Below are 55621 nucleotides of genomic sequence, written 5' to 3' on the forward strand. Positions count from 1 at the left end.
CTGATCTGGTCACCGTCACCGTCACCGTCACCGTCACCGTCACCGTCACCGTCACTGCCGTCGGCCAGACTCATCGAGTTCCCCGACGACTGGTCAAAGCCGTCCGGCTCGGGGTGATAGACCTCGATCGAATCTGACCGTGAGATCCTTGGCCGGTGCTGCTGAGGATCCTCGAACTGGTGGGCATCGTGGCGTTCGCGGCCTCCGGTGCTCTGGTCGGCGTCACCAAGCGGCTCGATATTTTCGGGGTGTGCTCGGTGGGAGTGTTCACCGGCATCGGCGGCGGCATCGTCCGAGACCTTCTCCTCGGCGTGCATCCGCCGAGTTCGTTGAGCAGCTGGCCGTACTTCGGTACCGCTGCGGTGACGTCGCTACTCGTCTTCTATCTGCACGAGCCGCTCAACCGATTGCGTCGTGAAATCCTGGCGCTCGACGCATTGGGAATGGGGTTGTTCGCGAGTACCGGCACGGTCATCGCGCTGGAAAACAATGCCAGTTCGCTCGCCGCGACGTTGATCGGCGCCACGGCCGCGATCGGCGGCGGAGTGATCCGCGACGTTCTCGTCAACGAGGTACCGCTCCTGCTCCACAAGGATCTTTATGCGGTGCCGGCGCTCCTCGGTGCTGCGTTGGTGGTCACAGTTTCGGAGTTCGGACTGTCCACGAACGGCGCGCTGGTGTGCGGCACCGTATTTGCCGCAGTGTTCAGATTGCTTGCGTTATGGCGTCATTGGAGCCTGCCCGGACCCCGGCGTACCGAAGATTGACCGCGACACGCCGAAGCGCAGAATGGGCCCCTCTCAGCCCTATCTCAGCACTTGCGTCCAAACTGTCGGTATGCGTATTTTGGTGGTCGACGACGACCGAGCGGTTCGCGAGTCGCTGCGGCGGTCGCTCAGCTTCAACGGCTACACGGTCGAGCTCGCGGTCGACGGACTCGACGCACTCGAAAAGATCATTGCCAACCGTCCCGACGCCGTTGTTCTCGACGTCATGATGCCGCGCCTCGACGGTCTCGAGGTGTGCCGCCGTCTGCGTAGTGCCGGTGACGATCTGCCTATCCTCGTGCTTACGGCCCGCGACTCGGTCAGTGAACGCGTCGCCGGCCTCGATGCGGGTGCCGACGATTATCTCCCAAAGCCGTTCGCTCTCGAAGAGTTGCTCGCCCGCTTGCGTGCGCTGCTCCGCCGGACTGCGCCTGATCCGGACGCCGATTCCGAGATGATGAGTTTCGAGGACCTCACCCTCGACCCCGTCACCCGCGAGGTCAAGCGCGGCGAGAGGTCCATCAGCCTCACCCGGACAGAGTTCTCACTCCTTGAAATGTTGATGGCGAACCCGCGCCGAGTTCTCACTCGTGGGCGCATCCTCGAAGAGGTGTGGGGATACGACTTCCCGACCTCCGGAAACGCACTCGAGGTCTACGTCGGGTATCTGCGTCGTAAAACCGAAGCAGAGGGTGAACCGAGATTGATTCACACCGTCCGCGGAGTAGGCTATGTCCTTCGGGAGACCCCCCCGTGATCACGGCTCCGCTCGGGAAGAGTGCCGAACCGAAGAACTCACAGATCCCGGCCGGTACACCGGCGGGGATGCGCCCCCCGATGCAACTGACCCGATCGGTGTCATTGCGTTGGCGGGTCACACTGCTCGCGGCGTCCGTCGTGGCGATCGCTGTGGCCGTCATGGCCATCGCGGCCTACGCCGTTGTCTCGCGCGCGCTCTATGCCGATGTCGATCACCAATTGCGCACCCGCGCATCCGTCCTCATCGACAGCAATGTCGTGCGGTTCGATCCGCGATACATCAGCGGTGCGACGCTCTACACCACCGATATCAGTGTTGCTTTGATCTTCTCGAATCTCGACACCTACCAGCCTCCCGGCTCCGACGTCCCGATCGGTGACGCCGAAATCGCGGTGGCACGTGGGATTTCGGACTCGTCGCTACGTACTGTCGACGGGCAGCGTGTACTCGCGCAGCGGACCCACGACGGAAGCGCTTTGGTGATCGCGCAACGGCTCGAGCCCACCGTCGCAGTGCTCGATCGCCTTGCCTGGGTGCTGTTCGTCGTCGGCGGATGCGGTGTCATCCTGGCCGCGGTGGCCGGGACAACAGTGGGACGCACAGGTTTACGGCCGATCGCACGATTGACGGCTGCGACCGAGCGCGTGGCCAGAACCGACGATCTGACCCAGATCCCGGTAACCGGCAGTGACGAATTGGCGCGTCTGACCGAGAGTTTCAACACGATGCTCCGGGCCCTCGCCGAATCTCGGGAGAGGCAAAGCAGACTCGTTGCCGACGCCGGCCACGAATTGCGCACGCCGCTGACATCGCTCCGTACCAACATGGAACTCCTCATCGCGTCGAGTCGGCCAGGTGCACCGCAGATTCCGGACGAGGACATGAAAGAACTGCGCGCCGACGTCGTCGCACAGATCGAAGAACTGTCCACCCTGGTTGGCGACCTTGTCGATCTCGCTCGGGAGGACGCACCCGAAACTGTCTACGAGAGAGTTGATGTGAGTGACGTCGTCGAACGCTCACTCGAACGAGCGCGTCGACGCCGTAACGAAATCGAATTCGATGCCGTGACCACACCCTGGTTTGTCTACGGCGATCAAGCCGGTCTCTCGCGCGCAGTCCTCAACGTCCTCGACAACGCCGCGAAGTGGAGTCCGACGGGCGAAAAGGTGCATGTCGAAATGCGTCCCGTCGGCCAAGGCTTGCTGGAATTGACGGTCAGTGATGCGGGACCGGGCATTCCGGAGGAAGATCGGGAGTTGGTGTTCGATCGTTTCTACCGGTCCACAGCGGCGCGTTCCATGCCGGGATCCGGACTGGGTCTGGCGATTGTGCGTCAAGTGGTGATCAAACACGGCGGCACCATCGCGATCGACGAATCCGATCGGGGTGGGGCACTGGTTCGGATTGTGCTTCCGGGTGAACCGGGGCCGACCGCCGCGTAAGCACTCGAGTAGCAATGCTTGGGCGTTATGTTCGGGGCTAAGGCTTTTCGCCGACCCCGAACCACAGCGCGAGCCAAAAGTTCGAGCCAAAGATTGTGTATTCACTGCAAACTCTGGGCAAAGTGACAGGTACGTCTCAGCGCCTTCTCAGCAGCGCAAGGCAGGCTTGTCGTCAACACAGTTGTGACCGCCGTAGGTGGTCACCGAGACGAAAGCGAGCCGATGACCGACGACCGCAATATCGACCCGACCCGGCCCGAACAGCCCAACAGCGAACCTACCCAGGCGTACCCGACGCAGCAGCCGTACCCCACGCAGGGTTACCCGGCCCAGCAGAATCCCGCGCCGGAGTCCGGGGTGCCGCGCAGTCCGTACCAGCCCACCGAATCGTTCGGGCAGCAGCAGTCGGCACCCGGCTATGGTCAGCAGCCCACCGCATCGTTCGGGCAACCGCACGGTGCGCACGAGGCCGCGTACCAACAGCAGGCGCAACAGCAGTCGCCGTACCAAAGTGCTGGTAGCCCTGGCGGACCGGGAACTCCAGTCCCCCCGGCGCTGCAGGGACCGAACGCTGCTGTACCCACCCCCAACCCGAAGTCGAAGCGCATGGCGCTGGTCGCCGGAGCGCTCGCTCTGGTGTTGGTCAGTGGTGGCGTCGGCGGCGCGGTCGGTGCGATCGTGGCCGACAACAACAGTGGCGGTGCCGCCGTCACCAATTCGCTCAACGCTCCCAAGCCGAGCGCAACCAACACGTCCAACGCCCCGGCCGGATCGGTACAGGCAGTGGCCGCGAAGGTTGTCCCCAGCGTCGTTCAGATCGAGGTTGCAACAGCCCAGGGTCAAGGCGGCGAAGGTTCCGGCGTGATTCTGTCGTCCGACGGACTCATCCTGACCAACAATCACGTTGCCGGCGCTCAGGGCGCGCAACTGCGTGTTGCGTTCTCCGACGGAACCAAGGCTTCGGCAACACTTGTCGGTGCCGACCCGGTGTCCGACATCGCCGTCATCAAGGTCGACGGTCGCAATGACCTGACACCGATCGACCTCGGCACGTCCGCCGACGTTCAAGTCGGGCAGCAGGTTGTGGCGGTCGGATCCCCGCTCGGCCTGGCCGGCACGGTCACCGAGGGCATCATCTCCGCTCTCGACCGTCCCGTCTCCACCAGCGGCGAGTCGGGCAACCAGAACACCGTCATCGACGCTCTGCAGACCGATGCGGCAATCAACCCGGGTAACTCCGGTGGCGCGCTGGTTAACATGGACGGTCAGTTGATCGGCATCAACACCGCGATCGCGTCGCTGGGAGCATCGTCGGGTGGCCAGGGTGGCTCGATCGGCCTAGGCTTCGCAATCCCGATCGATCAGGCTCGGCGGGTGGCCGACGAGTTGATCAAGACCGGTAAGGCAACGCAGGCCATGATCGGCGTGACAGTGCCTTCGCAGGACAACGCGGACGGCGCAACCGTCATGGATGTCACTGCTGACGGTCCCGCAGCCAAGGCCGGTATCCCCAAGGGTGCAGTGATCACCAAAGTCGACGATCGTGTTGTCGCAGATGGTGATTCGCTGATCGCGGCAGTGCGTTCACATGCGCCCGGTGACAAGATTTCGATCACGTACACCGACGGCGGACAGAGCAAGACCGTCGACGTGACGTTGGGAACTGCTCCGGCGCAGGGCGTCCGATGACCATCGGCGATCTGCCGACGATCACACCGATTTTCGGCCGGATCGCAACTGATCCGGAGCGCGGCACTACGGTAGAAGGTATGGAACTCGAAGCCACCTCGGCCGGCCGCGCTCTGGTCGTCATCGTCGACGATCGAACAGCCCACGGCGACAACACCGACTCCATCGGTCCACTGGTCACGGAGTTGCTCAACGAAGCGGGATTCCTCGTCGACGCGACGGTTGCCGTCGCTGCTGACGAGGTGGAGATCCGCAATGCTCTCAATACCGCGGTGATCGGTGGTGTCGACCTGGTGATCTCGGTCGGCGGCACCGGAGTCTCGCCCCGCGACGTGACACCCGACGTGACGGCCGAAGTGCTCGATCGTGAGATCCCGGGAATCGCCGAGGCGCTGCGCGCTTCCGGCCTGTCCGCCGGATCCCTCGAAGCGGGCTTGTCCCGCGGACTGGTCGGAGTCTCGGGCAGCACTCTCGTCGCCAATCTGGCGTCGACGCGTCCCGCGATCCGCGATGGCATGGCAACGTTGACGGCATTGGCGAGTCACGTCATCGCCGAGCTTTCCAGCCTCGAGGGCTGAACTGCGGTGCCCGAGCACAAGGACCCCAGCAAGAAAACGGTCGACAAGGACAAGCTGGCGCGCATTTTCGGGGAGGTGTTCCCGGAGACGACGTCGGACGAACGAGGTCCCGAAGGATCGACGGGTTCGTCGGACGACGACTGGTTGCGGGGACAGGTACCGCCTCACCACGGTGGATAGACATGAATCAGGCCCTCGCGGACGTAAGTCTGCGAGGGCCTGATCTGTGGTCGGGCCGCCTTATTGCAGAGTCTTGGCGTGAGCGCCGCTGTCGGTGCCGTCAGCGTTGGAGGCGAGGATGTCGCGGATCTGGATGAGCAGATCCGTTTCGCTGGCTTCCTTATCCTCGGGTTCGGTCGCGAACTTCTTCTTCGCTGCATTCGCGGGCAGGATCAGCACGAAGTAGACGACCGCCGCGATGATGATGAAGTTGATGATCGCGGTGACCACGGCGCCGAAGTTGAGGAACGTCTCGCTGGTATTGCCGGTGAGCTGAATACCCCAGCCGTATTCGTTTCCTCCGCCGATCGAAGCGATGAGGGGGTTGATGATGTTGCTGGTGAAGGCAGTCACGATCGCTGTGAAGGCCGCGCCGATGACAACGGCGACGGCGAGGTCCAGCACGTTCCCGCGAAGCAGGAAATCCTTGAATCCCTTGAGCATTTCGGTCTCCCTGAGTCTGATGTGACTAGTCCTCGTGTGGCGTCCGGTTGTTGGGCTCTCCGGAAACAACCGATTGCGAAAATCCTAGAGGAGTAGACCCGGATATGTTCGCTCACTGAAACGTCACCGTGATCGCATTGACCAGTGAGGCCCCGGCGACGCGGGTGGCAGCTTCGGTGGGCAGAGCCAGCATTATTATCTGTTCACGCTGGTTGCTGGCATTTTCTGCCGCTGTGACCAGGACGACGACCGCCCCGGAGGCCAGTATCCGGGGCGCGGCGTCGGTCGATGTCGCGTCCGGAGTGTCGGCGCCGACTGTCAGCACATCGACAATGTCGCCGCTGCGCAGTATGTCTGCTACTGCGGCGTCCGCGAGGCGCACCGGGACAATTCGAGCGTCGTCGATTCCGGTGGATTCTCGGGCCGAACGCGGGCCGAGAATCCTGATATCGGTGACAGTTTCGCCGCGTCGCATCGGACCGACAACCGTTCGGCCGAGTATGTCGGCGGCGTTGGTGACAGCCCCGTCAGGAGTCTGATCTGCAGTGAAGTCCCCGGTTCCGAGATCGTCGGGGGTGATGATCTTTCCCGGTGCGACGTCGCGGGCGGCTGTGACGACGCTGACGCGCTCGGACTCGGGATCTCCACGAAAGAGCAGAGCGATCCCGAGTATTGCAAGAATCAGTGCGGCGACCTTGCGAGCGGTTGCGCTCCGCACACGGTTCGGCCTCGCCAGCGAGATCAATCTGTCGACGGCACTCGGAGTGAGATCGAGTCGGGCGGGATCGCGTGGCCGGAGGAGGCGAGAGAAAACGGGTGGCATAGACGAACGGTAGGACCGGAAGTATGAATTCCGGTCCTACCGTTATTTGTCTGTGGACAACCTGGCGGTTGTGGAGAAGCAGGAGAAGCGGCTGCCGTGAATCAGCTGGCAGCGGCCTTTGCCGGAGCCGGAGTGCTGGTCGTCGAGGACGCTGACGATGAGGAATCCGACTTGGACTCGACCTTGACCGCCGGTGCCGAATCGCTCTTGGCGGGCTCGCTGGCAGATCCGGAACCACCGCGGCTGTCGGTGCGGTAGAAACCGCTGCCCTTGAATACGATGCCGACCGAGTTGAACAATTTACGGAGCTTGCCGGAGCAGGCTGGGCAGACCTTCAGCGAGTCTTCACTGAAGGACTGGACGATGTCGAAACGGTTGTCACATTCCGTACATGCGTATGAGTAGGTAGGCACCGGGCTTCCTCCGCATTGAGATATCGAGCGCATTGAGATATCAAGCAGTGTTCTGACACTGCACCGTTTAGCACTCTACTAGCGACAGTGCCAACAGCGCGAATTACGTGTCTATTCCCACTGGCTCGAAAGGGGCCGTCGGCTCACCGATTCAGGCGGGTCAAACCCGCGCCCGGTGTCAGAGCCCAGCCCATCGAAATGTCGTGGGGATCGGCGGGGAGGTGCTCCACGAGTTCCGAGTCTCGAACGACAGCGACGAGGCGAGTTGTCGGAGAAACCAATCCGAGAGTGCGGTCGTAGTACCCGGCGCCGCGTCCCAGCCTCGTGCCCCGCAGATCCACGGCAAGAGCGGGGACGAAAACGGTGTGGGCGAGCGCGACGGTCTCCGGGGGCAGGACTTGCCCGACGGGTTCTCGCAATCCGTACGACGCCGGACGCAGTGCGTCGACGCCTGTGTATTCAACCCAGCAGAGTGGACCGGGTTCACCGGTGATCGGTAGCAGCACACGATCGACAAGTGAAGCCAGCGCGTCCAACAGGTCGGTAGAGCCGGGTTCGGTGCGGGTCGGAACGTACGCGCAGACCGTCGTATCCGGGGTTATCGCGGCCATCGCATGTCGGGCCAGCGCTGCCGATTCTTCGCGCCGTATGTGTTCCGACACATTGGCTCGTTCAGTCAGGACAGATTGTCGCCATTGCGCTTTTCCTCGAGGTTCCACCACTTCACGATAGGCATCGTGATGAATGACGGGTAACAAGTTGCAGTTAGGGTGTTGGCATGACAGACGTTGTTGCTAGCAACAAGAAGGCATTCCGCACAGCCGTGGTTCCGGCCGCCGGATTGGGTACACGCTTCCTGCCTGCCACCAAGACCGTCCCGAAGGAACTGCTGCCCGTGGTGGATACACCGGGCATCGAACTGGTCGCCGGTGAAGCCGCTGATTCCGGGGCCGAGCGCCTCGTCATCGTGACGTCACCAGGCAAGGACGGCGTTGTCGCACACTTCGTCGAAGACCTCGTTCTCGAAAGCAAGCTCGAGGCGAGTGGCAAGTTCGCCCTCCTGGCCAAGGTGCGTAAGGCGCCGGGTCTGCTCGAGGTCGATTCGGTGATTCAGGAACAGCCTCTCGGATTGGGACACGCAGTCGGTTGCGCCGAGGTACTCCTCGACGACGACGAAGATGCCATCGCAGTTCTCCTTCCGGACGACCTCGTGTTGCCTCGCGGAGTGCTCGAGACCATGGCGAAGGTACGTGCGAAACGCGGGGGCTCGGTTTTGTGCGCCATCGACGTTCCCAAGGACGAAGTCAGCGCTTACGGGGTTTTCGACGTCGAGATCGTTCCCGACGCGACCAATCCTGACGTCCTGAAGGTCATCGGCATGGTTGAGAAGCCGGCCATGGAGGACGCACCGTCCACCTTCGCCGCGGCCGGCCGTTACTTGCTCGATCGTGCAATCTTCGACGCACTTCGACGCATCAAGCCCGGAGCGGGCGGCGAGTTGCAACTGACCGACGCCATCGCCCTTCTGATTGCCGAGGGACACCCTGTGCACGTCGTCGTGCATCGTGGGACTCGACACGATCTCGGAAATCCCGGCGGTTACCTCCGCGCTGCGGTTGACTTCGCACTGGACATGGACGATTACGGCCCGTCGTTGCGAGAGTGGTTGACCGCTCGCCTCGAACGCTGAAGTAGTTCGAAACTGTTCCGACGGGAAGTTAACGCAGTATCGAGATGCCCGGCCGCTCACGTGGCAAGGCATCATGGGGCTGAGTAACACGAGTTTCGCGACAAACAGGAGGACGCAGACCACATGCGGTCGGTTGAGGAGCAGCAGACCCGGGTTACAGCCGCTGCAGTTGCGCCCCGGCCGGTTCGTGTCGCTATTTCGGAGGCGCAGGGGTTGCTCTGTGCGGAAGAAGTGGTTACCGAGCGGCCGCTGCCAGGGTTCGATCAGGCTGCGATCGACGGATACGCCGTCCGCAGTGTCGACGTCGCCGGGGCCGGAACGGACCTGCGCGGCGATGACGGTGAGCCGATAGATCTGAACCTTCCGGTCGTCGGCGAGGTCACTGCGGGTTCTCGTCAGCCGATCCGCTTGCAGCCCCGACAGGCTGTGCGCGTCGATACGGGTGCTCCGTTACCCACGCTTGCCGACGCGGTTCTGCCGTTGGAGCACACCGACGGCGGCCGTGCGCGTGTCCGGGTGTTCCAGCCCGTTCGTTCCGGTGACTACGTACGACGCGCCGGCGACGACGTGCAGCCCGGTGACGTGGCCGTTCGCGCCGGAACGATCATCGGCGCAGCTCAGGTCGGATTGCTGGCCGCCGTGGGCCGGGACAAGGTTCTTGTTCACCCGCGCCCGCGGCTCTCGGTCATCAGCGTCGGCGGCGAGTTGGTGGACATCGATCGCACTCCCGGACCAGGTCAGGTGTACGACGTCAACTCATACGCGCTGGCTGCGGCCGCTCGCGACGCCGGCGCAGACGTGAACCGTGTGGGCATTGCCGGATCCGACGCGCGCCGGTTGCGTGAGGTTGTCGAGGGGCAGCTGATTCGGTCCGAGATCGTGGTCATCGCCGGCGCTGTCGGTGGTGGCGCTTCCGACGAGGTTCGGGAAGCGCTGTCGGAACTGGGCTCGCTCGAGGTCGAGCGCGTCGCGATGCACCCGGGGTCCGTGCAAGGTTTCGGACAGTTGGGCCGCGACGAGGTCCCGACGTTCCTCCTGCCGTCGAATCCGGTGAGTGCGCTCGTGGTTTTCGAGGTCATGGTTCGGCCGCTCATTCGCATCGCCCTGGGACGTCGACAGCCGATGCGTCGCATCGTGAAGGCACGGTCGGTGGGCACCATCACGTCGATTGCGGATCGTAAGGGCTTCCTCCGCGGACAGTTGATGCGCGACGAAGCGACGGGGGAGTACCTGGTCCAGGCACTCGGTGGCGCTGCTGGAGCGTCGTCGCACCTGTTGGCGACGTTGGCCGAAGCGAATTGCCTGGTGCTTGTCGATCGAGATGTCACGGAAGTTCAGATCGGTGAAATCGTCGACGTAGCGTTTCTCGCCCAGCGTGGGTGAATCGCTTCGACCCGTCGCGGTGTCGGCCCTTCTCCCTAGTGAGGTGTGATGTCAGCCCATCCTGGATGGCCGGAAAAGTTGGGTCCGCTTCGGGTGTCTGCCGGAGTTGTGACGCTCCGGCCGATTCGGCTGCGTGACGCGTCCACCTGGAGTCGATTGCGAATTCGCGACCGAGAGCATCTCGAGCCGTGGGAACCGACGGGTGAGTCTTCGTGGGATGCACGTCATCACGTCACGGTCTGGCCATCGCTGTGTGGAAGTTTGCGGTCCGAGGCACGCAAAGGTCGGATTCTGCCGCTGGTGATCGAACTGGACGGCAACTACTGCGGTCAGATCACCATCGGCAACATTGTTCGGGGCGCATTGTGTTCGGCATGGGTTGGCTACTGGGTCGCTTCCGATGTCACCGGTGGTGGTGTTGCGACGGCAGCCGTGGCACTCACTCTCGATCACGCGTTTTCGCGGGTGGGGTTGCATCGGGTCGAGGCCACGGTCCGTCCGGAGAATTCGTCGAGTCGGGCCGTGCTCCACAATGCCGGTTTCCGTGAGGAAGGCTTGCTCCGTAGGTACCTCGATGTCGACGGGCAATGGCGTGATCATGTCCTGGTCGGGATGACGGTAGAAGAGATTCCCATCACAGTTGTCGATCGACTCGTTCGCGCTGGCCGCGCGTCGTGGGCATGAAAACCTCAGTTAAACGACAGTTACCCCATCGGTAACCGGACATAACGCTCGGCAATAGTCGTTGCGAATTCAACTTTCGGACAAGGGGATTCCGGCGGATCGGGCAGTTCGGTTCGGTACGCGTGTGACACATGAGTAAGGTGGGGTTCGGCGCGTCGGCAACGATGCGAAGGCGTCGGCCGTTAACCTGAAAGCATCAACGGCTGGCATAGGTGCTGGTAGGTGATCGTAAGGAGGTCGCGGCATGCCTAGTTCATTCGTGTGGATCGGGCTCGTGGCCGTCTGGTTGTTCGTTCTGGTGCCGATGCTCGTGAACAAGCGCCCCAGGATTCGCCAGACCAGCGAAGCAGCGCTCGCGACTCGCGTACTACATCGCGGCGACAGTAATCCTGTCCGACGTGGACCAGCAGCCGGACATCGAAGCGATCCGACTTGGCAACCAGAACCAATGCGAAGCAGCTACGACGCGGAGGACCAGATGGACACTCACGCAGAAGACGACGACTACGCGGGCGCTCGTGCCCCGGTCAGGGATTTTGTGCCTGTCAGACGCGGTCGCGGTGGATTTGACCCCGAGGCCGACGCGATCGCACGGGAAGCGCGCTACACGTTTCGGCAGCGCACACTCCTTGGTTTGGCTTTCCTCGCAATCATGGCCGGTGCTCTCGCGCTGATCGTCTCGCCAATCGTGTGGTGGTTGTGTGCACTCTCGTTCGCGGGTCTCGGCGGCTATCTCGCATACCTGCGCAGGCAAGTGCGGATCGAGCAGGAAATCCGTCGTCGACGGACCGAACGGCTCAACCGCTCCCGCCTGGGCGTCGAGTCCCACACCGACGAAGAGCTTCGACTGATCCCGGCCCGACTGAAGCGTCCGGGTGCAGTTGTCCTCGAAGTCGACGATGGTGACCCGGCGTTCGACCACCTCGATCACTACGAGGAAATGCCCAGGCAGGCGGAGATGCGTCGAGCATCCGGGCAGTAAGTCGTCCACCATCTCGGAGCCGGCAATTCGAGGGACCGAATTCGGTCCTGCTAGAGTTGCCGAGCAACCGCTGAGGCGGTGGCACGGGGCTGTGGCGCAGTTGGTAGCGCGCTTCGTTCGCATCGAAGAGGTCAGGGGTTCGATTCCCCTCAGCTCCACCAAATATCAGTATCAGCTCAAACAAGTATCAGGTCCTCCGACAAGCGTCGGGGGACCTTTCTAATTCGGACAGTTGTTCGACAAAGCGGACTGTCTCGCGAAGAATGTGGTGAACGTGTGCTGTGCCATACCCCGATTAAGGTTAAATTCGATCCACTCTCCAACTGACTGAGGCATGATTCTTTGGTTCAGCTATTTTCTAGGCATGTAACGATGGTTGTGTGACAGCGATAAGTACAGTGGTTCGAAGCACGGTTGCATGCAGCTAGAACGTATTTTTCGGGGAGGAAACCGATGAGCCAGCCACGACGGCTAGCCATGACGCTTGTAGCTGGGTTGTGTCTGACGGGGATGGGGTTCCTTGCTGTTTCCGTGTATCCAGCCATGGTTTCTGCCCAACCAGGTGTAACCGAAACCATCAGCGGAGATGACGTTGTTCCCCTTGGAGAAGTTGTCCCCCTTGCAGGCGGCAACAACACTGGTGGCGGCAACAACACTGGTGGCGGCAACAACACTGGTGGCGGCAACAACACTGGTGGCGGTAACAACGGCGGTGGCGGTAACAACGGCGGCGGCGGTAACAACGGCGGCGGTAACGGTAATGATCATTGCCACCACCACTGCCCGACTACGACCACGCCGGTAGTGACGACGACGACCACCGCGGTAGTTACGACGACGACGACTGAGCCGGAAGTTACGACGACGACGACCGAGCCGGAAGTTACGACGACGACGACCGAGCCGGAAGTTACGACGACACCAGAGGATCCGATCGTGCCTCCGGTGACGAATGGCCCGGGCGACACGTCTTCGATCAGTTCAACTGTCTCTTCGGAATCCGAGGCGTCGACAAGTTCGGAACAATCCGATGAACCTTCTGCTGCGGTTGTGCCTGCTGGACCGGACAACCCGCAAGGTCCGTCCGCGAATGGTGGAGGACCTGCGCCGGCACCTGCCGGCGGAGCTGACTTAGCCTCGGGTGTGACTCTTGCAGCTCCTGCGGTTTTGGCTGCACCGGCACCGATCGTTGTTCCGCCGCAACCTGTTTCGCCGAATGTTGCGGTCTCGGCTGCCGGCTCTGATCCCCAAGCTCTGCCCGTGGTCTTCACACACGGATTGCCTCCGATTCAGAATGCTGCTGCGGTGGTAGGTGGTGTCGTCGGAATGACGTTGGTTGCCGCCGGCGCGGGAGCATTGACGTTCCGAGGTGCGTCCGTGCAGAAGGCGCGGTTGGTTGCTGCACGAGCTGAATTCTTGGCTCCCCGGTCCGGAAGAGGTGTGTGAGGCGTGCTGACAAAAAGACGGTCGCATCGCCGAGTTCTTGCTGCAGTGGACGCTGTATGTGATGCCGCCGCGTCCTCGGAAGCTGTGACGTTGTTGACTGTTGTGGAGGCTGTTGCTCTGGAACGTGAACGACCCATCGAAATCGATTTGGATACTCCGCTCGCAACGGGCGTCTGCGGTCAGCGACGGGCGTATGACGATCATGATGTGATTGTTCTCGCGCCAGGTCTACCCAACGTCGAACGGACTCTGGCACATGAGTTGGGGCACATAGTGTTTCGGCATGAAGGTGCGGAGATTGCCGAGGCGACGCTGGAAGCCAGTGACGATTTGATCGCCTACATGCTGAGTCAGCGATCCCTTCGCCGCAACGAGCCTGTTCCGATGGACGACATTGCTGAGTGGGAAGCGGAAACTTTCGCATCGATGCTGCTCATGCGACTGAAAACGATGAGTGGCAGGGGAACACCGTTGTCGGTTCTGCGGTATGACGAGGCGATCGGATGATCGCTTGGGCTATTGCCTTGGTGGTGTGGATTGCAGCTGGTGCAAGACTCGGTCGAGTGGTGGCGAGGGCGGCCACTCCGCTGCGCACGGCGATGGTGATCGTCGGCTTCTGTGTTGCCTTGATGGCTACCGTGTTGGTTCCCGGCGTGTGGGACATCGTCGAGCGCGTTGCCCCTGATCAGCATTTTTCGGCGATGGTTGTTGTCGTGCTGTGGGTTTTCTTGTCTGCGGCCAGTGCCGTCGGCGCAGTTTCTGCGTGGCCGGTGATGACACGTTCGGCGATGCGAGGCATTGCGATCGTGTTGTATACGGTCGGCCTGTTGGTCTCCATCGCGGTGGGATTCGGCTATCCGATCCCGGCTTTGGTGTTTGTGACCATCGCATTGTCGTTGGTGATCTCGACTGGGCTCAGGCATGTGGCGTGGGCACCGCTGGGGCGTGGAATCGCATTGATCGTGCTGGGCTCGACAACGCTCTTGATTGTTGTCGTGGTCATGTTGGTCGAAGCGATTCGTGGAACGAATTCACTCGAATCAGGCATCTGGACCGGCACCGGCGTGGGGTTTGTGTCAGCAGCCAGTGTGTTTATCGCATTGGGCATTACGTGGGTGTTGGCCGAGACGTGGGTGCGCGCAAGGTTGGATCTGATGCGGCTGCGTCGTATGCACGAACTGCTGGTGAAGCGTTTTCCCGAGGTTGTTGATGCCGACAGTGCTGCCACTACTTCCGTTCTGCGAGCGTCTGATGTGATTGCGCAGATCATGGATGCGATGTACATCCAGGCAGGTGCGGGCATGTTCGATGTCGGCGGGCGCGAGCCTCCGCGGTCGATTGCATCGCATTCAGGGATCTTGGCAGGGTGGATCGAGGATCCACTCGGTTCGGATGTTCTTGATACCCGGTGGATTGCACCCCCGGGCGGTATGTCTGCCCGGAGATGGGTTTTGGTTGTGGCTCGGGATCATGAGAAGTTTCGAAGTGATGTGAATACGACAAAAGCAGGTCGATAATTACTGATCGACCTGCTCAGTGTCGTCCCGGAAGTTCCGAGCCCTCAGTCAGCGTGATGCGTCTGGTGGAACTTCAGGCAGTCCTTCACTTGCGCGAAGCTTCTCGGCCATCGTCGTGAGAAGGTTCTGCGATTCTTCGGACAGGTCGAATGCTCGGCTCGACAGTCGACGCAGACCGTAGCCCTGGAGCTGCGCGAGCAGTTCGAGGTCGTGGTCGATCTTCGCAGCGTAGATGTCGTTGAAGAAGTAGTCCGGCTTCACCTTGAAGAAGCGTGCAAAAGCGGCGACAGTCTCGTCCGATGGGTTTGTGCGCTGTCCCGATCGGAGCTGTGAGATGTACGGCTTGGAAATCTGGTGGCCGTCCTCGATCAACGCGGAGGCGACCTCAGCGTTGGTGTGAGGCTTGCGCCCCGGAGGATGGACACTGTCGAACAGTTTGTTCAATCGTTCTGCAAAGTCAGCCATTGTGAACCGCCCCGTTATCCTCTCTAGCCAGCAATTGTTCTTCCAGCGAATCCAACGATAACACGCGGATAACCGATTGGTAGCTCGCTGTAGTCCGTTTAGTGGACGAATTCTTGAAGGAGGGCTGCTCGCTTTGTGATGGTTGGTGCCGGTTCCGTTAGTGGCCGAGGCAATTCTTGTCGCGACTGCTATCGAAATTGGCCCGAGTGCGAGGACATCCTCAACCTTCCCGCTGCGGGGTATTGTCACCGTAACGAACCGTTTGCCCGTTTTGGTCACAGTAGCTAAACATTAACCCGGTTTTGTAATTCGCCCGAGGCTGAGAAACTGCAGTTCAGGCCACTGTCGGCTCATGTTCATGTTGTGACGTGGGTTATATGGAGGGCTGGCTTGTCACTGGTCGTGATGTGCGCCACTTTGTGTGAGGTTCGCGCAGTGTCAACTGCGGCGCAGGTGCTGGCCAAGGCGCGCTGAGCGGTGCAGAATTGTGATATGAAACACACTGTGAGTGACGAGGAATTGCGCCGCGCCATCCGTGCTCTCCAGGACCGCGCACTCGATGCACGCAAACGAGGTGACGGAGCTGCGGCGGAAGCGATCGAGCGCACCATGCGTGACTATCAAGAGCAGATGGCGCAACGCCTGTAGTTGAACACTGCTGTAGTCGCAGCGGTTCTGCGCACTGAGTTTGGTGCTCTGCCTTTCCCTCTGGTGCGCAGTTGTGCGTGCGTAGACTTCCCCGCATGTCTACAGAGCTAGCGCGGGGGAGAGTAATGCCATGCCGATAAGGTCGCTCGAAGGAAAGAAGTGCCTGATCACAGGTGCAGGTAGCGGAATTGGGCGGGCAACCGCTATTACGGCGGGCGCGGCGGGCGCGGAATTGTTTCTGACCGATATCAATAGGTCCGGACTGGATGAGACCGTCGAAGCTATCAGCTCTGCCGGCGGCACAGTCAGCGTTGCGCAAGCGTTCGACATTTCCGATTACGAAGCAGTGAAGCAGTTCGGTGTGCAGGTGGCCGAGCAGTTCGGCTCGATGGATGTCGTGATGAATATTGCGGGCATCTCTGCCTGGGGAACTATCGAGAATCTCGAGCACCGGCATTGGCGATCCATGGTGGAAGTCAACCTGATGGGCCCTATCCACGTCATGGAGACGTTCATCCCACCCATGATCAGTGCAGGTAGGGGAGGGCACCTGGTCAATGTCTCGTCGGCCGCCGGCCTGCTGGCACTGCCCTGGCATGCGGCGTACAGCGCCAGCAAGTTCGGCCTGCGCGGTGTCTCGGAGGTCTTGCGGTTCGATCTGAAGCGTCATGGCATCGGGGTCAGTTTGGTTGTTCCGGGTGGGGTAAAGACGCCACTGGTCGATACCGTCGAGATTGCTGGAATCGACCGAGACGATCCGCGAGTGCAACGACTGGTGCACCGCTTCGAGAAGCGGGCCGTCACGCCGGAGAAAGTGGCGTCCTGCATCGTCGCGGGTGTTCAGAAGAATCGCTATCTGGTTTATACGTCGAATGACATTAGATTCGGCTATTGGTGGGCCCGTAAGTTTTCTCCGCCGTATGAATTTGTTATGCAGAAAGCGAACGATCAGTTTGGTAAATTGCTACGGCGCCCATGATTTGCTACTTCGATAGGACTTTCGCGGATTTCCGCGGGGACTAAGGTCATCGTTATGTCCAAGGGATTTCGATACGGCATCGAATTTCGCTATCCGATGGCGGAAGTTCACGCAACTTTGACAGATCCACGATATTGGAAGGTTCGGCTCGGTGAGCTGTACTCGAGTGCCGACATCGAGGTTGGCGACGGGTCGATCAGCGTGTCGGTTGCCGAAGACCTCGATTCGTCGGCACTTCCCGGTTTGGTGTCGAAACTGGCGCCCGATCGGCTCGGTGTCGAGCGAGCCGATCGGTGGGGGCCGTTGTCGGGAGGCCGAGCGGATGGTTCCGTGACGGGAACCGCTCACGGCCTACCGATTCGGATCGAAGCGAGCCTCGAACTGGCGGAATCGGCGCAGTCGCACGCAGTCCTCAACGTCGTGGGCAGTGCAGAGGTGAAGATTCCCGTCCTCGGTGGCCAGATCGAGAAGCTCGTGAAAAAGATGGTCGAGGACCTTCTCCATCGTGATCGCGACGCAGTGGAGGAATTTCTCGCTGATCAGCGTGACTTCGATGACTCGGAACAGGTCGACTGAGCAGGACGCTCGGAGCTATTCCTCCGTCACTCGCTGCAACTCGGCGTGCAGGTGATGCGTGAGCGGAGTCTGATTGTGAGCCATCCACACGTCGTACGTCAGTGTGTCGTTGTGTACTCGCAGGACCCGGCGTACGTCGTGTACAGGCTTGGCGTCCGGTGAGGCCGCCAACGTCAGCAACGTCAACGAGAGTGTGCCGTCGGCCTCGATCATGCCTCGGTGGATCTCGACGAAGCCGGTGGGCTGGGTGACCAGCAATTCGACGTCACCGCCGGCGACCGGACGCAGATATCCCGACTCCATGTGGAGCGGCCGACCGTCGGGAAGCCCACGAGTTCGCGAGGTGTAGGTGAGAAACGGTTTGGGTGTCGGGGCGAACTCGATTTCCTCGGAATACTCGAAATCGTCGATGGTGGGGAAATGTCCGCTGCCGGTTCCGGCCCAACGGCCACGCAGCATCTCCACTCCTCTTGGTTCACCTTCGGGTCGCTGCTGCTGTGTCGTCATCAATTGTTCCTCTCGCCGGTGTCGGCCATCAGATTACGCATCGGTGGGAATACTGTTTGTCCATGAACGGTTCTGGATCCGTCCCGCTCGGCGTCGACTCCGAGGTTGGCAGGCTGCGGTCGGTCATTCTTCATCGCCCCGGTGACGAATTGAAGCGGTTGACCCCACGGAACAACGATCAACTGCTTTTCGACGGTTTGCCGTGGGTGGATCGAGCGCAAGACGAACATGACCAGTTCGCGGCGGTATTGCGGGAACGTGGAGTCGAAGTGCTGCTGCTCGCAGACTTGCTCACCGAGGCATTGTCCGTCAGCGGTGCGGCCCGGATCCAAGGCATCGCTGCGGCAGTCGATACGCGCAGGATCGGGCACGCTCTGGGGCAGCATCTGTCGTCGTATCTACGTAGTGTGCCGCCGGTCGAGTTGTCATCGATCCTGACGGCAGGCATGACGTTCGACGAGTTGCCGGTCGATACGACGTCGACCTCGCTGGTGCGGCGGATGCACCATGGTGGGGATTTTGTGATCGACCCCTTGCCGAACCTCTTGTTCACCCGGGATTCGTCGTTCTGGATCGGTTCGCGAGTGGTCATTACGTCGCTCGCGCTCTCGGCCAGGGTGCGCGAGTCCTCGATTACGGACATTGTGTACGCGCATCACCCGAGGTTCCGTGGCGTGCGAAGGGCATACGAATCACATACGGCTCCGGTCGAGGGCGGTGACGTCCTGCTGCTTTCGCCCGGTGTGATTGCCGTCGGTGTCGGGGAGCGTACTTCGCCGGCCGGTGCGGAAGCATTGGCGCGCAGCGTGTTCGACGACGAACTGGCGCATACGGTGCTGGTGGTTCCGATCGAACAGCGCCGAGCGTCGATGCATCTCGACACGGTATGCACCATGGTGGAGGCCGATGCGGTGGTTATGTATCCGGCAATTCAGGACACGTTGTCGGCCTTCACTATTCGACGTGAAGACAATGGTGTCAGTATTCGTGGTGCGGACCCCTTCCTCGAGGCCGCCGCCCACGCCATGGGGATCGGGAAGCTGCGGGTCATCGATACCGGGCTCGACACGGTGACTGCGGAACGTGAGCAGTGGGACGACGGAAACAACACTCTGGCAATCGAACCTGGTGTGGTGATCGCATACGAGCGAAACGTGGAAACCAACGCGCGCTTGGAGGCGTCGGGGATCGAGGTGCTGCGGATCGCGGGGTCGGAGCTGGGATCAGGTCGGGGCGGCCCCCGGTGTATGTCCTGTCCGATCGCCCGCGATCCGTTGTGACGGGGTCACTCAGAGGATTGCTTCGACCTTGTCGGCAGGCCGGGCGAGGACGGTGCCCTTGTCAGTGACGACAAAGGGGCGTTCGATGAGAATCGGGTGTTCGATCATCGCGTCGAGGATCTCGGACTCGGATGCGTCGGCGAGTCCAAGTTCCTTGTACTCGGTTTCACGCTTGCGAACTGCGCCGCTGGGGGCGAGTCCGGCGTCGGAGAGGAGTTTTTCCAGCTCTTCGCGGGTAGGCGGGTTATCGAGGTACATGACGACGGTCGGTTCGATGCCGCGTTCGCGGAGGAGCGCAAGGACGGTTCGTGAGGTGTTGCACCGGTTGTTGTGAAAGATCGTTGCGGAGGACATGTTTGTCATTCTGCCTGGTGTGAATGCGCCTGAAGTATCGACATACCTGAAGTATCGAAGTGAGCGGAGTAGATGATGACGGAACATCGGAGTGTTGACGAACGACGAGTTGCGATTGCCGGGGGTCACGGCAAGATTGCGCAACACCTAACGTTTCTGCTGGCAGGGCATGGCGATCGGCCGATCGCGCTGATCCGCAACCCCGCGCACGAAGGGGCCGTGCGGACCTTGGGTGCGTTTCCTGTCGTCGTCGATTTGGAATCCGCGACGGTCGACGAGGTAGCGAAGGTGCTTGCCGGGTCCGACGTCGCAGTTTTTGCCGCGGGCGCCGGTCCGGGGAGCGGAATTTCGCGTAAGGACACCGTTGATCGTGCGGCTGCAATCCTCTTTGCCGACGCAGCGGAGAAGGCCGGCGTTCGTCGATTCATCCAGATCAGTGCGATGGGCGCTGGTGAACCGGCTCCGGCCGGGACCGACGACGTATTTGCGTCGTATCTCGAGGCGAAGACGGCTGCCGAGGAAGACTTGCGAGGCCGCACGAAACTGGATTGGACGATACTTCGGCCGGGGTTGCTCACCGACGACGATCCGAGCGGTGAGGTAACGCTGGCAGAGCCGCCGGTGTCACGCGGAGCGGTCACGCGGGCCGATGTGGCTGCGGTAATCGAGGCGTTGATCGACGCACCCGCGAGTATCGGCAAGACGTTGGTTCTGACGTCCGGTCCGGATCTGATTCGTGATGCGGTTGATGCGCTGTGATGACGAAGATCGCAATCGATCACAATTCGTCTGTTGCCCCGTACGACCAACTGCGGCAACAGATTATCGAGGAAGTTCAGTCCGGAGGGTTGATTGCCGGGGCCAAGATTCCGACGGTTCGGGCCCTGGCGTCGGACTTGGGTTTGGCGGCGAATACCGTCGCGAAGGCGTATCGAGTACTCGGCGAGCAAGGAGTGATCGAAACCCGGGGGAAGCAGGGCACGTTCATCGCGTCGGGGGCTGATCCCGTGCGGGCTCGGGCGGAGCAGGAGGCGACGTCTTTCGTGAAAAGTGTGAGGGCGCTCGGGTATTCGAACAACGAGGTCGTGGAAATGGTGGAGGCAGCATTGAGGGGTGCGTGAAATCGCTTAAGTTGACGCTTCAACTTAAAACTGTCAGGCTTGCATCATGAATTCGTCGATTGCTCGTGACCTCGGAACGCTGATCGCCCGTGTCGGCCTCGGCATCATCTTCATTGCCCACGGCTGGCAGAAGTACTTCACCTACAAGATCGCCGGAACCCAGGCGGCATTCGAAGGCATGGGTGCGCCGCTGCCCAAGGTGTCCGCTGTAGTTGCGGCCACGGTCGAACTCGGTGGGGGAATCCTGCTCATCGCCGGCGTGCTGACCCCACTCGTCGGCGCACTCCTGTTTCTCGACATGGTGGGTGCCCTCTTCATCGTCCATTCAGGCAACGGCATTTTTGTCGACCAGGGTGGCTACGAACTGGTGCTTGCATTGGGCGTCGGATCGCTCTTGATCGCGACGATCGGGGCCGGACGCATCAGCGTCGACGGACTGATCGGCAAAGGTGACGGCTGGCTGAAACCCGCAGCATAAGAGGTGTATGGAAGCGGGTTCGGCAGGCGCCGAGCCCGCTTCTCAGCTTGCTTTTGGCGATTGAAGTGAGCAACGTAGTCAGGTATGGTGACGAAATCTGATCGATCCGAACAGAATTCCGATGCCAACGAACAGCAACCCGAAATCGGGTTTGCTCGAGTAGGCGTACGGACCGACTACGTGGTGTTTTCCGTAGCGGCATTAGCGGTGTCGGCAATTGTCGTGTGGGGCCTCGTTGCTCCCGGCAATCTGAACTCGGTCACGGGAAGTGTCCTCGACTGGCTGGTGGTCAACATCGGTTGGCTGTTCGTTCTCGCAGCGTCGGCGTTTGTACTGTTCTCCATATATTTAGCGGCCAGTCGGTTCGGCGACATCCCGCTAGGCAAGGACGGCGAGAAGCCAGAATTCCGAACTGTCAGTTGGATTGCGATGATGTTCAGTGCCGGCATGGGAATCGGCCTGATGTTCTTCGGCGTCGCAGAACCGTTGGCGCACTACGTCAGTCCGCCGCCCGGCACCGACGGCGGAGTGGGAACGGCTATGGCCACCACCATGTTCCACTGGGGATTGCACCCCTGGGCGATGTATGCCGTTGTGGGCCTTGCGATCGCATACGGATCGTATCGGCGAGGCCGCAAGCAGTTGTTCAGTTCGGCATTCATTCCGCTGCTCGGACGCAAGGCGGAAGGCCCCATCGGCAAGATCATCGACATCCTGGCCATTTTTGCCACTCTCTTCGGTACCGCAGCATCTTTGGGCCTCGGGGCACTACAGATCGGCTCAGGTTTCGAGGTTGTCGGCTGGATGGAAGAGGCCAGTGTCTTCCTGCTCGTCGCGATTGTCGCTGTTCTGACGTTGGCATTTGTCGCATCGGCAGTATCGGGTGTTTCCAAGGGAATTCAGTGGTTGTCCAACATCAACATGGTGCTCGCGTTGATCCTGGCGCTCTTCGTGTTCGTTCTCGGACCCACAGTCCTCATCCTCAACCTTCTGCCCACCACCATCGGCGCTTATGTATCGGACCTTGCACAGATGTCAGCTCGGACGGGAGCGTCGTCGAATCCGGAGACCGGGGCGTGGCTGTCGTCGTGGACGATCTTCTACTGGGCGTGGTGGGTGTCCTGGACACCGTTTGTCGGAATGTTCTTGGCGCGCATCAGTCGTGGGCGGACCATTCGCCAGTTCATCATCGGAGTCATCGCAGTTCCCACCACTGTGAGCCTGTTGTGGTTCGCGATCTTCGGCGGCGCCGGAATTGGCGAAGAACGCGATGGAATCGACTTGGCGAATCGTGGTTCCTCGGAAGCTCAGCTCTTCGGAATGCTCGACAATCTGCCGCTGGCCGGGGTCACGACCGTCCTGGTCATGCTGTTAGTGGCTGTGTTCTTCGTTTCCGGAGCCGACGCCGCATCCATGGTGATGGGCACGCTGTCGCAGCGGGGGACTCTCGAGCCGAGTCGCTGGGTAGTCGTGTTCTGGGGCTTGCTGACCGGCGGTGTCGCGGCATTGCTGCTCTGGACCGGTGGCTCCGACGCTCTCGACGGTTTGCAGACGATGACGATCATCGCTGCCGCGCCGTTTGTACTGGTGATGATCGGCCTGTGCTTCTCGCTGTACAAGGATCTTTCGCACGATCCGATTATCGTTGCAGCGCGAGAACAGAAGCGGGCGCTGCTGAGGCCGAAGAAGGTCAGACGGGGGACACGGCACGAATCTTGAGCGCTATTTCCAACTCGGTAGCCACAGATGGCTCTGCCAGGATTCGGGCGTGATCGGCATGGCTGTGAGAATCGGCCATAGGTACACGAAGTTCGCGATTACAAGCCCGACGTACAGACTGACCGCCAGCAGCCCGGTGGTACGTCGCTCGACGGAGTCTGTCGCCTTGCCCAGTACATCGCCGAGTACCAGTGCAAATCCCATCACCATGAACGGGGCGAGTGCGACGGCGTAGAAGAAGTACATCTGGCGGTCCATGGTCGCGAACCAGGGGAGGTACGCGGCGCCGTAGGCGGTGAGGACGACGGCGTAGCGCCAGTCGCGTCGTACAAATGTCTTCCAGATCGCCCAGGCCAGCATGGGCAAGGCCAGCCACCACATGGCCGGCGTGCCGATCAGCATGATCGCCTTGACGCAACTGGCGGCGCCGCAGCCAGTCACTTGCTCGCCGTCGGCGTAGTAGTAGAGCATCGGACGCAGCCCCATGGGCCAAGTCCACGGCTTGGATTCCCAGGGGTGATGGTTTCCGGCGGAGTTGGTCAGGCTGGAGTGGAATGTGAGCACGTTTCCGCTGTAGTACCAGAGGGAGCGAAGGGCGGACGGAATGAAACTCCAGGTTCCACCTTCGCCGATCTCGTTGCCGACGGCATGGCGGTCGACGCCGGTCTCGCTGGCAAACCAGGCCCAATAGCTGGCCAGGTAGACACCGATCGGGATGATGACCAGCGCGTAGAGAGCGGGGCCGATATCGCGGATCGCAGTGCCGAACCACGGCCGCTCGACGCGGTACGCGCGGCGAGCAGTCAGGTCGAAAGCGACGCTGAGCAGTCCGAAGAAGAGAATGAAGTACATGCCGGACCATTTGGTGCCGCAGGCCAGTCCGAGCAGAATGCCGGCGCCGAAACGCCACCACCTGAATCCCAGACGGGGACCCCATTCGGAATCGCCGATCCGGCCCTCGTTGTAAGCCTTCGCCAGTCGCTCACGCACTTGGTCACGGTCCACGATGAGGCAACCGAGCGCCGCGAGAACGAAGAAGGCCAGGAAAATGTCGAGCATGCCCAGCCGCGACGAGACGAACGTGACTCCGTCGGCGATCAGCAGAATGCCCGCGAGGGCACCGATCAGCGTGGACCGCGTCATCCGACGGACGATCCGGACGATCAACAGCACCATCAGCGTGCCGACGAGTGCCGACGAGAAGCGCCATCCCCAGCCGTTGTAGCCGAAAAGCGCTTCACCGATCGCGATCATCTGCTTGCCGATCGGCGGGTGTACCACCAATCCGTATCCCGGGTTGTCTTCGATCCCGCCGCCGGTCAGGACCTGCCAGCCCTGCGGTGCGTAGTGCTTTTCGTCGAAGACGGGAGTGCCGGCATCCGTCGGATACGCGAGCATCGTGAAACGCGTGATGGCGGCGATGGCGGTAATGACGGCGGTGACTATCCAGCCACGAAATCTGTCGGTCGGACCGAAGTCAGGGTCCGGAACGAGCGGTGCGGGACTACGCACTACCCGATCGCCCGTGGCGGGCGTTGGCCGCTCGTCCGTCTGCACAGTCACTCGGCAATCGTAGGCTGTCAGGTATGACTGGTCGCTTGGTACTCGCCGCAACACCCATGGGAGATGTCGGTGACGCGTCTCCGCGCCTGCGCGCCGCACTCGCAACCGCCGACGTCGTGGCAGCGGAGGACACCCGACGAACCAAGTCGTTGGCCTCGTCGCTCGACGTGACGATCACCGGGAAAGTAGTCAGTTTCTACGACCAGGTGGAGGTCGCCCGTCTGCCAGGGTTGGTTGCAGCAGTCGCTGAAGGTAAAACCGTCCTGCTCGTGACCGATGCCGGCATGCCGTCGGTCAGCGATCCCGGATACCGACTGGTCGCGGCGTGCGTTGCCGAAAATCTGAAGGTCACCTGCCTTCCCGGGCCGTCTGCCGTCACCACTGCTCTTGCGCTGTCCGGACTGCATGTCGAGCGGTTCTGCTTCGACGGATTCCCTCCGCGCAAGGGTGGGCAACGCAAAACCTGGTTCGCTGGACTCGCCACCGAGCAACGCGCCTGCGTGTTCTTCGAAGCACCGCACCGCCTGGCCGATTGTCTGGCCGACGCTGCCCTGGTGCTCGGTTCGGAGCGTCGCGCAGCTGTCTGCCGCGAATTGACCAAGACCTACGAAGAAGTGAAACGCGGAACGCTCGGCGAATTGGCCGCGTGGGCAGCAGAAGGTGTGCGCGGCGAAATCACCGTGGTACTCGAAGGTGCTGTTCTGGTGGCGTCGGATCCTGTCGATCTGGTTGACGAAGTGGAACGCTTGGTCGAGGGCGGAGCAGGTCTGAAAGACGCATGCGCCCTCGTAGCCACAGCCGGGGTGTCCAAGCGAGAACTGTACGAAACGGTGCTCGCCGCTCGTAAGGTCTAACGACGCACTGCCGGCGCTGTTCTAACGACGCACTGCCGGCGCTGTTCTAACGACGCACTGCCGGCGCACCGGGCCGGAGATTGGCGTCGTCGGCTGCAGCCTGGCCGGCATGCCAGCCTTCGGCGTCGACGGAGCGTCCGCGCGCTTTTCGGGTTCGCGGAAACATACGCTCGAATTCCGTGTCGACTGCTGCTGACGTCGTCGCCAGAATCGGCAGGAGGTCGGCGACGTCCATCGATTCCGCGTCGGCGGCCTCAGCGGTGGCTTTGGTGCCGGCGTCGCGCAGACGTTGCCCGATTCGATTGGCGAAACCAGTCAGGAATCCCTTGCGGAATGACGTTGTTCGGGAGCCGCCGCGATTGCTGGTATCGGCGAATTGCATTGCGCGAGTGGCTTGTACCAGCAATGAGGTGAACAGCATGTCGACCTGTTGGAGGTCGACGGGGGTGCCGATGACGGTGGCGATGCAGATGTCGCTGAACCACACCGCGCGCACTCGGTTGGCGTCACCGATTGCCGTGAGGAGATGGACTTTTTCCTTGACGTACGGGTTGTCCAGGTGAATTCGACGGCCGTCGACCGTGGTGTCGGTGACGCCGGTACGTGAGTGCAGGAGTGCCGAATCGATGGCGTATCGCGTCATCAACTCCTGGGCCTTCTCGGTGAAGATTTCGGCTTCTTCGGCAAAGTTCGTGGCCTCGGCTTTGGCGAGGAGGCCACGAATTCTCTTGAGTACCTTGGCATCTACTTCGGTTGCCGCGCCGGAGTAGCTGTTCTCGGTGCGCTGCGCCGGCCACGTCGACGGCAGGGGGAGGAGTAGGTTCCAGGGCGCGAGGTGCGTCCAACCCATGGCCACTTCGGCGACCTGTGAGACGAGGAAATAAGGGTCCTCGAACAGCAATCCGGCAGCAAGGGATCTGAAGAGGCTGTCGTCCAGAGTGATTCGGGACGCAATGCGATGCGAATTGGGGTACTGCTCGCGAATGGACTGTAGTTGGCCGACCCACTCGAGCGGCGCGCGATCGTCTGCCTTGGTGGTTGCAGCCTCCATCAGGATGGCTGTAGCAGCGAGATCCGCGTTCGAGGAATCTTTGCTGCGGCGTGCCAGGTGGATGATGTCGGCGGGTTGCCACCCTCGCTCGTAGCTGCCGGTGAGCTCGACCATCAGGGCCCGGGCGGCTGCGACGGACTGGGGGCTGACTTCGTGGGAGGACACGTGGGCTCCGTTCCAGGGCAGTGTCTGCGCCGATGCGGTAGATCGAAAGTATGTTCTATTCGTTGTCATGGACGCAGTGTGCACGTGCGGTCCGACACACTTGATTTCAATCAGGCGTATCGGACCCCACGTGGTGCGTCACTCGTCTACGAAGCGGGGAAAAACAGGTGCCGGAGCAGGCAGAGCCTGGTTCGCCACGATGCGAACGGCAACGTCGGTGAACTGGCGGTGCTCTTCGTCCTGGCCCAGCAGGTCCAGGATCCGCGCCGCCGCGTCAGGCATGATCGGCTGCACCAGAATGCCCACGATGCGTACCACTTCGAGTGTCACGTAGAGAACCGTCGCCATCCGCGCCGGATCGGTCTTGCGCAGAACCCACGGCTCCTGCTTGGAGAAGTAGCGGTTGGTCTCGCCCAGGACGGCCCACATGGCTTCGAGAGCCAGATGCAGAGCCTGCACGTCGAACTCTTTACGGCACTTGGCCAGGAGTGCGTCGGCGGACGCCAGCATCGCCAGATCGTCCTCGGTGAACTCACCGGGAGTGGGGACCTGCGCGTCGCAGTTCTTCGCGACCATCGTCAGCGAACGCTGTGCGAGGTTGCCCAGTTCGTTGGACAGATCGGCATTCATGCGCGTCACGATCGCCTCGTGGCTGTAGCTGCCGTCCTGGCCGTACGAGATCTCACGGAGCAGGAAGAAGCGGACCGCGTCGAGGCCGTACTGATCGACCATCGCGATGGGGTCGACGACGTTGCCGACGGACTTCGACATCTTCTCGCCCTTGTTGTACAAGAAGCCGTGGACGAAGACCCGCTCGGGCAGTTCGATGCCGGCGGACATCAGGAATGCCGGCCAGTACACCGTATGGAACCGGGTGATGTCCTTGCCGATGATGTGCAGGCTGGCCGGCCAGAACTTCTTGAACTCGGCGGTGTCGACGTTCGGGTAGCCCACGCCCGTCAGGTAATTGGTGAGGGCGTCGACCCACACGTACATGACGTGATCGGGGTCGCCGGGAACCGGGACGCCCCAGTCGAAGGTGGTTCGTGAGATCGACAGATCCTTGAGCCCGCCCTTGACGAAGCTGACGATCTCGTTGCGACGCGTCACCGGGGCGATGAACTCGGGGTGCTCCTCGTAGAGCGCGAGCAGACGATCCTCGTATGCGGAGAGCTTGAAGGTGTAGTTGGACTCCTCGGTCCACTCCACCGGGGTGCCCGTCTCCGTGGACTGGCGGGAGCCGTCGGCGAGAAGCGTGGTCTCGGCTTCGGTGTAGAAGGCCTCGTCGCGAACCGAGTACCAGCCCGAGTACGTGTCGAGGTAGATGTCGCCCGATGCGGCCATCTTCTCCCAGATCGCCTTGCTGGCCAGCTGGTGATCGGCGTCCGTCGTGCGGATGAAGCGGTCGTACGAGATGTTCAAGACCTTGTCGAGGTTCTGGAACACGTCGGAGTTGCGGGCCGCGAGGTCGCGGACGTCGATGCCCTCTTTGATCGCTGTCTGCTGCATCTTCAGACCGTGCTCGTCGGTGCCGGTCATGAAGAACACTTCATATCCGTCCAACCGCTTGAAGCGGGCGAGCGCGTCCGAGGAGATGTACTCGTAGGCGTGGCCGATGTGCGGTGCACCGTTGGGATACGCGATCGCGGTAGTGATGTAGAACGGCGATCGATCCGCGCCTTCCTTGGCAGCGGAGTCCGGGCGCGTGGTCTGGGAGGGTGAGGCAGGCACAGTCATGGTGGGCTTACTCTATCGGGCGTGAGCAAAGACCGTCCCGCCCCCGATGCCCCTGAGCCCTTGTCGCCTCTGATCGACGCCCATACACACCTCGATGCGTGTGGTGCGCACGACGCGGCGACCGTTGCTGCGATCGTCGACAAAGCCGAGGCCGTCGGCGTCGGACGGGTGGTGACCGTGGCCGACGACCTTGATGCCGCGCGGTTTGCCGTCGACGCCGCGAACTGGGATTCCCGTGTATACGCTGCCGTCGCGATCCATCCGACCAGGGCCAATGTGCTCGACAGTGAGACGAAGGCGGAGATCGAGCGGTTGGCTTCGGATCCGCGCGTCGTCGCCGTGGGGGAGACGGGCCTCGACCTCTACTGGCCCGGCAAGCTGGAGGGCTGCGCCACTATCGAGGAGCAGGTCGACGGATTCCGGTGGCACATCGACCTCGCGAAGCGTCTCGGTAAGACGCTGATGATCCACAACCGCGAAGCAGACCAGGACTTGCTGCGGGTGCTGAATGAAGAAGGCGCTCCCGAGACCGTCGTGTTCCACTGCTTCTCCTCGGATTCGGAGATGGCGCGGGCGTGCATCGACGCCGGGTATGTGTTGAGTTTCTCCGGCACGGTCAGTTTCAAGAACGCGAAGGCTCTGCGTGAGGCCGCACTGTTGGTGCCGTCGGATCAGTTGATCGTCGAGACCGACGCGCCGTTTCTGACGCCGCATCCGTTCCGCGGAGCGCCCAACGAGTCGTACTGCCTGCCCTACACGGTGCGCGCGTTGGCGGACATCCGCGGCGAGGACCCGCAGGCATTGGCGGCGGCGTCGACGGCGACAGCGGAGCGCGTCTACAAGCTCTGAGAGTTGGGCGTCGGCCGATGCTCGTGATTGCACACAACTCCGCGCGCGGAGTCACATCCGGCCGTCCAGCGTCGAGTTGTGTGCAACGACGACCAATTAGTTTTTCAACTTGTCGGCGTGCGATATTCTGGCCGCACAGGTAACTCCGCGCCCGGAACCGTCGCGTTCCGGTTCGTCTACTGCGCGGAGTCTTGACGATGAATGGCTACGACGTCGTTACGGTCCGCATCGAAACGTGGGAATTCGAGTGCTGTGCGCCGCTTCCGATCGTCGGCGAGCAGTCAGCGTGGGTGTTGAGTCCGATTGCGGACTCGCGCTGGTGCTCAGGTACACGGCACGATTACGAAGATATCGAGGTCACTGTCGGCACGGTTCTGTCGATCCGACTCGAGCGCGGCGAATTCGTCGAACATGGGTTCGGAAAATGGGATCAGGTGCCGGGCAGTACGGACTACGTACGGGTTGACAAGTGTCCCCGATACTTTCGCGGTTTGCGATCACTGGTTGCCGGTCATCGCGGCTGGATGGAGACCGCTGTCGTCATCGAGTTATCTGTTCCTGCGGCGGCGTGAGGGCACACAGGTTCACCGAGGCGACGCCGGTCGACTCTTCGGTCGAGATCGTCACGGTCCATGTCGAGATCGGCGAAATCGAATGCTGCGGGCCGTTGCCGGTAGTCGGCGAGCAGTGTTCGTGGATGTTGACGTCGCGAGCCGAAAGCTACGAGGTCGACGGTTGGGTGCACGGAGGGATGCCGGCGCCGGGAGTTCTGACCACCGGAGTAGTTCTCGGGATTCTTGTGGTGACGACGACGTACGAGGAAGTCGGATCCCTTGGCGAGTGGTTGCCCGTCGCAGGTAGTGAGAACTATCGACGGGTTGGCGCGAGCCCTCGATGGTTCCGACGGTTCGGTGATTTCGACGTCGGCCCACAGAATCGGATCGAGACTGGTGTGGTCGTCGAGTTAGCTGTCGCTCGTTCGTGATTGCACACAACTCCGCGCGCGGAGTCACATCCGGCCGTCCGGCGTCGAGTTGTGTGCAATCACGAAGTCCTGTGCGCTTAGAGGACCTTCCCCAGGAAATCCTGGGTGCGCTTCTGCTGCGGATTGCCGAACAGGTCTTCCGGCTTTCCTTCTTCGACGATGTAGCCGTCGGCCATGAAGATGACCCGATCGGATACCTCGCGGGCGAAGCCCATCTCGTGGGTGACGACGACCATCGTCATGCCTTGCTTTGCGAGGTCACGCAGAACCTGCAGAACCTCGCCCACCATTTCGGGGTCGAGGGCGCTGGTGGCCTCGTCGAACAGCATGATGTCCGGGCTCATTGCGAGTGCGCGGGCGATGGCGACACGCTGCTTCTGGCCGCCGGACAAACTGGCAGGCTTTGCGTCGGCTTTTTCTGCGAGACCGACCTGCGCAAGCAGTTTCACGGCGATCTCCCGAGCCTGTTCCTTGGTGGAACGGCCCGTTTGGACCGGTGCGAGCATCACGTTCTCGACGACGCTCATGTGCGGGAACAGATTGAAGTGCTGGAACACCATGCCGATGTGCTGGCGCACCTTGTCGATGTCGACGTCTTTGTCGGTGAGGTCGAAATGGTCGACGCGAACCGTGCCGGCGGTGATGTCCTCGAGGCGGTTGAGGCAGCGCAGGAAGGTGGATTTACCGGAACCTGAAGGCCCGATGACACACACCACTTCGCCGTTCTTGATGTCGACGTCGAGGCCTTTGAGGACTTCGTTGTCGCCGAACGACTTCTTCAATCCCTTGACTTCGATTTTGATCTCGGTGTCGGGCTTGCTTGTGTTGACAGCTGTTTCGGTCACTTGTTGATCCTCTTTTCGAGGCGGTTCGAGAACTTGGTGAGCGCCATGATGATGATGAAGTACATGACGCCGATGATCAGCCACATGTTGAAGGACTGGAAGTTACGCGCGATGATGATGCGCCCGGTCTGAGTAAGCTCGGCGAGTCCGATGACAGACAGGATCGACGTGTCCTTGAGGGTGATGACGAACTGGTTGATGTACGACGGGATCATCGTTCGAATTGCCTGCGGCATGATGACCTTCTGCATGGTCTTCATGTAGCTGATGCCGAGGCTGCGTGATGCTTCCGTCTGGCCCTTGTCGACGGAAAGGATTCCGCCGCGGACGATTTCGGCCATGTACGCACCGGCGTTCAGTGAGAGCGTGATGACACCGGCGGTGAAGGCCGACATCTGGAAGTCGAGCGCCGCCGGGATACCGAAGTAGATGAAGAAGGCTTGGACCAATAGTGGTGTGCCACGAAATATGTCGACGTACGCCGTGCCGATACCGCGTACGAAGATATTGGTCGAGACCCGGCAGAGTCCGAAGATGCCGCCGAGGACCAAGGCGATGGCGATGGAGACGACCGATAGGACGATCGTCAGCCAAAGGCCTTTGAGCAGTTGGGGATACGTGCTCTTGATCAGTCCGATGATGGAGTTGTCGGATTCTGTTGCACCCTGTCCGAGGAACTGCGAGAGGATCTCGTCGTACTGGCCGCTGTCTCGCAGATTCTGCAGGCCTGCGTTGAACATCCCGAGGAGTTCCGCGTTCTGCCCTTTGTTGACGGCGAATCCGTAGCTCGCACCGACTTCTTTCTCGGTCACGGTCTTGAGGCCGTTGCCCTGGGTGATGCCGTAAGCCAGCACGGGATAGTCGTCGAAGACTGCGACGGAGTTTCCGGTCTTGACTTCGTCGTACATGCTGGAGGAGTCGGCGAAGTAGACCGTCGTGAATCCGTATTTGTCCTTGATAGATTCGGCGAAGGATGCTCCTTCGGTGCCGTTCTTGACGGCGACGCGTTTGCCCTTCAAATCCTCGTAGGACTTGACGTCGTTGTTCGATTCGAGCACAGCCATCTGCACGCCCGACGAGAAGTACGGGTCGGAGAAGTCGAAGACCTGTTTGCGCGCATCGGTGATCGACATGCCCGCGATGACACCGTCGGCTTGGCCGGACGTGACCGCTTGCAGCGCGGCGTCGAATCCGAGTGGTTTGATATCGACATTGAAGCCTTGGTCCTTCGCGATGGCTCGCAGGAGTTCCATGTCGATGCCGGTGAGATTGCCGTTCGCGTCCTGAAACTCGAATGGAGCGAATGTCGTATCGGTCGCGATGGTGTACGTGCGTCCCGGTTGCGCGGCGGCAATGCCGGGGGCGAACAGCGCTGCGATGAGCGCGAGCAGGACAGCCAGGATCGGCCACCTCGGGTTACGTAGTCTGTCGAATCTTTTTCGCACTCTCGCCCAGCTTTCGTCTGTCACGCCCGGGATCGCCGGACTACTTATGACCAGACGAGAACATACTGCGTGCCGGCCTGAATCGATACACGGGTAACTGTCCGAGATAGTTACGAATATGCGACACGCCGTTGCCAATCCGTGACAAAGGTCGCAGTTCGTTGCGTTTTGGTTGCCGATGCGGTGCCAGGCCGTTACCGTATTGTGACCGAACGTCCGACTGCCTTGGGATTTATTGTGTCGCCTTTTGCCAAGATCAACTCCGCGAAGTCACCGCTTCTCTATTCGATGGTGGCCGCGCTGCTCCTGACGCTCATCGTCGGCGGCACGCTCGCCGTGGTTCGGCACAAGAACATCACCCTCGACGTCGACGGCGAGATGATCTCGCTGTCTACGATGTCGAGCAGTGTCGGTGGCGCTTTGGACAAGGCCGGATACGCCGTCGACTCCAAGGACGCTCTTGCACCCAGCGCAGATGCCTCCCTTTCCGACGGTGACACCGTAGTTCTCCGCCGTGCACGTGAGTTGCAGTTGAACGTCGACGGAACGCCTCAGACGGTCTGGACGACGGCGCTGACAGTCGACGAGGCGTTGAAGCAGTTCGACGTGGCCGACGATTTTGCTGTTTCGGCGTCACGCTCGCATCGTCTCCCGCTCGAGCGAACCGAACTCGACGTCATCAGCCCCAAGGTCGTCAAAGTTGCCGACGGCGGCGCACCGGCCACCGAAATCAAGCTCGCAGCCGCAACCGTCGGAGAGTTTCTCGCAGCCCGCAATGCGCCGCTCGAGCAGGCCGACACCGTCGTACCTGCAGTGGATACTCCGGTCACCGAGGGTTTGACCATCGAAATCACCCGCGACCGCACCGATACCCGCGTCGAGACGCAGCCCATCGCGGCGCCGGAGAACAAGATCGAAGATCCTTCGCTGGAGAAGGACAAGACCGTCGTCGAGAATCCGGGTGTTCCCGGTGAGCGCACCGCAACACTCGAGGTCAAGACCGTCAACGGCGTCGAAGCCGGCCGTACCGAAGTTGCCGCCACGGTGGTCAAGGAACCCGTTGCGGCAGTGATCAAGGTCGGCACCAAAGAACCTGCAGTACCAGCCATTTCCAATGCGTCGACGTGGGATGCGATTGCGCACTGCGAGGCCACCGGTAACTGGGCTATCAACACCGGCAACGGTTTCTACGGTGGTTTGCAGTTCACGCAGAGCACGTGGCAAGCCTTCGGTGGTGGCGAGTATGCATCGCGCGCCGACCTCGCGACACGCGAACAGCAGATCGCGATCGGGGAGAAGGTTCGTGCCGGTCAGGGCTGGGGCGCTTGGCCTTCCTGCACAAGCAAACTGGGCCTTCGCTGATGTCGCCGCTGAGCAAGATCAACGCGACCCGATCGTCGTTTCTGTACTCGATGATCGCCGCGTTGCTCGTGACGCTGGTGGCCGGCGGACTACTGGCGGTGGTCAATCACAAGACGATCACCCTCGACGTCGACGGCGAGCAGATCCAGCTCAGCACTATGGCAAGCAAGGTCGACGGCATCCTTGCCGACGCGGGCTACCCGATCGGTGACAAAGACGCCGTCGCACCGGCATCCGATGCGTCGCTGTCCGACGGCGACACCGTTGTTCTACGACGCGCTCGTGAAATCACGTTGACGGTCGACGGCCAGCCTCAGCAATTGTGGACAACTGCTCTTACCGTCGACGACGCGTTGAAGCAGTTGGATGTCGCTGCCGACGTTCATGTTTCGGCTTCGCGCTCGCAGCGTCTTCCGCTCGACGGTGCGGCGTTGGACGTTCTGACACCTGTCGTCGCAAAGCTGGTCGACGGAGCGCAGCCTGTTGCCGACGTCCGGATTGCCGCGCCCACCGTAGGTGAGTTCTTGACCGCCAACGGAACTCCGATGGAACCGACCGACACGGTAGTTCCTGCGGCGGATGCGCCGCTGACCGAAGGCCTCGAAATCACGGTGACGCGCAATCGCACCGAGAGCAAGGTGGAGACGTTGCCGCTCGATCCGCCGGATCAGCGCATCGAGGATCCCACCATGAATCAGAGCCGCACGATTGTCGAGAATCCGGGCGTTCCCGGAGTTCGCGACGTGACTTTTGCTGTCGATCTGGTCAACGGTGTCGAAACCGACCGCACTCCGGTTGCCGAGACGATCACCACACCGGCACAGCCCAAGGTTGTCCGTGTCGGCACCAAGCCGGGCACCGAGGTTCCGCCGGTTGAGAACGGCAGCACCTGGGATGCTCTCGCGCAGTGTGAGGCTACCGGTAACTGGGCTATCAACACCGGCAACGGTTTTTACGGCGGCGTGCAGTTCGATCAGAACACCTGGGAGCGTCAGGGCGGCCTCAAGTATGCAGCCCGCGCAGACCTCGCCTCCCGCGAGGAGCAGATCGCGATCGCGACGCAAACCCAGCGCACCCAGGGCTGGGGCGCATGGCCGTCGTGCTCGGGCCGCCTCGGACTGGGTTAAGTTCTTACCTGTGTCAGACGTCGAATCGAACCAACCCATCGCCACCCCTCGCGGGCAGGCAGCGCTGCTCGGCCCGGCCGAGGTGCGCGCGCTCGCCGAGGAATTCGGTGTGCGCCCCACAAAGCAGTTGGGACAGAACTTCGTTCACGACGCCAACACCGTGCGACGCATCGTCAATGTCGCCGGCGTCACCCGCGATGACGTCGTTCTCGAAGTGGGGCCGGGACTCGGCTCGCTGACGATGGCTCTGATGGACGTCGTCGATCGTGTCATCGCGGTCGAGATCGATCCGAATCTCGCAGCTCGCCTGCCCAAGACTGTTGCCGAGCGTGCGCCTGAACTGGCCGACCGGCTGACTGTGGTGGAGGCCGACGCGATGCGCGTGCTGCCTTCTCAGATTCCGGGGGAGCCGACGGCCCTCGTCGCGAACCTTCCGTACAACGTGGCCGTGCCGGTGTTGTTGCACCTGTTCGCTTCGCTGCCGAGCCTGCGCACCGCAATGGTGATGGTGCAGGCTGAGGTCGCCGATCGTTTGGCGGCTGACCCGGGTAGCAAGATCTACGGTGTTCCCAGCGTCAAGGCCAACTTCTTCGGCGAGGTGCGCCGCGCGGGTGCTGTCGGGCGCAACGTGTTCTGGCCGGTACCCAAGGTGGAATCCGGATTGGTGCGCGTCGATCGCTACGCCGAGCCGCCGTGGCCGATGGACGAGCAGCATCGCAAACGAGTATTTGCTGTTGTCGATGCCGCGTTCGCACAGCGTCGAAAGACGTTGCGGGCAGCACTGAGTGGTTGGGCGGGCTCGCCCGCTGAAGCCGAGCGTCGACTCGTGGCCGCGGGTATCGAGCCGCAGTTGCGCGGCGAAATGCTCGACGCCGCAGCATTTGTTCGGCTGGCTGCGGTAGAGGCGTAGCCGCCTGTGCGCCGTTTTGGTAGTGCCTACTACCAAAACGGCGCACCGGGGCTTTGCCCCTACTTGAACCGGCGCAACCTCAGACTGTTGCTCACGACGAATACACTGCTGAATGCCATTGCGGCACCGGCCAGCATCGGGTTCAGCAGGCCGGCAGCGGCCAGGGGGATTGCCGCCGCGTTGTAGGCGAAGGCCCAGAACAAGTTGCCCTTGATGGTCTTCAAGGTCTTGCGTGAGAGCCGAATCGCGTCGGCTGCCGAGCGCAGGTCACCGCGTACCAGCGTGATGTCGCTGGCTTCGATTGCGACGTCGGTACCCGTGCCCATGGCCAACCCAAGATCGGCCTGAGCCAGTGCGGCTGCGTCGTTGACGCCGTCACCGACCATGGCGACGATGCGGCCCTCGGCTTGCAGCTTCTTGATCGCATCGACCTTGTCGGCGGGCATGACCTCGGCAAATACCGTCGTGATCCCGACCTGATCGGCCACCGTGCGGGCGACGGTCTTGTTGTCGCCGGTCAGCAGAACCGGTTCGAGGCCGAGTTCCTTGAGCTGGCGGATGGCCTCGGCGCTGGTGTCCTTGACGGCGTCGGCGATCACGAGAACACCGCGTGCCGCTCCGTCCCAGCCGACTGCGATGGCCGTACGTCCGGCTTCTTCTGCCGCGGCCTTGGCTACCCGCAGATTCTCGGGGAGCGTCATCGACCAGTCGGTGAGGAGTGCATCCCGGCCGGCGACGACGGCGTGGCCGTCGACGATGCCCTGCACTCCGAGACCCGCGATATTCGCGAAATCTTCGACGGGAGGAAGCTCTCCCACCTTTTCGGCGGCGCCCTTGGCAATTGCGGCGGCAATGGGGTGTTCGGAGCGATGTTCGAGTGCTCCGGCCAACCGCAGAACCTCGTCGGCGGTTGTCCCTTCTGCCACGACGGTGTCGAGCAGTGTCATCTGCCCGGTGGTGACGGTTCCGGTCTTGTCGAGGACGACGGTGTCGACTGCGCGAGTCGATTCCAGTACTTCAGGTCCCTTGATCAGGATTCCCATTTGAGCGCCCCGTCCGGTACCGACCAGCAATGCCGTGGGCGTTGCCAATCCGAGCGCACAGGGGCAGGCGATGATCAGGACAGCGACTGCGGCGGTGAAGGCCATCTCGATGGGGCTGCCCGTGCCGAGCCAATAGCCCAGGGTAGCAACGGCAATCGCGATGACGATCGGTACGAAGATCCCCGAGATCCGGTCGGCAAGGCGCTGAACTTCGGCCTTACCGTTCTGGGCATCCTCGACGAGTGCGGCCATGTGCGCGAGCTGTGTGTCACTGCCGATGCGGGTGGCTTCGACGGTGAGTGTGCCGCCTACGTTGACGGTGGCTCCGACGACACTGTCGCCGACGCCGACTTCTTCAGGTACCGATTCACCGGTCAGCATGCTCATATCGACGGCGGATCGGCCTTCGGTGATTACACCGTCGGTGGCGATCTTCTCGCCGGGACGGACCACGAAGATATCGCCGGCTACCAGGTCTTCAGCGGGAATACGTACTTCGGTGCCGTCCCGCAGCACGGCGACATCTTTTGCGCCGAGTTCCATCAGTGCGCGCAGTGCGGCGCCGGAGGTGCGCTTGGATTTGTGCTCGAAGTAGCGTCCGGCCAGCACGAAGGTGACGACGCCGGCGGCGACCTCGAGATAGATGTTGGCGCTGCCGTCCATCCTGTCGATGGTGAAGCTGAAGGCGTGCTTCATCCCGGCTTCGCCGGCAGTACCGAAGAACAGTGCATACAGAGACCACAGGAATGCCGAGATGGTGCCCAAGGAAATGAGCGTGTCCATCGTGGCGGCGCCGTGACGCAGGTTGACCCAGGCGGCCCGGTGGAAAGGCAGCGCCGCCCAGACGATGACCGGTGCGGCCAGTGTCAGGGAGAGCCACTGCCAGTTGGTGAACTGGATCGCGGGGATCATCGCCATGGCGATGACAGGCACCGAGAGGACTGTCGAGACGATCAGCCGGTTGCGCAGTTCGCGAAGGTCGCGGTCTTGAGTGGTTTCGGCGTCTTCGTCGACGGAAGCTGCTGATGTCCGCGGTTTGGGAAGCGCAGCGGAATAGCCGGCGTTTGCGACGGTGGCCAGCAACTCGTCAGTGGATACCGTATCGGGGTAACTGACCTTCGCCTTCTCGGTGGCGTAGTTGACTGTTGCCGTCACGCCGTCGATCTTGTTGAGCTTCTTCTCGATTCGGGCCGCGCAGGAGGCGCAGGTCATTCCCGTGATCGCGAGCTCAACGCTGTCTACAGCGGTAGGCGAAGTCATCAGTGACCTCCGGTGTGATTCTCGGGTGCTGCGGGTGCTGCGGGTGTTTCTGCGGGTATTCCTGTGGTGACCGTGAATTCGGCTGTGCGGACGATGCCCTCGTGTTGGAAGTCGAGGAAGAAGCGGTAGGTGCCTTCGCTCGGTGCTTGCGCGTGGAAAGAGATGTCGGGACCGGCGGCTGTGACGCCGTCGCCAGGCTCGCCTTCGGGATGAACGTGCAGGTACGCGAGGTCGCCGGTGCGCAGTGCGACGAGGTGGCCGTAGGCGCCGAGGTACGGGTCGAGATCGGTGACCGGGACGCCGTCGCGGGCGACGTTCAGAGTGATGGGGCCACCAGCGGTGGTGAGATCACCGCCCCGAGTGACGGTGTAGCCGTCGACCGACGCGGTTGTGGATACCGGGGGTAGGGGAGCCGGTGTGAATTCGCCTGCCACGTCGATGTTTCGGCCAAGCGTCAGCTGGGTGCCGTCGGTGGGATCGAAGTCCGCGAAGACTCGGTAGGTGCCGGCTGTGGGCCAGGTCCAGTCGATGGACCATGTGCCGTCGGCGGCGAGAACCGGGTGTACGTGCCGGAACTCGCTGGTGTCGCTGCGAACGACGATCAGGTGGAGTTTCTTCTCGTGCAGGGCGTCGAAGTCGACTACCGGCTGGTTGTGGCTGTCGAGGATGCGGAAGCTCAGAGTTCCTGCCGCGCCCGACCTTTCGGGGGCAATGACGTCGCCGAGTGTGTATCCGCCGGAAGAGACTTCGAGTCCGGCGGGTGTTGTGGCGTCCGTGCTGGGCACGGCGTCGTGGGTGCTGTGCGAGGTGGTGGACATGTCTATCGGGCTTCCGATTGCGGCCCCCACACCGAGGGCGGCGCCGAAAACGGCGACCAGCCCTACGGCGTAGGTGGCAAGTGTTGTGGAGGTGCGCACGGCTGACTCAGCTTGATACGACGGAATAGCCGGCTTCGTCGACTGCTGCGACGACATCGGCTGCGGGGACGGGTGCGTCACTGGTGACGGTGACTCGGCCGCTCGCCAGGTCGACGTCCACTGCGGTTACGCCCGCAATGGCGCCGACTTCTTCCTTGACGGATCCGACGCAGTGTCCACAGGTCATTCCGGAAACGGTGTATTCGGCGGTGGTCATGGCGAGCCCCTTCGGTTGATTAACTCGATTGTACGGATACCCGGTGTGGGTATCGACTCGAGATTTAAAGTACCCCCGGGGGGTATGCCTGTCAATGGAGCCGGTGGTGATCTGGGACTCAAACGAGACAAAGCTGCGGATCTGTGATCTACTTGTGTTGGTCGTAAGTGTTTGTGTTTGTGGTTCCACGCTCGCAAATGGTTAAGTTGCGGACGTTTGGACATCCTCCACGGATTTGTCTCAGAACGGTCGTAGTAAGTGGCCCGGGCGGTCGCAGTGACAGCCTGTAGACACTGTGTTAGAGGAGATTTACATGGCAGAGGGCATCGTGAAGTGGTTCAACTCCGAGAAGGGGTTCGGCTTCATCGCTCCCGAAGACGGCAGTGCTGACGTCTTCGTTCACTACTCCGAGATCCAGAGTGGCGGCTTCCGCACGCTCGAGGAGAACCAGCGCGTAGCGTTCGAGATCGGTCAGGGCAACAAGGGCCCGCAGGCCACCGGCGTTACCCTGATCTAAGACGCACATGAACTTCGGGTAAAACCGAAACATGACGTATAACAAGAAGGCCCCAACTCTTCGGAGTTGGGGCCTTCTTGCTGTGAGATATTGCCGCCTGTTCGAAAGATGTTCTCACGCTTCAAGATAACGCTGCACGACTACTCGTTGTTCGTCCGCGATTGCGCGGCACTCTGCGCGCAACTCGGGTGGGCTCACGATCGTGAAGTCGACATCGAAGGCTCGTAACCAGTGTGCGATCGAGCGCAGTGACGTGCCGGAAAGTGCTACTACACAACGACCTTCGTCGGAAGGCTCGACTGATCCCCACTGCTCACCGACCATCGGTGCGACCTCTTCGATCGGTGCATGAAGCAAAACTGTTGCGCGCGTAGATGTGTACGCGCGAGTGACGCCCGCGGATACGTATTCCGCAGCCCCGCCGGCCGGTAGTTCTCGCGGCGTAAAGCGCGGGCCCGTAGGAATTTTGGGCTCCAGGCGGTCGACGCGGAACGAACGCCAGTCGTCGCGGCCTAGATCCCAGGCAACCAGATACCATCGCAATCCCGAACGCACTAGTCGATAAGGTTCCACCTCGCGTCGGCTGGTGGCGCCGCCGTGCGCGGTGTAGTCGAATCTCAGACGTTCGTGGTTGTGACATACGGACGCGATCGCGGTCAGTACTCCGGCGTCCACAGCACTTGCTGCCGGCGGCGTGGAAACAACGTCGATCTGCAGGGATTCGAGTCGATGACGCAACCGTGACGGCATGATCTGGCGCAGTTTCGCCAGCGCCCGCATCGACGCCTCACCGATACCGACTACTGATCCGGTGGCACCGGACTGCAATGACAGCGCTACGGCCAGTACTTCCTCGTCGTCGAGTTGAAGCGGCGGCATCTCGGCACCGGCGCCGAGGCGGTAGCCGCCGCCCACTCCGACGGTGGCGTCGACGGGATACCCCAGGTCGCGGAGTCGATCGACATCGCGGCGAACTGTGCGCGGGGTGATGGTGAGCCGATCCGCCAGCTCGGCACCGGACCAGTCCCGTCGGGTTTGAAGCAGGGACAGCAACCGCAGTAGGCGAGCCGACGTCTCTTTCATAAATCCCAGTTTCGCAGAGATTGAGGACCGTAATGGTCCGCAATTGATTTTAAGTTGAACTCCCACCGGGCCAATCGAGAGAAAGCGGGGGCCTACATCGTGAGTTACAACGGGCCGATGATCGAGACGAAGGCGCTGACCAAGCACTTCGCGCAGGGTAAGAAGCTGGTCGAAGCCGTGAAAGGAGTCACTCTCGATGTTGCCGAGGGTGAGTTGGTGGCGTTGCTCGGGCCTAATGGTGCCGGCAAATCGACAACGCTGCGGATGTTGACGACGTTGCTCGAGCCCACTTCCGGCACGGCAAGGGTTGCTGGTTTCGACGTGTCCGATGAGCGTAGTGACGTGAGATCGAGGCTCGGCTACGTCGGGCAGGGAAACGGAGCAGGTCACAACCAGCGCGTTCGGGACGAGTTGGTGACGCAGGGACTCTGCTATGGAATGACGAAGCCGGCTTCACAGGTCCGCGCCGACGAATTGCTCGGCGACCTCGAACTCGAGGAATTGGCGACTCGTAAGGTCAGCACCCTTTCGGGCGGGCAGCGTCGACGGCTTGATATCGCTTTGGGTTTGGTGCATCGTCCACCGCTCCTTTTTCTCGACGAGCCGACATCAGGGATGGACCCGCAGAGCCGGGCAAACCTGTGGGAGCACATTCTGCGGTTGCGCCGCGAGATGGGCACGACGATTGTGCTGACGACGCACTACTTGGAGGAAGCGGATTCGATGGCCGAGCGAGTGATCGTGATCGACAAGGGAACGGTAATCGCGGACAACACAGCGGCTGCACTCAAGGCGGATTTGGCCGGAGATCATCTTGTCGTGACCTTCGAGACCGCGGAGGAGGCCAGGATTGCGGCGTCGTCAGCGCAGCAGCTCGTCACGGTTCGAGAGATCACAGTTGATGGATCGCGGGTGAGTGTCCTTGCAAGTCAGGGAGATTCGACACTTCCTGTACTTTTACGTGAATCCGAATCCCGCGGCGCGCAAGTACTGACCGCCGATATCACGCGTCCGACTCTTGACGACGTGTTCCTTACCCTCACCGGCCGCAGCTTGCGCGAGAGCGCCGCAGCGACTGCGTCCTGAACGCCGACGACAAAGGAAATGACGATGACTATTGCTCTTGACAATCCAGCTGTAGTGCGCGGAAACATTGTTCGAGATAGTGCGATTGTGATGGGTCGCGAACTGCGGCCGATGCTGCGCGACCCTGTCAGTATCATTTTCAGCCTGGTTCAACCGCTGATCCTGCTTGCACTGTTCGGGCCGCTGCTCAAGGGTGTTCCGGGAACCGGTGACGGCGTGTGGAATTGGTTCATCCCGGGTGTTCTGGTGATGATCGCGATCTTCGGAACGACGATGACCGGATCGAACCTGCTCATGGAAATGCAACAGGGATCTCACGAGCGAATGCTGGTGACGCCGCTGCGGCGTTCGTCGTTGTTGATCGGTCGGGCGTGCAAAGAGATGGTTCCGCTTGCAGCACAGGCGATTCTCATCATTCTGGTTGCGCTACCGCTGGGACTGGACGTGAATGCGGCCGGCGCGGCAGTCGGCATCGTCCTACTCGGAGTATTCGGTGTCGGCCTCGGAGCTTTGTCTTACGCTTTGGCTTTGGCTGTGCGTGAGCAGGATTGGATGTTCTGGGTGGTGCAGCAGACGCTGATGTTCCCGCTGCTGATTCTGTCGGGAACGATGCTTCCGCTCGACGATGCACCGGGTTGGATGAAGGTTCTCGTGAACATCAATCCACTGGGGTACGTCGTTGATGCAGAGCGTGCGTTGTTTGCCGGCGACTTCGCTTCGGGAAGTGTGCTTGCCGGAGTGGTTGCTGCAGTGAGCGTGGCGGTGGTCGGACTGGGAGTGGGAGTACGAGCAGTGAAGTGAGGTGCGATCTGGACGCACTTGTCGGGTGACGGGGGCATCCAGAGTTGTTGCTCTGGTCGCATGTTTTCGCCTGGGTGTTCGCAGCGCCTATTGTTGTTCCTTGTGCTCTCTGTCGTCCCTCGCCCAGTTATAGTCCGGGCCCCGTCCAAGGTGAATCTCCACCTGGCTGTCGGGGACCTGCGCGCCGACGGGTACCACGATCTGACTACCGTCTTCCAAGCCCTCTCGCTCGCTGACACCGTCACCGTGACGCCGTCCGACGGCCTGTCCGTGACCGTGACCGGAGACGATGCCGCGGCGGTTCCAGTCGACCGCACCAACCTCGTCTGGAAGGCAGCGGAGTTGCTGTCGGCCGAAGCCGGTGTGGACGCCGACGTCGAGATTCTCATCGACAAGGGAATTCCCGTCGCCGGCGGTATGGCCGGTGGCAGCGCCGATGCGGCGGCAACGCTGGTTGCGCTCAACGCGCTGTGGAAGTTGGAACTCTCACGTCGTGATTTGGACAGTTTTGCGGCCAGGCTCGGTAGCGATGTTCCTTTTTCACTGCACGGGGGTACCGCTCTGGGGACAGGCCGCGGCGAACACCTGGTTCCCGTACTGACTCGAAGCACCTTCCATTGGGTGTTGGCGCTGGCCAAGGGCGGATTGAGCACGCCGGTCGTGTTCCGTGAACTCGATAGACTGCGCAGTGAGGGTTCACCGAACCGGCTCGGCGACGCGGACGACCTGATTCAGGCCCTCACTACCGGTGATCCACGACAACTTGCACCACTGCTCGGAAATGATCTGCAAGCGGCAGCGTTATCGCTCAATCCGGCACTACGGCGGACGCTGCGCGCGGGTGTCGACGCCGGTGCTCTGGCCGGCATGGTGTCCGGATCCGGACCGACATGCGCTTTCCTCTGCAGCGACGCTCAGTCCGCCTTGGACGTGAGCGCAGAACTTGCGGGAGCGGGGGTGTGCCGCACCGTTCGCGTGGCGAGCGGACCCGTACCCGGAGCACGAATACTCGACAAAGCGGCAAAGGGACAGCACTGATGGCTAACTTGATCAATCTGGAAAACGTGTCGAAGTCATTCGGCGTCAAGCCGTTGCTCGACGGAGTGTCGATGGGCGTTGAGGAAGGCGAGCGCATCGGCGTCGTCGGCCTCAACGGTGGCGGCAAGACGACGATGCTCGAGGTCCTCGCGGGCGTCGAAGAGCCCGATTCCGGTCGGGTCAGCCGAGTCGGCGGATTGCGGATGGCGGTAGTCACGCAGCGCGGTGTGCTGCCTCCCGGATCCACTGTCGGCGACATCGTTCTCGGGCCGCTGGGCGTCGCTCAGCATGAATGGGCCGGCAACGCCCGCATCCGCTCGGTGCTCTCGGGAATCGGAATCGACAACCTCGGTGCCGGCGGCGAGCGGTCTGCGCTCGACGCCAAGGTAGACGGCCTCTCCGGTGGTGAGCGTCGACGCGTAGCTTTGGCTGCCGCTCTCGTTCAGGATCTGGACTTGCTCGTACTCGACGAGCCCACCAACCACCTCGACGTCGAAGGCGTCCAGTGGCTGGCCGAGCACCTCGTCTCGCGTCGTAGCGCGCTGGTGGTCGTGACGCACGATCGCTGGTTCCTCGACACTGTCGCAACCCGTACGTGGGAAGTTGTCGGCGGTGGCGTCGAAAGCTACGAGGGCGGCTACAACGACTGGGTGTTCGCCCGCGCCGAGCGCTCCCGTCAGGGTGACGTCGCCGAAGAGCGTCGTCGCAACCTGGCGCGCAAGGAATTGGCCTGGCTGCGCCGCGGTGCTCCGGCCCGTACGTCCAAGCCCAAGTACCGCATCGAAGCCGCCGAGGCGCTCATCGCCGACGTTCCGGCACCTCGTGACTCTGTTGCACTGGCGTCGTTCGCTCAGCGCCGGTTGGGCAAGGTTGTCATCGAACTCGAAGACGCTCGCCTCGAGACGCCAGACGGCCGGATGCTCGTCGACGATCTGACGTGGCGTCTGGCTCCCGGCGAGCGCGTCGGTTTGGTCGGCGTCAACGGCTCGGGCAAGACGACGCTTCTGCGTACTCTCGCCGGTGAACTGGAACCCGCTGCCGGACGGCGCATCCAGGGTCAGACCGTTCACATCGGTTGGCTCAAGCAGGAACTCGATGATCTGCCGACCAACATGCGGGTACTCGACGCGGTCAAGGACGTTGCAGAGCGAATCACCTTGGGTGACAAGGAAGTATCCGCCGGACAGCTCGCTGAGCGCTTGGGCTTCACACCTGCCCGTCAGCGGACGCCAGTGGGTGACCTGTCCGGTGGTGAGCGTCGACGCCTGCAATTGACGCGTGTTCTCATGGCAGAGCCCAACGTTCTGCTCCTCGATGAGCCCACCAACGATCTTGACATCGATACCCTTCAGCAGCTCGAGGATCTGCTCGACGGCTGGGCCGGAACGATGGTCGTGATCTCGCACGACAGGTACCTGATCGAACGTATCTGTGACACCACCTGGGCGCTCTTCGGTGACGGCAAGCTCACCAACCTGCCCGGCGGTATCGAGGACTACTTGAAACGACGCGCGGCAATGGGTGACGGAGACAATCCGTCCGTGGCCTCCACGGCCAGCGGTGCGTCCAAGAGCAAGCAGGTTCGCGACGGTGCTGCGGATCGTGCTGCCCGCAAGGAACTTTCGAAGCTCGAGCGTTCCATCGCCAAGTTCGACGACCGTGAGAAGCAGCTCCATGCAGCACTCGCTGATGCGGCTACCGATCCGGACAAGCTGCAGACACTCGGTGCCGAACTCAAGTCTGTCATCGCGAGTAAGGAAGCTGCCGAAGAGCAGTGGATGGAGTTGTTCGCCGACCTCGACGGCTAGACGTCAGTCGGTCGAGTCCTAGTTCAGTGTGAAGTCGGGTCGCCGCACATCGGAATGATGTGGGGCGACCCGACTTTGTCGTTGTGGTGCGGTTCCGGAGCGTACTGCCGCGACGAGGCGAGCAGTCTCGCTGCGTAGTTCGATCGCAGTCTCGCTGCGTAGTTCGATCGCAGTCACTTCGGGCTCCGGCGGCGCAGTGACCAACTCCTTCAATGCCCGATAACACGTCCCCTGTTGGTAAAGTTCAAGACTTCGAATGCTGATGTATATCAACAACTCTCGAGTAAAGATTCTCGAAAACCTGTCCGAAATGTCTCTAGGAATCAAAATCTTGTTCGATGAGAATTGGCGCATGGGGAAGCGTGGCAACTGGACGGTGAGGGCTTGAAATCGGAGGTTTTCGACCTGGCCCGCGCCCGCCACGACATGCAATCGCGCCTGGTGCACCTCGTTGTCGAGATGTTCACTCGTGACGCTCTCCCCGATACAGGGTTCCGTGCGATCGCCCAGTGGTTACATCGGTCCACCAATCTCGAGATCGGTGAATGCAGCCAACTGGTCTCGCTCGCGCGGTTGTTCATGCTCGAACCCGCAGTTGCGCAATCCTTTCATGATGGTGACATCGACGCTCTCAAGGCCCGTCAGGTGGCGCAGTTCTGCCAGCATCCACCCAAGAACATGCACATCGCGGACATCGAAAAGGCCCGGGAAATCCTTCTGGACCTGGCCTCAAAGAAGGTCTCCGACTGCGACGGAAGCCCGGGCAGCAATCCGGCGCATCGAAAAGAAGTACGGCAACCGCGACGACGGCATCCCCGTCGGCGAGGATTCTTCAGCGCAACGAGTTCTACGCTTCCGAAGGTTTTGTACGGTCGCGTCAGCGTCAAAGGTGATTTCGATGCGGTCAACGGCGCACGGTTGATTGCCCTGCTGTCCGGGCTGTCGAAGCCGAATCCTGAAGTCGGCGGAGTGAAAGATCTTCGCACCCCGGCGCTTCGACGCGCCGACGGCTTCTGTGAACTGCTGCGCCGCTTTGAGATGGCCGGCCTCGGGCCCGTCGAAGGTGGTGTCAAACCGCACCTGACGATCACCGCTACCGCAAAAGACTTGACGGACCTGCAAGCCCTCAAAGACCTGTTGCCGTCCACCGAAGAAACTCGGCTACGCGACCACCAATTGGGCCGGTCCCATCAGTCTCGACAGTGCCCGGATGCTGGCCTGCGATTGCGCGGTCACCCGAATACTGCTCGACCAGAACGGTGTTCCGCTCAATCATGGCCTCGACGAGCGAACCGCCACGATCCCGCAGCGGCGGACCTTGGCCGTCAGAGATGGCGGATGTGCGTTTCCGGGGTGCGGCACCCCGCCGGGATGGTGCGACGCGCACCACATAATCCATTGGATAGACAGTGGTCCAACGGATTTCGACAATCTCATACTTTTGTGCGGTCACCATCATCGGTTGTTGCACCATACTGAATGGCGTGTCGAGATCGGGGATGATCGGAAAACCCGGTTCTACCCGCCGATGTCGGTGGATCCGTATCAAGTTCCGGTACCGGGGAGCAGTCCACCGACAGCAGCTTGAACAAGCTGAAGACGCGACGTGTGCACCGGGGTAGAAACATGCCCCGGTGTAGACGGCTGTCGCTGTCAGAACGTGAGAGTGAGCTTTCCGTTCTCGTCGCTGATGTGAACTGTGCGACCAATGGCGGCAGGGTTGTTGCCACTGAACTGCGTTAGCTCGGCCGCATTCTCGGCTCCGGTGTGGCCGGCCACCCGCCCCCCGTCCGGTGTTGTAGCTATGACAAAACCGGTTTCCGGTTCACCACTGCGACCGTATTCCACGGTGGACGTGATGATTTCCGCATTGCCGCTGTATCCGGTGATCAGTTCGGGGGCGTCTGCGGAAAGCAAGTGAGCTTCATGATCGCCGACGTATCCGTCGGTGTGAGCGGACGCGGACAGCAGGACGCAATGCTGGTAGGTGAGGAATCCGCCATTGCCGTGGACCAGAGCGAGTTCGCCGTCTGCTCGCAGTCTTCGTGTCACTTCCGCGATGGAATGCAAGGTGTAACTGTTGAGCGGGCCGCCGAAGAAAGAGTGCCCGCCCGTCACGCTGGGGATCGTGGCATCGGAGAGGCCGAGTTCGCGGATCAGTAATTTCGGGACGATCGGGAAACAACTGTAGGCATCGACGATATCCAGGGCGTCGGCGCCGACTCCCGCGTTGTCGAGAGCGCGGTGAACTGCGTCATGCATCGCAGCAGAAGTGTGAAAATTGTTGCGGCTCAAAATGTCCAATGGATCGGTAGCGCCGGCCCCACCCCAGAGGTAGACCAGCTTGTCTTCCTCGACACCGAACTCACGAGCTGTCTCGAGCGAGCAGACCACAACGGCCGCAGCTTGATTGACAAACGGCATGGCGTTGAGCATCAGTGGATACGGCTCGGAGACCAGGCGGTTGCCCGGTCCGATTGTGCTGATCTCTTCTGCGGTACGAACTTCCGACGTCCACGACGCAGGGTTCTTTGCGGCAAGCTCGGAGAATGCGGCATACATTCGCGATGACCAGGCCAAGGACTGGGTAGCGTCGTGGCCGATGGTTGCGCTGAAACTGTTCTCGAACAACGGGTAGACCCGCGTCGGAACGATGAATCCGGCACGCTGCATCTCGGAGCTACCCAGGTCGCTTGGATCGAAGCTGGGAGGCCCACCCGGTGCGGCAGTCCACCCGATGGAGTCGGGAGTGACGTCGGACTTTCGCAGCAAGGTTGTGCTGGCGTGCGATTCGCCGCCGACGAGCAGTGCGACCGAGGATTCGCCGGCTGCGATGGTCGCGCCGATGCGATCGAGAAGTGCCGCCGGCCAGTGCCCACCGATGGGAGAGGTCGCGGTGGTCCTCGGCGTCGCACCCACACGGGCGGCCAGGAGCCCGGGGAGGTCGTCGTAGGACCAGCTGACTGTCTTGATTGCGTACACGGAGTCGACGTGTTCCCCGAGTGAGGGTTGTCCGCTGTCCGATAGTGCTGCAACAGTTGCTTCATGAATCAGATCGAGAGGTTCGCGGTGTCCGTCGGCGGGGTTCCAGCGCAGGTCGCCGACACCGACGATGACGGGGATGCGTGATGCGTCAACCATGGTGTTCCTCTTTTCGGTCACCCGGAGTTCTGATCAACCCGTGCCGGGAGTTCTGGCCACGATATCCGCGCAACGGTTATGTGTGACCACGGGGTCACAGTCACCGGTCGATCGTTGGTACTGCTGGGGTGACTTGTGCCTCAGGCGCCTGGCCGTCAGATTCCCGGCGTCATCGGTTACCGTGCAACGGCTTCCGACGGTTTGTGTCACGTATCGGCGGCCGCGTTCCGAAACGTGCGAGTACCCGGAGAGTCGGAAACAAGATCACGATCATGATCGGCGGCCGCGAATCGCGTGTTATCTGCCGAGATTTGCACTAACTTTGAGAGTAATGCCCGCTTCGGCGCACTGCAGGTTAAGGTCCAGGTAGACGCGGGTGGTGGCTCCACGAGAGGCAGGGATCATGGATCTCGAAGCGATACTTCTGATTCAACGACTCAAGTACCGGTATGCGCGTGCGCTCGACACCAAATCGTGGGTCGAACTCGCGGATACATTGACGGTCGACGCGACCGCGATTTACGGCGAGCAACTCAGCTTCGATTCCCGTGATTCATTTGTGTCCTTCCTCGAGAACACACTCGGCTCGCACATCATCACCGAGCATCAGTGTGGGCAACCGGAAATCGATGTCGATGGCGACACTGCTACCGGGGTGTGGTGCCTCGCGGATACCGTCGTGGTGCCGGAGGACGGAATGTTGCTGCGGGGGTCCGCTTTTTATCACGACCGGTATGCATTGTGCAGTGACGGGAAGTGGCGGATTTCTCACACCAGTTACGAGCGGACCTGGGAGTCGGTCGTGTCGTTGTCAGACATGCCGAGTTTCCGCTTGACCTCGAACAAGTGGGCAATGCTGCAGCCGTCGTCATTAGGTAATTCGGTAGTGCGCAACGTGTCTTGATCGCGACTATTACAGTCGTTGAATGGCCGAAGACGTTTCACCCGAGTTGGATACACGCGCGTGGATCAGAGGTATTCCGGCTCTGACCGGCACGCCGCCGAATGCCGGCGCCACGCAGAATGACCCCGCCGAATTTCCGTCCACACCGAGTGCGTTGTTTCTTACCTGGCTGCGCCAAGCCGTCGACGGCGGAGTTGCAGAACCGCACGTGTGCGCGTTGTCGACTGTTGACAATGAGGGCATACCGGATTCACGGTTCCTCATCTTGAAGGACGTCGGCGACCGCGGTTTTTGGTTCTCGGGATCGGCTCGATCGCCGAAAGGTGTTGAACTCAAAGCCAACCCGCGTGCTTCGTTGGCTTTCTACTGGCGCGAGAGTGGTCAGCAGATACGTGTGCGCGGTGTGGTCCGCGAAGGAGGCGAGCCGGTACGTGCACGAGACTTCGTCGAACGGTCTGTAACAGCACGCGCAGTGGCAACGGCGAGCCGGCAAAGTCAAGAGCTGGCAGACTCGCGTGACTACGAGCGTGCGGTGGCCGGTGCGGTCGACAGCATCGAGGCTGATCCGGCATTCGTTTCCGACGATTGGCGAGCCTGGTGTCTCGAGCCGGAGTCCGTCGAATTTTGGCAAGCAGACCCGGGCCGTCGACATCTTCGGTGGTTGTACCGGCGTAGTTCAGACGGGACATGGACGGTCACGACCTTGTGGCCGTGACCGACCACGGAAAATACCCCTGGTGCAGTCAGGTTGCGCTGATCTCCGGTGACACGAGATTGACGACGATGGACTGACCACCGAGTTTTGCATGGATCTCGGGATGCTCGAACCCCGAGGACAGCAAGTAACTTCCCAGCATTGTCAGCAGTTCGTCCAGATTTATCGTGGGATCGGATGAATAGGTGCCCGACGGTGAGGAATGGTTGGCAATGAGTTCGGTGTGGGTGAGGCGCCCCGCGACGCGAACCGCTGCTACACCCATCGCGTCGCGCCGGACGACGGTACGGCTGCGAGTCTCGAGGGTTCGTGACGATTCACGGGACGGTGTGGGGGTTGGGGCAGGCATGGAAGGGTCCTCTCCGCTGCTGTGTGCGGCCGTGCTTCGGTCGGGGAGCGGAAAAGTGAAGGCACCTGTCGGCCCGGTCGAGAGTGCGCCTTCGGCCGGCCTGGCAGACAGGGTTTCTGTGGTTGCCGTGGAACTGCTCGTTTGTGAGCCGTTGGAGCCGTTGGACCCATTGGTGAGGCCGTTCGTGGAGCCGCTTGCTCCATGCGAAGTCTTGTCTTCCATTGTTTCGCTCCTGATGCCCGTAAACAGACCGTCGGTTTGCATAATGTTGGCAAACATACCAGGAGTTGGTTTTGGGTCGCATGCCCTCGGTGGGCGGAGCTAGGTAAGCGCGAGTGTCCGTCGTTGGATTCGGAGCCACGACCAGAATCCCCAGAGAACAAAAAATGCGTAGACGAGATAGAGGATTGCGGACGGGTAGTAGCCGGCGCGGAAGAGTAGGGGAACGCCCACGGCGTCGACGCCGATCCAGATGAGCCAGAACTCGGTCCATCCGCGGGCCATGCCGTAAGTGGCGAGGATGGATCCGGTGAAGATCCAGGCTTCAGCCCAAGCGCCGTATGATCCCAGGACGTCGAATATCCAAGCGAAAATAACTGTGCCACTTATCATTACGGCAACCATTGTCAGGCGCTGGTGCGTGGATGCCCAATGTGGCAGGACCGCGTTTCCGGAGTTTTGCGCCCCGCGTCGCCACTGGGTCCAGCCGTAGATGCTGACGGTGATGAACAGTAGTTGGCGTCCGGCCTGTCCGTACAGGTTGAGTTCCTGCGGCGTGTGGAACAGTGCGCCCATGAACACGGTGAACAGCAGGGCATTTCCGGCGATACCGACCGGCCATGCCCACACTGAACGTCGTGCCCCGGCAATGGCAGACCCGATGCCGAAGGTGTTGCCGATGATCTCCCGCCAGAGAATCGTGGCGCCGTCGATGTGTAGTTCGGCGTCGAACAGCGCCTCGATCAGACTCATCAGTCAGCAGCAGCGACGAGTGGTTCGAGCGTCAGATCGGGAAGTTCCTTCTGGATGTACTGCAGGCGCCACTTGTCGCTGACCAACGCGAGCATGACACCGTCGGAACGGGTGAAGACCTCGACGCCGCGCTGACGGTTGAGCTCCACCTCGGACTCGGCATCGGTACGACGCGCGAGCGCGTAGCCGAGCGGCTCCATCTTCGCTTCGACGTTGAACTCCGACTTCATGCGGGCTGCGACAACCTCGAACTGCATGGGGCCGACGGCGGCCATGACCGGGGAAGCGTCGCCGCGAATGTCATTGCGGAGAATCTGAACGACACCTTCGGAGTCGAGTTGGTCGACGGCGCGTCGGAACTGCTTGTACTTGCCGGCGCTCTCGGCGCGCAGGATCGAGAAGTGTTCCGGTGCAAACGACGGAATGGGCGGGAACTCCACCTTCTTGTCCGTGTACAGCGTGTGACCGGGGGCGAGCGCGGTTGCGTTGACCAGACCTACAACGTCACCCGGGAAGGCGGATTCGACGGTGGAACGCTCACGGCCGAAGACGGTCTGGGCGTACTTGGTGGTGAACGGCTTGCCTGTCTGTGCGTGCGTGACAACCATGCCGCGCTCGAACACTCCGGACACGATGCGCATGAATGCCAGGCGGTCGCGGTGCGCGGTGTCCATGCCGGCCTGAACCTTGAAAATCACGGCGCTGAACGGATCGGTGACCTCGCGAGGCTTGCCGTTCACGTCGTCACGTTCGCGCGGCGGCGGCGCCAACTCCACGAGGGTGTCGAGGATCTGACGGACACCGAAGTTGAGCATCGCGGACGCGAAGATGACGGGCGACGTCTGACCGGCCAGGAACATTTCCTGGTCGTGATCCTGGCCGGTGGCCGAGAGCAGTTCACTCTCTTCGGCGGCGGTCTCCCACTCGGAGCCTTCCTTCGCCAATGCGGCGTCGGCGTCCATGATTTCTTCCGGGGCGATTTTTGCGCCACCGGCGGTACGGGTGAAGCGGACGTACTCACGAGCTGCGCCGTCTTCACCGCGTCGCAGCAGACCGCGGAAATCGCCGGCAATGCCGACGGGCCAGTACAGGGGAGTGGGGGTGAGGCCAATGCGTTCGCTGATCTCGTCGAGGAGTTCGAGCGGCGTCTGACCGGGACGGTCCCACTTGTTGATGACGGTGATGACCGGGATGCCGCGGTGACGGCAGACCTGGAAGAGCTTGAGCGTCTGCGGTTCGAGGCCCTTGGCCGCGTCGATAAGCATCACGGCCGCGTCGACGGCCGTGAGGACGCGATAGGTGTCCTCGGAGAAATCGGAGTGACCGGGGGTGTCGACGAGGTTGATGACGTTGATGGTGTCGTCAGGTGCCTCGGACGAGTGGTAGTTGAACTGCAGCGCCGTGGAGCTGACGGAGATGCCTCGGGCCTTCTCCATTTCCATCCAGTCGGAGACCGTGGACTTTCGCCCGGCCTTGCCGTGGACAGCGCCGGCCTCGGAAATCTTCTTGGCATGCAGCGCGAGTGCTTCGGTGAGCGTCGACTTACCGGCGTCGGGGTGCGAGATGACAGCAAAGGTGCGGCGACGGGTGGCTTCGGCAGTGAGGCCCTTCGTCGTCGTGGGGATCGACGTCGTCGCTAGGCCCGCTGTGTCCGGGCCTTCGGCGTCAGACTGGACAGTCGAGTCGGTTGGGACAGTCGAGTCGGACGGGGTAGTCAACGAAGAACCTCTCGCAAGTGGGTACAGCGCGCGGTGAAGCAAGGGCGCAGAGTGCGGACGCACAACAGAGAAAGGATACTCGCCGCCACATTGTCGGTAACACTCGGCGAACTTTGTCTGATTATCCACGTGGATGTGCGTTACATCACGTGGCGTTCGAACGGGTATATCAACTGCATCGAAGCGTTCTTAGGAGTTGCGTTGAGCAAATTCACCGACGAAATGTATGAGAGTGCCGCAGTCAGCAATCGCGGCTTGGTGACGGGTGAACCAGATAGCCCGTTTCGACAGACCTGGGGTGACATCCATCAGGATGCACGACGGATGGCGGGCGGGCTTGCCGACGCCGGAATCGCTCACGGGGCCGCGATCGCAGTCCTTGCCGGTCAGCCGGTGGACATCGCACCGGTGTGTCAGGCGAGTTGGATGCGTGGTGCTTCCGTGACGATGCTCCATCAGCCGACGCCACGTACCGATCTGGCGGTCTGGGCTCAGGACACTCAGACGGTGATTGACATGATTGCCGCAAAAGTGGTCGTCCTCGGAGTTCCGTTCGATGCGGCGAAACCGCTCCTCGAGGAGCGGGGAATCACCGTGGTGACGGTGGAGGAACTGCGGAAAGGCTCCTCGATCGATCCGGTGCCGACAGCAGAGTCGGATATCGTTTTTCAGCAGCTGACGTCCGGTTCGACGGGTTCCCCGAAGGCGGTGCAGATCACGCACGAGAACTTCTACGTCAACGCATACTCGATGATCAACCGCATCAAGTTCTCGATCGATGACGACGTGATGGTGAGTTGGCTTCCGCTCTTCCATGACATGGGAATGGTCGGGTTCCTCACAGTTCCCATGCAATTGGGGGCCGAAATTGTCTCCATTACTCCGTTGGACTTTCTCCGTAGCCCGCTGCTGTGGGCAGAGCTGATGAGTAAGTATCGCGGAACTGTCACGGCTGCACCGAATTTCGCGTACTCCCTGCTGGCTCGTCGGCTTGCTCAGGCGCCGGACGGTGCTGTTGATCTCTCGAGCGTCCGGTACATGTGGAACGGTGCCGAGCCGGTAGATCCGGACACCATGGTTGCTCTCGCCGAAGCCGGCGCCCGGTTCGGTCTCGATCCCACTGCTCTTGCACCCTCGTATGGAATGGCGGAAACAACGCTGGCAGCGTCGGTCCCCGATCCGAATCAGGGACAGGTTCTCGACTACGTCGATCCGGACTTTCTCGAAGCGATGTCCCGTGCCGTTCCTTCGACGAGGCCGAACGCCCGGGCGATGGCGACCCTGGGGCGGATGGTTCCGGGCTTGGAAGGGCGCGTTGTCGACGGCGAAGGGCAGGTTCTGCCGGCGCGCGGAGTCGGAATCATCGAAGTTCGCGGACGGGCGGTCACCGCCGGCTATCTCACCGTGGACGGACCCAAACCGGCGCAAGACGCCGACGGTTGGCTCGACACCGGTGATGTCGGCTACTTCACCGAAGAAGGCCTTGTCGTCGTCTGTGGCCGCGTCAAGGACGTCATCATCATGGGCGGCCGCAACGTGTATCCGACTGATATCGAGCGGGCCGCGGGAACGGTCGCCGGGGTGCGCCCGGGAAATGCGGTCGCGATTCGTCTGGACGCAGGTCAGAAGCGTGAGAGTTTTGCCGTCGCAGTCGAGACCAACGCATTCGAGGACCCCGAGGAGGTCAAACGCATCGAACGTGAAGTGGTCAAAGCCGTCGTTTCCGAGGTGGGAGTACGCCCGCGCGCCGTGGCAGTGCTGGGCCCCGGCACCATCCCCAAGACGTCGTCGGGCAAATTGCGTCGCGCGAACTCGGCTGCGTTGCTTGGAAGTTGACGTTGCTCGGAGCGTCGGGTCAGTGAAGGCGGTTCTGGGCCGCTTCGAGGCCTAGTTCGAGGAGGAGTTCGACGGCGTCTGCTGCTTCCTCGCACACGAGGTCGAGTTCCTTGCGTTCCGCCGCGGAGAAAGGCTTGAGGACGTAGTCCGCCGGATCCATGCGACCCGGCGGACGGCCGATGCCGACGCGAGTACGCAGATAGTCCTTGGTGGACAGGGAACTCGAAATGGAGCGCAGGCCGTTGTGGCCACCTTCGCCGCCACCGAGCTTGAGGCGAATGGTCCCGAAGTCCAGATCAAGTTCGTCGTGAACGACGATGATGTTTGCCGGATCAACGGAGAAGAACCGGGCTAGC

General features: G+C 61.6%; 61 protein-coding genes and 1 tRNA gene (1 of these 62 cut by a window edge). 39 read left to right on the forward strand and 23 right to left on the reverse strand.

The genetic code is table 11. From position 1 onward, the window contains the following. Window positions 1–155 precede the first annotated feature (155 nt). From QM600_RS15450 to QM600_RS15475, 6 genes are all read left to right on the forward strand, one after another. Window positions 156–767: a trimeric intracellular cation channel family protein gene (locus QM600_RS15450; protein ID WP_283262364.1), complete on the forward strand. Its 612-nt coding sequence runs from the start codon at window positions 156–158 to the stop codon at window positions 765–767. Window positions 768–837: 70 nt separating this feature from the next. Then, complete coding sequence (locus QM600_RS15455) at window positions 838–1524, forward strand: response regulator transcription factor (protein ID WP_283262366.1); 687 nt, start codon at window positions 838–840, stop codon at window positions 1522–1524. A 68-nt stretch (window positions 1525–1592) separates the two neighbouring features. Then, window positions 1593–2972 carry a HAMP domain-containing sensor histidine kinase gene (locus QM600_RS15460; protein WP_283262437.1) on the forward strand — a complete coding sequence of 460 codons (1380 nt, stop codon included), beginning with the start codon at window positions 1593–1595 and terminating at the stop codon, window positions 2970–2972. A 222-nt stretch (window positions 2973–3194) separates the two neighbouring features. Further along, window positions 3195–4661 carry a S1C family serine protease gene (locus QM600_RS15465; protein WP_283262368.1) on the forward strand — a complete coding sequence of 489 codons (1467 nt, stop codon included), beginning with the start codon at window positions 3195–3197 and terminating at the stop codon, window positions 4659–4661. A gap of 80 nt (window positions 4662–4741) precedes the next feature. Next, window positions 4742–5239 carry a MogA/MoaB family molybdenum cofactor biosynthesis protein gene (locus QM600_RS15470; RefSeq protein ID WP_185564609.1) on the forward strand — a complete coding sequence of 166 codons (498 nt, stop codon included), beginning with the start codon at window positions 4742–4744 and terminating at the stop codon, window positions 5237–5239. A gap of 6 nt (window positions 5240–5245) precedes the next feature. Beyond that, window positions 5246–5419 (forward strand): hypothetical protein, encoded by a 174-nt coding sequence (locus QM600_RS15475; protein ID WP_283262370.1) that lies wholly within the window; start codon window positions 5246–5248, stop codon window positions 5417–5419. 60 nt (window positions 5420–5479) lie between these two features. On the opposite strand, the gene mscL is transcribed toward QM600_RS15475, so the two are convergent. From mscL to QM600_RS15495, 4 genes are all read right to left on the reverse strand, one after another. Then, window positions 5480–5902 carry a large-conductance mechanosensitive channel protein MscL gene (mscL, locus tag QM600_RS15480; protein ID WP_283262371.1) on the reverse strand — a complete coding sequence of 141 codons (423 nt, stop codon included), beginning with the start codon at window positions 5900–5902 and terminating at the stop codon, window positions 5480–5482. 112 nt (window positions 5903–6014) lie between these two features. Beyond that, on the reverse strand, window positions 6015–6725 hold the full coding sequence (locus tag QM600_RS15485; RefSeq protein ID WP_283262373.1) for an SAF domain-containing protein: 711 nt from the start codon (window positions 6723–6725) through the stop codon (window positions 6015–6017). A gap of 101 nt (window positions 6726–6826) precedes the next feature. Next, the gene (locus QM600_RS15490; protein ID WP_283262374.1) at window positions 6827–7138 is read right to left on the reverse strand and encodes an FmdB family zinc ribbon protein; all 312 of its coding nucleotides are present in this window, start codon (window positions 7136–7138) and stop codon (window positions 6827–6829) included. Between the two features lie 143 nt (window positions 7139–7281). After that, window positions 7282–7857 carry a 5-formyltetrahydrofolate cyclo-ligase gene (locus QM600_RS15495; RefSeq protein ID WP_283262375.1) on the reverse strand — a complete coding sequence of 192 codons (576 nt, stop codon included), beginning with the start codon at window positions 7855–7857 and terminating at the stop codon, window positions 7282–7284. A 59-nt stretch (window positions 7858–7916) separates the two neighbouring features. Between QM600_RS15495 and QM600_RS15500 the strand changes: the two genes are divergently transcribed. From QM600_RS15500 to QM600_RS15520, 5 genes are all read left to right on the forward strand, one after another. Next, window positions 7917–8828, forward strand: a complete 912-nt coding sequence (locus QM600_RS15500) for a UTP--glucose-1-phosphate uridylyltransferase (protein WP_094274420.1) — start codon at window positions 7917–7919, stop codon at window positions 8826–8828. Between the two features lie 123 nt (window positions 8829–8951). Further along, window positions 8952–10211: a molybdotransferase-like divisome protein Glp gene (glp, locus tag QM600_RS15505; protein ID WP_283262376.1), complete on the forward strand. Its 1260-nt coding sequence runs from the start codon at window positions 8952–8954 to the stop codon at window positions 10209–10211. A gap of 48 nt (window positions 10212–10259) precedes the next feature. After that, window positions 10260–10895, forward strand: coding sequence for a GNAT family N-acetyltransferase (locus QM600_RS15510; RefSeq protein WP_283262378.1), 636 nt, complete (start codon window positions 10260–10262; stop codon window positions 10893–10895). A gap of 244 nt (window positions 10896–11139) precedes the next feature. Continuing rightward, window positions 11140–11877: a divisome protein SepX/GlpR gene (sepX, locus tag QM600_RS15515; protein ID WP_283262380.1), complete on the forward strand. Its 738-nt coding sequence runs from the start codon at window positions 11140–11142 to the stop codon at window positions 11875–11877. A gap of 85 nt (window positions 11878–11962) precedes the next feature. Then, window positions 11963–12038: transfer RNA gene (locus QM600_RS15520), tRNA-Ala, on the forward strand. 310 nt (window positions 12039–12348) lie between these two features. Here the strand turns inward: QM600_RS15520 and QM600_RS15525 are convergent. Both QM600_RS15525 and QM600_RS15530 read right to left on the reverse strand, forming a co-directional pair. Beyond that, window positions 12349–12645, reverse strand: coding sequence for a hypothetical protein (locus tag QM600_RS15525; protein ID WP_283262381.1), 297 nt, complete (start codon window positions 12643–12645; stop codon window positions 12349–12351). Next, window positions 12642–12947: a hypothetical protein gene (locus QM600_RS15530; RefSeq protein ID WP_283262382.1), complete on the reverse strand. Its 306-nt coding sequence runs from the start codon at window positions 12945–12947 to the stop codon at window positions 12642–12644. The genes QM600_RS15525 and QM600_RS15530 overlap by 4 nt, the downstream gene beginning before the upstream one ends. Before the next feature lie 73 nt (window positions 12948–13020). Between QM600_RS15530 and QM600_RS15535 the strand changes: the two genes are divergently transcribed. From QM600_RS15535 to QM600_RS15545, 3 genes are read left to right on the forward strand one after another with little or no spacing between them, the layout of a single operon-like run. Next, window positions 13021–13323 (forward strand): hypothetical protein, encoded by a 303-nt coding sequence (locus QM600_RS15535; protein WP_283262383.1) that lies wholly within the window; start codon window positions 13021–13023, stop codon window positions 13321–13323. 6 nt (window positions 13324–13329) lie between these two features. Beyond that, window positions 13330–13830, forward strand: coding sequence for an ImmA/IrrE family metallo-endopeptidase (locus QM600_RS15540; protein WP_283262438.1), 501 nt, complete (start codon window positions 13330–13332; stop codon window positions 13828–13830). Continuing rightward, window positions 13827–14840 carry a hypothetical protein gene (locus tag QM600_RS15545; RefSeq protein ID WP_283262385.1) on the forward strand — a complete coding sequence of 338 codons (1014 nt, stop codon included), beginning with the start codon at window positions 13827–13829 and terminating at the stop codon, window positions 14838–14840. The genes QM600_RS15540 and QM600_RS15545 overlap by 4 nt, the downstream gene beginning before the upstream one ends. Window positions 14841–14888: 48 nt before the next feature. Here the strand turns inward: QM600_RS15545 and QM600_RS15550 are convergent, their stop codons facing one another. Further along, the gene (locus QM600_RS15550; protein WP_033234244.1) at window positions 14889–15305 is read right to left on the reverse strand and encodes a helix-turn-helix domain-containing protein; all 417 of its coding nucleotides are present in this window, start codon (window positions 15303–15305) and stop codon (window positions 14889–14891) included. A 492-nt stretch (window positions 15306–15797) separates the two neighbouring features. Here QM600_RS15550 and QM600_RS15555 point away from each other — a divergent pair, with 492 nt between their 5' ends. From QM600_RS15555 to QM600_RS15565, 3 genes are all read left to right on the forward strand, one after another. Then, window positions 15798–15953: a hypothetical protein gene (locus QM600_RS15555; RefSeq protein ID WP_243619842.1), complete on the forward strand. Its 156-nt coding sequence runs from the start codon at window positions 15798–15800 to the stop codon at window positions 15951–15953. A gap of 130 nt (window positions 15954–16083) precedes the next feature. Continuing rightward, entirely contained in the window at window positions 16084–16932 is an 849-nt protein-coding gene (locus tag QM600_RS15560) for an SDR family oxidoreductase (RefSeq protein WP_283262386.1), read from the forward strand. 54 nt (window positions 16933–16986) lie between these two features. After that, window positions 16987–17508 (forward strand): DUF2505 domain-containing protein, encoded by a 522-nt coding sequence (locus QM600_RS15565; protein WP_283262387.1) that lies wholly within the window; start codon window positions 16987–16989, stop codon window positions 17506–17508. Window positions 17509–17523: 15 nt separating this feature from the next. Here the strand turns inward: QM600_RS15565 and QM600_RS15570 are convergent, their stop codons facing one another. Then, window positions 17524–18015 (reverse strand): heme-binding beta-barrel domain-containing protein, encoded by a 492-nt coding sequence (locus tag QM600_RS15570; protein ID WP_283262389.1) that lies wholly within the window; start codon window positions 18013–18015, stop codon window positions 17524–17526. Between the two features lie 62 nt (window positions 18016–18077). Between QM600_RS15570 and arcA the strand changes: the two genes are divergently transcribed. Then, entirely contained in the window at window positions 18078–19295 is a 1218-nt protein-coding gene (arcA, locus tag QM600_RS15575; protein WP_283262390.1) for an arginine deiminase, read from the forward strand. Window positions 19296–19304: 9 nt separating this feature from the next. Here arcA and arsC read toward each other — a convergent pair whose 3' ends face one another. Next, window positions 19305–19658 (reverse strand): arsenate reductase (glutaredoxin), encoded by a 354-nt coding sequence (gene arsC, locus QM600_RS15580; protein WP_283262391.1) that lies wholly within the window; start codon window positions 19656–19658, stop codon window positions 19305–19307. A 66-nt stretch (window positions 19659–19724) separates the two neighbouring features. On the opposite strand from arsC, the gene QM600_RS15585 reads away from it, so the two are divergent. From QM600_RS15585 to QM600_RS15600, 4 genes are all read left to right on the forward strand, one after another. Beyond that, window positions 19725–20408 carry an NAD(P)H-binding protein gene (locus tag QM600_RS15585; protein ID WP_283262392.1) on the forward strand — a complete coding sequence of 228 codons (684 nt, stop codon included), beginning with the start codon at window positions 19725–19727 and terminating at the stop codon, window positions 20406–20408. Next, window positions 20408–20770 (forward strand): GntR family transcriptional regulator, encoded by a 363-nt coding sequence (locus QM600_RS15590; RefSeq protein ID WP_283262393.1) that lies wholly within the window; start codon window positions 20408–20410, stop codon window positions 20768–20770. Before QM600_RS15585 ends, QM600_RS15590 begins: the two co-directional genes overlap by 1 nt. 46 nt (window positions 20771–20816) lie before the next feature. Beyond that, window positions 20817–21248, forward strand: coding sequence for a DoxX family protein (locus tag QM600_RS15595; protein ID WP_283262394.1), 432 nt, complete (start codon window positions 20817–20819; stop codon window positions 21246–21248). A gap of 84 nt (window positions 21249–21332) precedes the next feature. After that, entirely contained in the window at window positions 21333–22967 is a 1635-nt protein-coding gene (locus tag QM600_RS15600) for a BCCT family transporter (protein WP_283262395.1), read from the forward strand. A 3-nt stretch (window positions 22968–22970) separates the two neighbouring features. On the opposite strand, the gene QM600_RS15605 is transcribed toward QM600_RS15600, so the two are convergent. Further along, a complete protein-coding gene (locus QM600_RS15605) occupies window positions 22971–24530 on the reverse strand; it encodes a dolichyl-phosphate-mannose--protein mannosyltransferase (RefSeq protein ID WP_283262396.1) in 1560 nt (519 codons plus the stop codon). A 23-nt stretch (window positions 24531–24553) separates the two neighbouring features. Here QM600_RS15605 and rsmI point away from each other — a divergent pair, with 23 nt between their 5' ends. Next, window positions 24554–25384 (forward strand): 16S rRNA (cytidine(1402)-2'-O)-methyltransferase, encoded by an 831-nt coding sequence (gene rsmI / locus QM600_RS15610; RefSeq protein WP_283262397.1) that lies wholly within the window; start codon window positions 24554–24556, stop codon window positions 25382–25384. 46 nt (window positions 25385–25430) lie between these two features. Here the strand turns inward: rsmI and QM600_RS15615 are convergent, their stop codons facing one another. Both QM600_RS15615 and metG read right to left on the reverse strand, forming a co-directional pair. Further along, entirely contained in the window at window positions 25431–26600 is a 1170-nt protein-coding gene (locus QM600_RS15615) for a DUF2786 domain-containing protein (RefSeq protein ID WP_283262398.1), read from the reverse strand. 138 nt (window positions 26601–26738) lie between these two features. Further along, a complete protein-coding gene (gene metG, locus QM600_RS15620; protein ID WP_283262399.1) occupies window positions 26739–28337 on the reverse strand; it encodes a methionine--tRNA ligase in 1599 nt (532 codons plus the stop codon). A gap of 21 nt (window positions 28338–28358) precedes the next feature. Between metG and QM600_RS15625 the strand changes: the two genes are divergently transcribed. The 3 genes from QM600_RS15625 to QM600_RS15635 all read left to right on the forward strand — a co-directional run bounded on the left by QM600_RS15625 (window position 28359) and on the right by QM600_RS15635 (window position 30171). Continuing rightward, window positions 28359–29186 (forward strand): TatD family hydrolase, encoded by an 828-nt coding sequence (locus QM600_RS15625; protein ID WP_283262400.1) that lies wholly within the window; start codon window positions 28359–28361, stop codon window positions 29184–29186. A 197-nt stretch (window positions 29187–29383) separates the two neighbouring features. Continuing rightward, window positions 29384–29758: a DUF6578 domain-containing protein gene (locus QM600_RS15630; protein WP_283262401.1), complete on the forward strand. Its 375-nt coding sequence runs from the start codon at window positions 29384–29386 to the stop codon at window positions 29756–29758. Beyond that, on the forward strand, window positions 29755–30171 hold the full coding sequence (locus QM600_RS15635; RefSeq protein ID WP_283262402.1) for a DUF6578 domain-containing protein: 417 nt from the start codon (window positions 29755–29757) through the stop codon (window positions 30169–30171). Before QM600_RS15630 ends, QM600_RS15635 begins: the two co-directional genes overlap by 4 nt. Before the next feature lie 77 nt (window positions 30172–30248). On the opposite strand, the gene QM600_RS15640 is transcribed toward QM600_RS15635, so the two are convergent. Together QM600_RS15640 and QM600_RS15645 are read right to left on the reverse strand one after the other, a co-directional pair. Next, window positions 30249–31016, reverse strand: a complete 768-nt coding sequence (locus tag QM600_RS15640; RefSeq protein WP_283262403.1) for an amino acid ABC transporter ATP-binding protein — start codon at window positions 31014–31016, stop codon at window positions 30249–30251. Continuing rightward, window positions 31013–32461: an amino acid ABC transporter substrate-binding protein/permease gene (locus QM600_RS15645; RefSeq protein WP_283262404.1), complete on the reverse strand. Its 1449-nt coding sequence runs from the start codon at window positions 32459–32461 to the stop codon at window positions 31013–31015. Before QM600_RS15645 ends, QM600_RS15640 begins: the two co-directional genes overlap by 4 nt. 237 nt (window positions 32462–32698) lie before the next feature. On the opposite strand from QM600_RS15645, the gene QM600_RS15650 reads away from it, so the two are divergent. The 3 genes from QM600_RS15650 to rsmA are packed head-to-tail and all read left to right on the forward strand — an operon-like array spanning window position 32699 to window position 35860. Next, entirely contained in the window at window positions 32699–33823 is a 1125-nt protein-coding gene (locus tag QM600_RS15650) for a resuscitation-promoting factor (RefSeq protein WP_283262439.1), read from the forward strand. Beyond that, window positions 33823–34950 (forward strand): resuscitation-promoting factor, encoded by a 1128-nt coding sequence (locus tag QM600_RS15655; protein ID WP_283262405.1) that lies wholly within the window; start codon window positions 33823–33825, stop codon window positions 34948–34950. Before QM600_RS15650 ends, QM600_RS15655 begins: the two co-directional genes overlap by 1 nt. Before the next feature lie 10 nt (window positions 34951–34960). Then, window positions 34961–35860 carry a 16S rRNA (adenine(1518)-N(6)/adenine(1519)-N(6))-dimethyltransferase RsmA gene (gene rsmA / locus QM600_RS15660; RefSeq protein ID WP_283262406.1) on the forward strand — a complete coding sequence of 300 codons (900 nt, stop codon included), beginning with the start codon at window positions 34961–34963 and terminating at the stop codon, window positions 35858–35860. 59 nt (window positions 35861–35919) lie between these two features. Here the strand turns inward: rsmA and QM600_RS15665 are convergent, their stop codons facing one another. Genes QM600_RS15665 through QM600_RS15675 form a run of 3 tightly spaced genes read right to left on the reverse strand, consistent with a single transcriptional unit; the run spans window position 35920 to window position 39297 of the window. Continuing rightward, window positions 35920–38163 (reverse strand): heavy metal translocating P-type ATPase, encoded by a 2244-nt coding sequence (locus tag QM600_RS15665; RefSeq protein ID WP_283262407.1) that lies wholly within the window; start codon window positions 38161–38163, stop codon window positions 35920–35922. Further along, complete coding sequence (locus tag QM600_RS15670; protein WP_283262408.1) at window positions 38163–39080, reverse strand: DUF8832 domain-containing protein; 918 nt, start codon at window positions 39078–39080, stop codon at window positions 38163–38165. The genes QM600_RS15665 and QM600_RS15670 overlap by 1 nt, the downstream gene beginning before the upstream one ends. Window positions 39081–39087: 7 nt before the next feature. Further along, on the reverse strand, window positions 39088–39297 hold the full coding sequence (locus QM600_RS15675) for a heavy-metal-associated domain-containing protein (protein ID WP_283262409.1): 210 nt from the start codon (window positions 39295–39297) through the stop codon (window positions 39088–39090). 313 nt (window positions 39298–39610) lie between these two features. Here QM600_RS15675 and QM600_RS15680 point away from each other — a divergent pair, with 313 nt between their 5' ends. Further along, window positions 39611–39814 carry a cold-shock protein gene (locus QM600_RS15680; RefSeq protein WP_072689769.1) on the forward strand — a complete coding sequence of 68 codons (204 nt, stop codon included), beginning with the start codon at window positions 39611–39613 and terminating at the stop codon, window positions 39812–39814. A gap of 114 nt (window positions 39815–39928) precedes the next feature. Here the strand turns inward: QM600_RS15680 and QM600_RS15685 are convergent, their stop codons facing one another. Continuing rightward, window positions 39929–40897, reverse strand: a complete 969-nt coding sequence (locus QM600_RS15685) for a helix-turn-helix transcriptional regulator (RefSeq protein ID WP_283262410.1) — start codon at window positions 40895–40897, stop codon at window positions 39929–39931. 117 nt (window positions 40898–41014) lie between these two features. Here QM600_RS15685 and QM600_RS15690 point away from each other — a divergent pair, with 117 nt between their 5' ends. From QM600_RS15690 to QM600_RS15715, 6 genes are all read left to right on the forward strand, one after another. Continuing rightward, on the forward strand, window positions 41015–41983 hold the full coding sequence (locus QM600_RS15690) for an ATP-binding cassette domain-containing protein (RefSeq protein WP_283262411.1): 969 nt from the start codon (window positions 41015–41017) through the stop codon (window positions 41981–41983). A gap of 24 nt (window positions 41984–42007) precedes the next feature. Beyond that, window positions 42008–42784, forward strand: coding sequence for an ABC transporter permease (locus QM600_RS15695; protein WP_283262412.1), 777 nt, complete (start codon window positions 42008–42010; stop codon window positions 42782–42784). A gap of 102 nt (window positions 42785–42886) precedes the next feature. Next, window positions 42887–43822 (forward strand): 4-(cytidine 5'-diphospho)-2-C-methyl-D-erythritol kinase, encoded by a 936-nt coding sequence (locus QM600_RS15700; protein ID WP_283262413.1) that lies wholly within the window; start codon window positions 42887–42889, stop codon window positions 43820–43822. Beyond that, window positions 43822–45630, forward strand: coding sequence for an ABC-F family ATP-binding cassette domain-containing protein (locus QM600_RS15705; RefSeq protein WP_283262414.1), 1809 nt, complete (start codon window positions 43822–43824; stop codon window positions 45628–45630). Before QM600_RS15700 ends, QM600_RS15705 begins: the two co-directional genes overlap by 1 nt. Window positions 45631–46014: 384 nt before the next feature. Further along, complete coding sequence (locus tag QM600_RS15710) at window positions 46015–47109, forward strand: DUF222 domain-containing protein (protein ID WP_283262415.1); 1095 nt, start codon at window positions 46015–46017, stop codon at window positions 47107–47109. Next, on the forward strand, window positions 47033–47218 hold the full coding sequence (locus QM600_RS15715) for an HNH endonuclease signature motif containing protein (RefSeq protein WP_283262440.1): 186 nt from the start codon (window positions 47033–47035) through the stop codon (window positions 47216–47218). Before QM600_RS15710 ends, QM600_RS15715 begins: the two co-directional genes overlap by 77 nt. 65 nt (window positions 47219–47283) lie before the next feature. Here the strand turns inward: QM600_RS15715 and QM600_RS15720 are convergent, their stop codons facing one another. Next, window positions 47284–48771, reverse strand: a complete 1488-nt coding sequence (locus QM600_RS15720) for an acetyl-CoA acetyltransferase (RefSeq protein ID WP_283262416.1) — start codon at window positions 48769–48771, stop codon at window positions 47284–47286. 403 nt (window positions 48772–49174) lie between these two features. On the opposite strand from QM600_RS15720, the gene QM600_RS15725 reads away from it, so the two are divergent. Together QM600_RS15725 and QM600_RS15730 are read left to right on the forward strand one after the other, a co-directional pair. After that, complete coding sequence (locus QM600_RS15725) at window positions 49175–49675, forward strand: nuclear transport factor 2 family protein (RefSeq protein WP_094275230.1); 501 nt, start codon at window positions 49175–49177, stop codon at window positions 49673–49675. A gap of 22 nt (window positions 49676–49697) precedes the next feature. Beyond that, a complete protein-coding gene (locus QM600_RS15730) occupies window positions 49698–50390 on the forward strand; it encodes a pyridoxine/pyridoxamine 5'-phosphate oxidase (protein WP_283262417.1) in 693 nt (230 codons plus the stop codon). 28 nt (window positions 50391–50418) lie between these two features. On the opposite strand, the gene QM600_RS29655 is transcribed toward QM600_RS15730, so the two are convergent. The 3 genes from QM600_RS29655 to QM600_RS15745 form a co-directional block, all read right to left on the reverse strand. After that, window positions 50419–50739, reverse strand: coding sequence for a hypothetical protein (locus tag QM600_RS29655; protein ID WP_349307264.1), 321 nt, complete (start codon window positions 50737–50739; stop codon window positions 50419–50421). Between the two features lie 321 nt (window positions 50740–51060). Further along, window positions 51061–51711 (reverse strand): nicotinamide riboside transporter PnuC, encoded by a 651-nt coding sequence (pnuC, locus tag QM600_RS15740; protein WP_283262419.1) that lies wholly within the window; start codon window positions 51709–51711, stop codon window positions 51061–51063. Further along, a complete protein-coding gene (locus QM600_RS15745; protein ID WP_502942993.1) occupies window positions 51711–53336 on the reverse strand; it encodes a peptide chain release factor 3 in 1626 nt (541 codons plus the stop codon). Before QM600_RS15745 ends, pnuC begins: the two co-directional genes overlap by 1 nt. Window positions 53337–53630: 294 nt before the next feature. Here QM600_RS15745 and QM600_RS15750 point away from each other — a divergent pair, with 294 nt between their 5' ends. Beyond that, window positions 53631–55265, forward strand: coding sequence for a fatty acyl-AMP ligase (locus tag QM600_RS15750; RefSeq protein ID WP_283262421.1), 1635 nt, complete (start codon window positions 53631–53633; stop codon window positions 55263–55265). A 19-nt stretch (window positions 55266–55284) separates the two neighbouring features. Here the strand turns inward: QM600_RS15750 and pth are convergent, their stop codons facing one another. Continuing rightward, window positions 55285–55621, reverse strand: partial view of an aminoacyl-tRNA hydrolase gene (pth, locus tag QM600_RS15755; protein WP_243619889.1) — the 3' portion only. Its footprint extends 236 nt past the window's final position; 337 of the gene's 573 nt are visible here — the last part of the coding sequence; the start codon falls outside the window, past its right edge; the stop codon is at window positions 55285–55287.

Origin of the sequence: Rhodococcus sp. IEGM 1379 (assembly GCF_030056815.1) — a bacterium.
GTDB lineage: Bacteria > Actinomycetota > Actinomycetes > Mycobacteriales > Mycobacteriaceae > Rhodococcus_F.

What these genes read in the sequence shown, in the direction of transcription:
- pnuC (WP_283262419.1), bottom strand. Translation starts at nt 51,711, where the DNA reads ATGAGTCTGATCGAGGCGCTGTTCGACGCCGAACTACACATCGACGGC.
- QM600_RS29655 (WP_349307264.1), bottom strand. Translation starts at nt 50,739, where the DNA reads ATGCCTGCCCCAACCCCCACACCGTCCCGTGAATCGTCACGAACCCTC.
- QM600_RS15555 (WP_243619842.1), top strand. Translation starts at nt 15,798, where the DNA reads ATGAAACACACTGTGAGTGACGAGGAATTGCGCCGCGCCATCCGTGCT.
- QM600_RS15500 (WP_094274420.1), top strand. Translation starts at nt 7,917, where the DNA reads ATGACAGACGTTGTTGCTAGCAACAAGAAGGCATTCCGCACAGCCGTG.
- QM600_RS15545 (WP_283262385.1), top strand. Translation starts at nt 13,827, where the DNA reads ATGATCGCTTGGGCTATTGCCTTGGTGGTGTGGATTGCAGCTGGTGCA.
- QM600_RS15705 (WP_283262414.1), top strand. Translation starts at nt 43,822, where the DNA reads ATGGCTAACTTGATCAATCTGGAAAACGTGTCGAAGTCATTCGGCGTC.
- QM600_RS15585 (WP_283262392.1), top strand. Translation starts at nt 19,725, where the DNA reads ATGACGGAACATCGGAGTGTTGACGAACGACGAGTTGCGATTGCCGGG.
- QM600_RS15590 (WP_283262393.1), top strand. Translation starts at nt 20,408, where the DNA reads ATGACGAAGATCGCAATCGATCACAATTCGTCTGTTGCCCCGTACGAC.
- QM600_RS15720 (WP_283262416.1), bottom strand. Translation starts at nt 48,771, where the DNA reads ATGGTTGACGCATCACGCATCCCCGTCATCGTCGGTGTCGGCGACCTG.
- mscL (WP_283262371.1), bottom strand. Translation starts at nt 5,902, where the DNA reads ATGCTCAAGGGATTCAAGGATTTCCTGCTTCGCGGGAACGTGCTGGAC.
- QM600_RS15680 (WP_072689769.1), top strand. Translation starts at nt 39,611, where the DNA reads ATGGCAGAGGGCATCGTGAAGTGGTTCAACTCCGAGAAGGGGTTCGGC.
- QM600_RS15730 (WP_283262417.1), top strand. Translation starts at nt 49,698, where the DNA reads ATGGCCGAAGACGTTTCACCCGAGTTGGATACACGCGCGTGGATCAGA.
- QM600_RS15630 (WP_283262401.1), top strand. Translation starts at nt 29,384, where the DNA reads ATGAATGGCTACGACGTCGTTACGGTCCGCATCGAAACGTGGGAATTC.
- QM600_RS15485 (WP_283262373.1), bottom strand. Translation starts at nt 6,725, where the DNA reads ATGCCACCCGTTTTCTCTCGCCTCCTCCGGCCACGCGATCCCGCCCGA.
- metG (WP_283262399.1), bottom strand. Translation starts at nt 28,337, where the DNA reads ATGACTGTGCCTGCCTCACCCTCCCAGACCACGCGCCCGGACTCCGCT.
- QM600_RS15595 (WP_283262394.1), top strand. Translation starts at nt 20,817, where the DNA reads ATGAATTCGTCGATTGCTCGTGACCTCGGAACGCTGATCGCCCGTGTC.
- QM600_RS15550 (WP_033234244.1), bottom strand. Translation starts at nt 15,305, where the DNA reads ATGGCTGACTTTGCAGAACGATTGAACAAACTGTTCGACAGTGTCCAT.
- arsC (WP_283262391.1), bottom strand. Translation starts at nt 19,658, where the DNA reads ATGACAAACATGTCCTCCGCAACGATCTTTCACAACAACCGGTGCAAC.
- QM600_RS15600 (WP_283262395.1), top strand. Translation starts at nt 21,333, where the DNA reads ATGGTGACGAAATCTGATCGATCCGAACAGAATTCCGATGCCAACGAA.
- QM600_RS15470 (WP_185564609.1), top strand. Translation starts at nt 4,742, where the DNA reads ATGGAACTCGAAGCCACCTCGGCCGGCCGCGCTCTGGTCGTCATCGTC.
- QM600_RS15570 (WP_283262389.1), bottom strand. Translation starts at nt 18,015, where the DNA reads ATGACGACACAGCAGCAGCGACCCGAAGGTGAACCAAGAGGAGTGGAG.
- QM600_RS15725 (WP_094275230.1), top strand. Translation starts at nt 49,175, where the DNA reads ATGGATCTCGAAGCGATACTTCTGATTCAACGACTCAAGTACCGGTAT.
- QM600_RS15690 (WP_283262411.1), top strand. Translation starts at nt 41,015, where the DNA reads ATGATCGAGACGAAGGCGCTGACCAAGCACTTCGCGCAGGGTAAGAAG.
- QM600_RS15455 (WP_283262366.1), top strand. Translation starts at nt 838, where the DNA reads ATGCGTATTTTGGTGGTCGACGACGACCGAGCGGTTCGCGAGTCGCTG.
- QM600_RS15460 (WP_283262437.1), top strand. Translation starts at nt 1,593, where the DNA reads ATGCGCCCCCCGATGCAACTGACCCGATCGGTGTCATTGCGTTGGCGG.
- QM600_RS15560 (WP_283262386.1), top strand. Translation starts at nt 16,084, where the DNA reads ATGCCGATAAGGTCGCTCGAAGGAAAGAAGTGCCTGATCACAGGTGCA.
- sepX (WP_283262380.1), top strand. Translation starts at nt 11,140, where the DNA reads ATGCCTAGTTCATTCGTGTGGATCGGGCTCGTGGCCGTCTGGTTGTTC.
- QM600_RS15655 (WP_283262405.1), top strand. Translation starts at nt 33,823, where the DNA reads ATGTCGCCGCTGAGCAAGATCAACGCGACCCGATCGTCGTTTCTGTAC.
- rsmI (WP_283262397.1), top strand. Translation starts at nt 24,554, where the DNA reads ATGACTGGTCGCTTGGTACTCGCCGCAACACCCATGGGAGATGTCGGT.
- glp (WP_283262376.1), top strand. Translation starts at nt 8,952, where the DNA reads ATGCGGTCGGTTGAGGAGCAGCAGACCCGGGTTACAGCCGCTGCAGTT.
- QM600_RS15525 (WP_283262381.1), bottom strand. Translation starts at nt 12,645, where the DNA reads ATGATCATTACCGTTACCGCCGCCGTTGTTACCGCCGCCGCCGTTGTT.
- QM600_RS15565 (WP_283262387.1), top strand. Translation starts at nt 16,987, where the DNA reads ATGTCCAAGGGATTTCGATACGGCATCGAATTTCGCTATCCGATGGCG.
- QM600_RS15675 (WP_283262409.1), bottom strand. Translation starts at nt 39,297, where the DNA reads ATGACCACCGCCGAATACACCGTTTCCGGAATGACCTGTGGACACTGC.
- QM600_RS15695 (WP_283262412.1), top strand. Translation starts at nt 42,008, where the DNA reads ATGACTATTGCTCTTGACAATCCAGCTGTAGTGCGCGGAAACATTGTT.
- QM600_RS15665 (WP_283262407.1), bottom strand. Translation starts at nt 38,163, where the DNA reads ATGACTTCGCCTACCGCTGTAGACAGCGTTGAGCTCGCGATCACGGGA.
- arcA (WP_283262390.1), top strand. Translation starts at nt 18,078, where the DNA reads ATGAACGGTTCTGGATCCGTCCCGCTCGGCGTCGACTCCGAGGTTGGC.
- QM600_RS15685 (WP_283262410.1), bottom strand. Translation starts at nt 40,897, where the DNA reads ATGAAAGAGACGTCGGCTCGCCTACTGCGGTTGCTGTCCCTGCTTCAA.
- QM600_RS15465 (WP_283262368.1), top strand. Translation starts at nt 3,195, where the DNA reads ATGACCGACGACCGCAATATCGACCCGACCCGGCCCGAACAGCCCAAC.
- QM600_RS15510 (WP_283262378.1), top strand. Translation starts at nt 10,260, where the DNA reads ATGTCAGCCCATCCTGGATGGCCGGAAAAGTTGGGTCCGCTTCGGGTG.